We start from the raw sequence: 46789 nt of genomic DNA, 5'->3' as shown, positions 1-46789 counted from the left end.
AACCAGGGGACCGGCCTCATCAGAAGCTCTGAGGAACTTTGTTCTGTCCGGTTCCCCGCTGGCAAAGAGAAAGTTACTCCATGCCCTCAGAGGCCTTGAAACCGGGGGGTCCTAACTGCGTCCGGCCCCGAATTCCGGCCTCGACGGCAAGATCCACACTACTTCTGACCTGCGGATCCGCACATAGAGTGGCCCAGGCCACTATATGACCGCGCGGATTGCCCGCTCGAAACCGACGATGTGGACTTTCGCCAACTCGTGCGCGCGGTCACCTTCTCCGGCGGCAATCGCCCGCAACAGGTCGACGTGTTCGCCGACATGCTCGGAGACCGTGGTCAGTCGATCAAGAAACAGGCAGAAGATTCGGGTCGCCAGGTTGTCGTAGCGGATCAGCACGTCTTCCAGGTGCGGATTGCCCGCCGAGGCGTAGATCGCGCGGTGCACCGCGAGGTCCCAGCGCATCAGTTCGTGACTGCCGATCGCGTCGACGTCCATCGTCTCGGTACGTGCCGCCATCTCCTCGAGCTCGGCCCGCACGTCTCGGCTCGCCACCCTGGCCGCCCGGCGAGCCGCCAGGGGCTCCAGCTCGAGGCGAATCTCCGAGATGTGAGCCAGGTCGGTGATGTCCACACCCGTGGCGAACGTGCCCCTGCGCGGGAACGACACCACTAGGCGGTCGCCTTCGAGGCGTTTGAGCGCTTCCCTGACCGGCGTTCGTCCGGCGCCGAGCGAGCGCGCGAGCTCGTCGTCGTTGATCGGGTCGTTCGGCCGGATGTCCAACATGATCAGCTGGTCACGGATGGCGAGGTAGGCCCGATCAGCCAGCGAAATCGGCGCAGTCATCGGTCCGGGGGACGACGGAGTATCGGGGATCGACGCGGCAGTCACGAGCTCATCATAGGACTGACACCCCAGAGGGTTGACGGAAGCATCCAAGTGAAATACCTTCGTGACCATCTTAATATACCAGTTGTGCATCTGCCACCCCGGTGAGGGGAGGACACCATGACCATCAGCGTCTTCGACCTGTTCAAGGTCGGTATCGGGCCGTCGAGCTCACACACCGTCGGACCGATGCGCGCCGCCCATTCCTTCGTCACGCACCTCGCGGAGAAGGGCCTGTCGGCCGACGTCGCGCGGGTCCGGTGCGAGCTGTTCGGCTCGCTCGGCGCGACCGGGCACGGGCACGGCAGCGTCAAGGCCGTCGTGCTCGGGCTGCAGGGCGAGCAACCTGATCTCGTCGATCCGGTCGCGGCCCAGGCACTGGTCGACCGGGTCCGGGACGAGGGAAAGCTGCACCTCGGCGGCCTCGCCGCGTCCCCCATCGTGTTCGCGCTGGACGACGACGTCGTACTGCACCGCAACCGGACGCTGGACTTCCACAGCAACGGCATGGTGTTCACCGCGTTCGATCCCCTAGGTGGTCAGATCGACCGTCGCGAGTACTACTCCGTCGGCGGCGGATTCGTGCTTGACCAGGATTCGGCGGGCAACCCGGCGATCGTCGCGGACCCGACCCCGGTCCGCTACCGGTTCGGCACCGGTGACGAGCTGCTGGAGCTCACACGGGAGACCGGGCTCCGGATCAGCGAGCTGATGCTGGCCAACGAGCTGTCCTGGCGCACCGAGGAGCAGGTCCGTGCCGGGCTGCTGCACATCTGGTCGGTCATGCAGGACTGCGTGCAACGCGGCCTGCGCACCGGCGGAGTGCTGCCCGGCGGACTCAAGGTCCGTCGCCGCGCGGCGTCCCTGTACGAGCAGCTGCAGTCCGGCACGGATGACACCGATGCGCTGCGCGCCATGGAATGGGTGACCGTCTACGCGCTCGCGGTCAACGAGGAGAACGCCTCCGGTGGCCGCGTCGTCACCGCACCCACCAACGGTGCCGCCGGCATCATCCCGGCGGTTCTGCACTACTACCGGCAGTTCATCGGCACGTTCAGTGACGACGGGATCGTCGACTTCCTGCTGACCGCCGGCGCGATCGGGCTGCTGTTCAAGGAGAACGCGTCGATCTCCGGCGCCGAGGTCGGCTGTCAGGGCGAGGTCGGTTCGGCCTGTTCGATGGCCGCGGCCGGGCTCGCCGAGGTCATCGGCGGCACCCCGGAGCAGGTGGAGAACGCGGCCGAGATCGGCATCGAGCACAACCTGGGGCTGACCTGCGACCCGGTCGGCGGGCTGGTGCAGATCCCGTGCATCGAGCGCAACGCCGTCGGGTCCATCAAGGCCATCACCGCCGCACGGATGGCGGTGCGCGGCGACGGACGGCACCACGTGACCCTGGACAAGGCCATCAAGACGATGCGCGAGACCGGGGCGGACATGAAGGACAAGTACAAGGAGACCGCCCGAGGCGGGCTCGCGCTCAACATCGTCGAATGCTGAAAGGTTCATCGTGGCCCACCCACTGACCCTGACCCTGAACTGCCCGCAGCGCCCCGGCATCGTGCGTGCGATCAGCACATTCCTGTTCGAGCAGGGTTGCGACATCGTCGAGCACCAGCAGTTCGACGACGCGCAGAGCGGCAGCCTGTTCCTGCGCACCTCGTTCGTCTCGGCCGGCACCGACCTGGCGAGCGACGTCTCGCGGCTGACCGACGCGTTCGCCGAGGTCGCCGAGCGGTTCGACATGACCTACAACGTGACCGGCGACCGGGGCCAGCGCGTCCTGGTCATGGTGTCCAAGCTCGGGCACTGCCTCAACGACCTGATCTTCCGGTGGCGCGCGGGCAGCCTCGGCGCCGAGCTGGTGGCCGTCGTGTCCAACCACGAGGACCTGCGGCCGATGGCCGAGGCCGCCGGGCTGCCGTTCCACCACGTCCCGGTCACCCCGGCCGGTAAGCCGGAGGCCGAGGCGAAGCTCCTGGAACTGGTCGGACACTACGACGTCGACCTGGTCGTGCTCGCTCGCTACATGCAGGTGCTGTCGGACACGCTGTGCACCGCGTTGCACGGCCGGGCGATCAACATCCACCACTCGTTCCTGCCCGGTTTCAAGGGCGCCAAGCCCTACCATCAGGCGTTCGACCGGGGCGTGAAGCTCGTCGGCGCGACCGCGCACTACGTCACGCCGGACCTGGACGAGGGCCCGATCATCGAGCAGGAGGTCATCCGCATCGACCACACCTACGACCCCCGCAGCCTGGCGACGGTGGGCAGGGACGCGGAGGCGCTGGCCCTGTCAAGAGCGGTCCGCTGGCACTGCGAGAGCAGAGTCCTCCTGAACGGCCGAGGCACGGTCGTCTTCCGCTGACCACGCCGTCCGAATGTCACGAATGTGGCTTTAGGGACGTTGAACGTCCCTAAAGCCACATTCGTGCCTCGGCGGCGGTGGTGTTGGCGGTGTGAGCGGTAGGTAGGGGCTGGGGAACGGTGGTTGGCGTAGCCGCGGCTGCGGCGGCGTGCAGAGCTGGGATTATGCAGCGGTGAGCATTGGTACGGGCTGGGCACGGTTCGACGATCTGCGTGCCGGGACGGCGTTGCTGTTCCCGGCCGCGGACCGGATCGTGGTCGCCTCGCGAACCGATGAGGTGGCGGAGGCACTCGCCGAGGTCGAGCGGGCCACCGACGCGGGGCGGTGGGCGTTCGGCTACGTCGCCTACGAGGCCGCGGCCGGTCTCGACCCGGACCTGCTCACGCACGACGCCGAGGCGGACGGCATGCCGCTGGTGTGGTTCGGCATCGGCGACGCGCCGAGCCCGGCCGCGCCGCTGGTCCCGGGGCCGTCCGACTACCGGGTCGGCTGGCGGCCGGGGTGGACGCCGGAGGGATACCTGGGTGATGTCCGGCGGGTGCACGAGCGGATCGCCGCTGGCGACACCTACCAGTGCAACCTGAGCGTCCGGATGCGTGGCGAGGTCCGGGGCGATCCCTCGGACCTGTACCGCGACCTGGCGTTGAACCAGCGTGGCTCCTACAACTCCTACCTCGACCTCGGGCGGCACGTCGTCGCGAGTGCCAGCCCTGAGCTGTTCTTCCAGCGTCGCGGTGACGAGTTGCTGCTGCGTCCGATGAAGGGCACCTCGCGGCGCGGCCGGTACCTGCGGGAGGACCACGATCGGGCGATCCGGTTGCGGTCCGACGAGAAGGAACGCGCCGAGAACATCATGATCGTCGACCTGATGCGCAACGACGCGGCGCGGGTCGCCACGACCGGCAGCGTCCGGGTCCCCGCGCTGTGCACCGTCGAGCGCTACGAGACGGTGCTGACGATGACCTCGGACGTCACCGCGCGGCTGCGGCCCGGAGTCGGGCTCGTCGAGCTGTTCCGCGCGCTGTTCCCGTGCGGATCGGTGACCGGGGTGCCGAAGCCACGCACGATGGAGATCATCCGTGAGCTGGAGGACGGCCCGCGCGGCGTGTACTGCGGTGCGATCGGCTGGGTCGGGCCGCCCGGCGAGCCGGTGAGCGCCCGGTTCAGCGTCGGGATTCGGACCGTGGCGATCGACCGGACCGCCGGCACCGCCGTGTACGGCACGGGCGGTGGCATCACCTGGAGCTCCGATCCCGACGCCGAGCACGCCGAGCTGCACGCGAAGGCCGCCGTGCTGCGCGCGCCGGAGCCGGAGTTCGAGCTGGTCGAGACGATGCGTCACGACCCCGTCCACGGCTTGGTGAACGGGGACGCGCACCTGCGGCGGCTCGCCGACTCGGCCGAGTACCTCGGTTTCCGGTTCGACGAGGCCGAGGCGATCGAGCTGCTGGACTCGCACCTGGCCGGGTGCGGGGCGGCCGTCGTCCGGCTGACCTGCACCCGCGCCGGTTCACTGCTCGTGAGTGTTTCGGGCGCCTATAGGCGCCCAGACCACTCACGAGTAGTGGTGGACGACGAGCCGGTCGACTCGGCCAGTCGCTGGCGCTACCACCGGACGACGTTGCGCGAATCGGACGGCCGGCGTCGCGCACAGCGGCTGGGTGTCGAGGACGTCGTCCTGGTCAACGAACGTGGTGAGCTGACCGAGCTCACCGGTGCCACGCTCGCCGTCGAGCTCGACGGCCGCTGGTGCACCCCGCCGATCTCGTCCGGCTGCCTTCCGGGTGTCGAACGGGCCCGGCTGCTCGCGCAAAGAATGGTGCACGAACAGGTGCTTCGTCCGGTCGATCTTGCGCGTGCACAGCGAATTCGCGCGATCAGCTCGGCCCAGGGCTGGCGCGCTCTGCAGGTAACCACTAGGACCCAAGTCAGCAGCCGAATCAGCACAGTCGCCTGACCTATCCAATGGAGGAGATCACTGTGGCGCAGGAAGTTCGCGCGGTCGTCGCGCACGCCAAGGGCAAGCCGGTATCGGTGGAGACGATCACCGTGCCGGACCCGGGGCCGGGCGAGGCCGTGGTCAAGGTGCAGGCCTGCGGGGTCTGCCACACCGATCTGCACTACCGCGAGGGTGGGATCAACGACGAGTTCCCGTTCCTGCTCGGGCACGAAGCGGCCGGGATCGTCGAGTCCGTCGGCGACGGGGTCACCGACGTCGAGCCGGGCGACTTCGTCGTGCTCAACTGGCGTGCGGTGTGCGGTACGTGTCGGGCGTGTAAGCGCGGCACCCCGCAGTACTGCTTCTCCACGTTCAACGCCGAGCAGCCGATGACCCTGGCCTCGGGTCAGGCGCTGTCCCCGGCGCTGGGTATCGGGGCGTTCGCCGAGAAGACCCTGGTCGCGGCCGGTCAGTGCACCAAGGTCAACCCGGCCGTCAAGCCCGAGGTCGCCGGCCTGCTCGGCTGTGGCGTGATGGCCGGGATCGGCGCGGCGATCAACACCGGCGGCGTGGGCCGCGGTGACTCGATCGCGGTGATCGGCTGCGGCGGTGTCGGCAACGCCGCGATCGCCGGAGCCAAGCTCGCCGGCGCGACGACGATCATCGCCGTCGACGTCGACGACCGGAAACTCGCCCTGGCACGTGAGTTCGGCGCCAACCACACCGTCAACTCCAAGCAGACCGACGCGGTCGAGGCGATCCAGGAACTGACCGACGGCAACGGCGCGAACGTCGTCGTCGACGCGGTCGGCCGCCCGGAGACCTTCAAGCAGGCCTTCTACGCCCGCGACCTGGCCGGCACCGCCGTCCTGGTCGGCGTCCCGACCCCGGACATGACCCTCGAGCTGCCGCTCATCGACGTGTTCGGCCGGGGCGGCGCGACGAAGTCGTCCTGGTACGGCGACTGCCTGCCCAGCCGCGACTTCCCCATGCTGGTCGACCTGCACCTGCAGGGCCGGCTGCCGCTGGAGAAGTTCGTCACCGAGACCATCGGCCTCGACGACGTCGAAGAGGCGTTCCACCGTATGGAACGCGGCCAGGTCCTGCGTTCGGTGGTGCTGTTCTGATGGGTGTCGAGCATCTGGTCACCTCCGGCACGTTCTCGTTGGACGGCGGTACCTGGGACGTCGACAACAACGTCTGGATCGTCGGCAACGACTCCGAGGTACTGGTCATCGACGCGGCGCACTCCGCCGACAAGATCGCCTCCGCCATCGGGGACCGCCGGGTCGTGGCCGTGGTCTGCACCCACGCCCACGACGACCACGTCAACCAGGCACCCGCGCTGGCCGACCGGTTCAACGCACCGATCCTGCTCAACCCGGCCGAAGCGCCGCTGTGGGACATGACCTGGCCCGACCGCACACCCGACGGTGAGCTCACCGACGGGCAGGTCCTCAGCGCCGGCGGGGTCGAGCTGCGGGTCATCCACACACCGGGGCACTCCCCCGGATCGTCGTGCCTGTACGCGCCCGAGCTGGGTGTGCTGTTCTCCGGCGACACCCTGTTCAACGGCGGCCCCGGCGCGACCGGCCGGTCCTACTCCTCGTTCGACACCATCGTCGAATCGATCAAGGACAAGCTGTTCCCGCTGCCCGACGACACCGAAGTCCGCACCGGCCACGGCGACTCCACCCGCATCGGAGCCGAGTCCCCCCACCTGCAGGAATGGCTCACCCGAGGCAACTGACCTCGTGAGTGTTGAGTGTGGCTATAGCCACACTCAACACTCACGAGTCTGTTTGTCAGTGGCGCGGGGTCACGGGGGTCCCCCGGGCTCCGGGCCGATGTAGCCGGGCCTGGACGTGTCGTCCATACCGACCTCGTAGGAGATGTTCGGCGCGATCTTGTTGGCGATGACCTTGCCGAACGTCGAGCCGATGTCGAACGCGAACGCCTTGTCCAGGTCACCCCGGATGTCGTTGAGCACGATGCTCACCCGTTGCGCGTCCTCGAGCATGACCGCCTGCGACGCGCCCGCCTCGCAGAAGTTGCGGCTGAACACGATGTCGCTGGTGTGGCCGATGCCGTCACCCTCGCCGTCGTTCGGCCCCTCCACGATCAGGCACTGGTTGTCGGTCTTCTCGCAGCGGTTGTTGTCGATGATCACCCGCTGGCTCGGCGCGGTGTCACTGGAGAAGGTCTGCATGCAGTCCGCGTGCGCCTCTTCGGTGTTCGTGATCCTCGAGATGGTGTTCTTGTAGATCTTCATGTCGTCACCGAAGAACCGCACGCCGTCGTAGTCCTCCCCGACGGGGTGGGTGACGGTGTTGTTGCGCAGCGTGAGGTGGTTGCCCAGCACGTCCATGCCGGGCGCCGACTCGGCGAAGTTGAAGTTCTCCACCGTCACGTTGTTGGCGTCCAGCGTGATGCCTGCCTGCGTGCCGCGGCCGTCGCCGGTGATCGTGATCGGCACCTGGACCGCGCCGGTCCGCTCGACCACGATCCGATCCTTCGAGCTGCCGAACACACAGAACCGGTCCCCCGGCTTCGCGGCGTCCACCGCTGCCTGGATCGTGGCGGGCGTGACCTTCTTGGCGCAGTGACCGGGCACCGGGATCGGGCGGGTCGCGCCCTCGCCCCGGTGCACGAAGTCCAGCGCCATGCCGAGCTCACGGTCCAGGTTCAGGTCCACCGCGGGGCCATCGAGATCGATGTTGATGCCCGGGCCGACGGGTAGTAAAGGGTCCGCCGAGGCGGTCGGCACGAGAAACCTCGGGCCGCCGATCCCGACGAAGGCAAGAATCGCCGCCGCCGCGATCACGGCGGAGACCTTGACGGTCCTGTTCAAGGCGCGGTTCGTCCTTCCCTCAGAAGCCAATCAGAAGACTGGACAGCCAGGGTTCGGCCTCAAATACGCCTCATTCGCCCCAGCAACACCAGGCGGCGAACTATAAAGGACACTCTTACCCTCTGTGTTACGGGGGTCACGTTACGCAACAACGTCTTCAGCTCTTGCGCATCTCGCGGCACGGCGTAGCTTGTTTTGTAACGCTGTTACGGAACAGGGAGCCGACATGCCCAACAAGTTCTTGGAAGACGCGTTCGCCCCGGTGCGCGAGGAGCTGACCCTGACCGATCTGCAGGTCAGCGGCACCATCCCGGACTACCTCGACGGGCGGTTCCTTCGCAACGGGCCGAACCCGGTCGCCGAGGTCGACCCGGAGACCTACAACTGGTTCATGGGCAACGGCATGGTCCATGGCGTGCGGTTACGCGACGGCCGTGCCGAGTGGTACCGGAACCGATGGATTCGCAGCCCGGAGGCGGCCAAGGCACTCGGTGAGACCATCCCGACCGCTCGTCGACCGGCTCCGTTCCCTGAGCCCGGGGCGAACACCAGCGTCATCCAGCACGCGGGGCGCACTCTCGCGCTGATCGAGGGCGGTGCCGTCAACTACGAGCTCACCGACGAGTTGGACACCGTCGGCTACTGCGACTTCGACGGGACGCTGCCCGGCGGCTACACCGCACACCCGCATCGCGATCCGGCCACCGGGGAGCTGCATGCCGTGTCGTACTTCATCGGTCGCGGCAACACCGTGCAGTACTCGGTCATCGGCGCCGACGGCCGCGCGCGCCGCACGGTCGACATCGAGGTCGCGGGCAGTCCGATGATGCACGACCTCGCGCTCACCGAGAAGTACGTCGTGTTCTACGACCTCCCGGTGACCTTCGACGCCAGGGAAGCAGTCCAGGTCGCGGTACCTCGGCCACTGCGGACACCGGCCCGGCTGGTGTTGTCCGCGCTGATCGGCCGGGTCCGCATACCCGATCCGATGACCGCGCTGCTCGGACGCGGGTTCCCGGCGAACGGGCCCTACCCGTACTCGTGGAACCCGGACTACCGGGCGCGGGTCGGGGTGATGCCCCGCGACGGGGCCAGCGCTGACGTGCGCTGGTTCGACGTCGACCCGTGCTACGTGTTCCACACGATGAACGCCTACGACGAGGGCGACACGATCGTGCTGGACGTGGTGCGCCACCCGGAGATGATCCCGGCGGATCACGCGGGTCAGGACCGGCCGCAGCTGCCGACCCTGGACCGCTGGACGATCGACCTCACCGCGGGGAAGGTCCGGGAGTCCCGGACCGACGACCATCCGCAGGAGTTCCCCAGGATCGACGAGCGCCTGGCCGGGCGGCGCCACCGGTACGGCTACGGGATCATCGCCGGGTTCGGGTTCGGCACCGAGACCAGTGGCGCTCTGCTGAAACACGACCTGGTCGCGGGTGGGACCCTCTCGCGGCGGTTCGGGCGGCAGCACAGCCTCAGCGAGTTCGTGTTCGTGCCGGACAGCACGAGGACCGGCGAGGATCACGGTGTACTGATGGGTCTGGTGTCCGACCTGAGTACGAACACGGCCGATCTGACGATCGTCGATGCGCAGACCCTGGACACCGTGGCCACGATCCACATCCCGGCCCGCGTCCCTCAGGGCATCCACGGCCACTGGGCCCCGACCGCCGGCTAAGTGCAGCTCGCACAGAGGTTCTCTACGTCGCACAGAGGCTCTGGCTTCTGTGCGGCGTGCACTCGGTCTGTGCGAGCTGGGTCCGGTCTGCGAGGTGTCTCAGTGCGCGCGGTAGGCGACGGTGTCGATCAGCGCTCTGAGTGTTTCGTCGGCGGGGGCTTGCAGTCTCAGCTCGGTCAGGGCTTGGTGGGCGGCGTCGGCGCCCGCGGTGATGCGGTGTTCTATCGCGGCGGCCGCGCCGGTGTCGATCATGAGCGTGCGGATCCGTTCGATGCCCGGCTCGGCCAGATCCTCGGCGTCCAGGAGGCGCAGGATCTCGGTGCGGTGCGCGGGGGTGGCGCGGTCCAGGGTGAGGGCCAGCAGCATCGTGGGTTTGCCGGTGCGGATGTCGTCGGCGTCCGACTTGCCGGTGATGTCCGGCTCACCGAAGGCACCGAGCAGGTCGTCACGCAGCTGGAACGCCTCACCCAGCGGCAGCGCGTACCGGGAGTAGACGCGGAGCAGCTCGGCGTCGGCGCCGGCCAGGACCGCGCCGAGGTGCAGCGGCCGTTCGATGGTGTATTTCGCCGTCTTGTACCGGATGATGCGCGCGGCCCGCTCCACCGATAATCCCCGGGCGCCCTGCTCTGCCACGTCGAGACACTGCCCGGCGATCAGCTCGGTGAATGCCGTGGACATCAGCCGACGGGCCGCCTGCCGCCGCCCGGCGGGAAGGTCACATTCGTCGAGGAGGTCGTGGAACCAGCCCAGGCACAGATCACCGAGCAATAACGCGATCGCGGTGCCGTAGTCCTCGGCGTTGCCGTGCATACCGGCGCGCACGTGAAAGTCCGAATGCTGACGATGCACCGAAGGAGCACCTCTGCGTTGATCACTTCGGTCGATGATGTCGTCGTGGATCAGGGCGAAAGTGTGCAGGAGTTCCAGGGCCGCACCCGCGGGGATGATTCGGTCGTCGTCGGCCCCGCCCGCGCCGCGCCAGCCCCAGTAACAGAAAGCGGGTCGGAGTCGCTTGCCTCCGTCCAGGAACGTTGTGACGCTCTCGATCAGTGCCTGACCGGTCGGCACGACGTCGATGAATCGGGCGCCTCGGTCCGCCACGAAGGCCGACAGGACGCGGTCGGTCCGTTCCCGTACCCGTTCGACGTCCAGCGGGTGGGTCCGCAGGAGGGCCGTCATCGCCGCGCCTGCCCGCCCGGCGACCTCGGCAGCGCGAAGTGCACGTCCTCCACCGATGTGCGATCGATCTGGACGTCGCCGAACCCCAGTCCGGCGAGCCTGCGCACGAGGTCTTCGACCAGCGACTCCGGTGCGCTGGCCCCCGCGCTGACCCCGACGACCGTCGCTCCGGCGAGCACGGCCGGGTCGAACGAAGCCGGGTCGGGGACCAGGTGCGCATCGGCCCCGGCTGCTCTGGCCACCTCGACCATGCGCATCGAGTTGCTCGAGTTCTCCGCGCCGACGACCAGGACGACCTCGCAGCGCGCGGCGAGGGACTTCACGCCGACCTGCCGGTTCTGGCTGGCGTAACAGATGTCGTCCCCGACCGGACCGCGTGCCTCGGGATACCGTGCGCGCACCGCCTCGATGATCTCGGCCGTGTCGTCGAACGAGAGGGTGGTCTGGGTCAGATAGGCGATCGAAGCGCCCGGGACGTCCAGCCGTGCGACGTCCTCCACGGTTTCCACCAGTGTGGTGCGTTCCGGGGCCTCGCCGAGCGTGCCCTCGACCTCGTCGTGGCCGGCGTGGCCGATCAGCAGGATGTGGCGACCCTCGGCCGCGAACCGGCGTGCCTCCTGGTGGACCTTGGCGACCAGCGGGCAGGTGGCGTCGATCATCGTCAGTCCTCGGGCGCGGACGCCGTCTCGCACCATCGGCGAGGCGCCGTGTGCCGAGATGACACAGACCGCACCGTCCGGGATGTCGTCCGTCGAGTCCACGAAGCGTGCACCGCGCGCCTCCAGGCTGTCCACCACGTGCTGGTTGTGCACGATCTGCTTGCGGACGTAGACCGGCTCGGCGTGGGTCTCCAGGGCGCGCTCGACGATGCGGATGGCCCGCTCGACCCCGGAGCAGAAACCGCGGGGCTCGGCGAGCACCACAGTTCCGCTTTCTTCGAGTTCGACTGAACTTTCAACGATCTCCGCGTGCATCACGCACTCCAGCAAATGGTGATCAATATTCCTCCGGCGTGGCCGCGCAGAGCGAGCGCACGCTATTTCAGGGCCCGCGATAGGTGCAAGCCAGATCCAGTCGAGCTACGGGTATCACTGAGAATCATGCTCCTTATCTCAGCAACGCGGGGCGCGTCACGTCGTGTTTACCACCTGATACTCGTCACAGAAGCTAGTTCAGGCTACTCTTCCAGCCTTAACCTGGCTTTAGGTCGCCACCGTAGGCCTGCCTGGACCGAATCCGAAAACGAAAGGTTGGCTTGTGGAGCTCGTCATTCCGGATCAGTTGGAACAGATTTCCACGCCGGTCAGCCCTTTCGGTGATCACGCGGATTCCGAAGCGTTGCGGTGGGCGAAACAACTGGGGTTGCTCCGAACGGCCGATATCGAGCACCGGTTGGCCAGGACCCGGCCGGGCGCGCTGGCGGCACACTGCTACCCGCACGCCGGGCCCGAGGACCTGTGCCTGCTCGCCGAGTGGATGAGCTGGCTGTTCGTGCTGGACGACCAGGGCGACGAGGGGCTCCACGGGCGGCGGCCGGAACTGTTCTCCGACGCGCTGGCGAACCTCGACCTGGACACTCCCGGCAACTCCGACGACCCCCTGCGCGCCGGGCTCTCCGACCTCGCGCAGCGCGCTGAGCAGCGGATGTCACCGTCGTGGCGGCGCCGGTTCCGCCGGCACCTCGCCGACTACTTCACCGCGAACGTCTGGCAGGCCGGGCATCGCCGGCTGGACGAGGTCCCGGACCTGGAGGTGTTCGCGCGGATGCGGCGCGACGCGGGCGCGGTCATGCCCTCGTTCGACCTCATCGAGTACACAGAGTCGGCCGCGCTGCCCGCCGACGTCTACTACAGCCGCACCTACCAGCGGCTCCTGGTCACCTCGGCGGACGTCGTGTGCTGGACCAACGACCTGATGAGCCTGGAGAAGGAGCTCGCGCACGGCGACAACCAGAACCTGGTGCTCGTGCTGCACCACGAGCGGGGCATCCCGCTGCAGGACGCGGCGCACGAGGTGACCGTGCGCACGCAGCGGCAGCTGGAACGGTTCCTCGCGGCGGAGCGGGAGCTGCCGACGGTGTGCGACCGGCTGAAGGTCGGCGACGAGGTGCGGGCCACCGCCGACGCATGCGCCGCGATGTTGAAGGCCTGGATGGTCGGCCACGTCGCGTGGGGCCGGGGCACCGCGCGCTACCTGGAGGTACCGGTGAGCGCCGGGGTCTGCTCGTGACCGCGCGGGTGATCGTCGTCGGCGGCGGGATCGCCGGGCTGAGCGCCGCGTACCGGCTGCGCGAGGCCGGCGCCGAGGTGACCGTCCTGGAGCGCGCGAACCGGGTCGGCGGTCGGATGCACACGATCGAACGCGACGGCTACCGGATCGACGCGGCGGCCAGCGTGCTGCCCACGACCTACCGCAACACGCTGCGGCTGATCGCCGACGCGGGTCTCGGCGGGATGGTCCAGCCGACCAGCGACGTCATGGGGATCGCCGGAGCTCGGCACGTGCACCGGTTGCACAGTCGCAGGCGTACCGGGCTGCTGACCACCGGGCTGCTCGGCGCCCGGTCCAAGCTGTCGCTGGCCGGGGTGCTGCGCGATCTGTACCGGCACCGTCGGGTGCTGGAGACACCCGGCGCGGCGGGTATCCGGGAGCTGGACGTCGAGTCGATCGTCGACTACGGCCGCCGGCACCTGACCGCCGAGGCGCTCGACTACTTCGTGCAGCCGCTGACCGGGGACTTCTACCTGACGCCGCCGGACCAGCTGTCCGTGGTCAACCTGTTCCTGCTGCTGCGCACGATGATCGGCGCCGGGTTCGTCAACTCGGCCGAGGGCATCCGGTTCCTGCCGGAGGGTCTCGCCCGGCAGCTGGACGTGGAGCTGTCGGCCACCGTCACCGAGGTCCTCGAGACCGCCGGCGGGGTGCAGGTGACCTGGGAGCGGGCCGGGGAGCCGGAGCGGGTCGTCGACGCCGACGCGGTGGTCGTGGCGGTGCCGGCGGTACACGTCCCGTCGATGCTGCCCCGGCTGGACACGGCGAGCCGCGACTACCTGAAGAACGTGCCGTACGCGCGGAGCCTGGTCGTGACGCTCGCGCTGCGCAGTGCACCGGACGAGTCGGCGATGTGGCTGACCGTGCCGGACCGCACGCATCCGGACGTCAACGTGATGATCCTGGACCACAACAAAGCGCCCGGCCGGGTGCCGCCCGGTGCCGGGCTGGTGACCGTGTACTGGCACCGCGAGTGGGCGTCGCGGCACTGGGATCTGCACGACGACCAGGTGCTGGCCAAGGCCATCGCCGGTGCGGCGGAGGTGTTGCCGGAGATCGAGAACCAGGTTGTGGCCGGGTACGTGTGGCGGTGGGATCCGTGCACGGTGGCCCGCCCGGTCGGCGGTTACCGCGCTCTGGCCGACTTCACCGCCGGTCTCGACCCGGGCTCGCGCATCCAGCTCGCCGGGGACTACCTGCGGCTGACCACGGTCGAGGACAGCCTCACCTCCGGCGGCGAGGCCGCCGCGCGGGTGATCGAGCAGCTGGGCGTACGTCGATGACGGGGGACGCCCAGGTGCTCGTGAGTGTTGAGTGTGGCTATAGCCACACTCAACACTCACGAGGTTCGTGGTGACCGCGGCGGTGGCCCGGGCGGTGATCGGGACCGTTCCGGGGCGGCGGCCGCTGGTCGGGCACGCGCTGGCGATGACCAGGGACGCGTACGCGGTGATGGACTCGGCCCGGGTCTGCGGCGACATCGCGGTGCTGTGGCTGGGGCCGAAACCGGCGTACGTGATCAGCCACCCGGGGCTGATCCGGCAGCTACTGACCGACGAGGACTCCCGGCTGGACAAGGGCCCGCTGTACGAGAACCTGGCGCAGCTCATCGGGGTCAGCATCGGCACGATGATCGGGCGCGAGCACCGCGCGCGGCGCCGTCTGGTCAGCCCGGCCTACCAGCCGAACCCGTCGGTCATGGCGGACTGCGCGGCCGAGCTGGTCGAGTCCTGGGAGCCGGGTCGGCGCTACGACATGGTCGGGCAGATGCGCCGCTACTCGTTCATGGTGATGGCGCGGACCCTGTTCACCGACGCGGTCTCCCGGGCGGACGAGGCCGAGTTCGTCGAGCTGCTGCCGGTCGCGCTGGCCGGCATCGCCAGGTACATGGCCGATCCGACCGGGCTGCTCAAACGCCTCCCGACGCGGGCGAACCGGCAGGTCAACGACGCGCTGGGCCGGTTGAAACGGATCACCGAGAACGCCGTCGACGCCTACCGTGCTGGGCACGGCGGCGCGGGCGGCATCGTCGCGGCGCTGGTGGATGCACGGGACCCGAAGACCGGGCGGCCGCTGCGCACCGAGGAGATCCGCAACGAGGCGATGGTCCTGATGTCCGCCGGATCCGAGACCGTCGCGGGGGTGCTGAGCAACGCGTGCGCGCTGCTGGCGCACGATCCGGAGCTGGCGGCACGGTTGCGCGCCGAGGCGGACCAGGGGGCCGAGCTGGACCTGACCCGGCGCGTGGTCAGTGAGATTCTGCGGCTCTGGCCGCCGGGGGCGTTGATGTCGCGGCGCGCGGTCGTCGATCTCGACCTCGGCGGGCACCGCATCCCGGCCGGCGCGGCGCTGTTCTTCTGCCCGTACCTGCTGCACCGCCGACCCGAGCTGTACCCGGAGCCGGACCGGTTCGACCCCGACCGCTGGCTTCCCGGGGCTTCGCGCCCGCTCGGCGCGTTCATGCCGTTCGGCGCCGGTCCGCACATCTGCGTCGGGGAGACGATCGCCTGGCAGGAGGCCCTGATCGCGGTCTCCACGATGGCCAGGACGTGCACCTTCTCCCCCGCGTCCGACCACACCCCGCGCCCGGTTCTGGCGCCCACCCTCGGCCTGGACTCGGTCCCGGTCACCGTCCACCGGAGAACATCGTGACCTCACCTTCTCGAACCCCCGTGAGTGATTTGGGCTGTCCTGGCAGCCCAACTCACTCACGGGAGTCGGATGCGCTGGTGGCCAGGGCCGCCGCGTTGGTGCCCGAGCTGGACAAGCGCGCGGACACCGCCCGTGAGCTGGGGCGGCTGACCGACGAGTCCGTCGCGTTGATCCGCGAGGCCGGGCTGGTGACGTCGCTGGCGCCCGGCGGTGCGCGGGCGCCGTTGGGGACGTTCGTGCGGGTCCTGGAGGAGCTGGCGCGCGGCTGCGGGTCGACGTCCTGGGTCTGCGGGATCTACGCGGCGTCGCTGTACATGCTGAGCTCGTTCGACGACGAGGCGCAGGACGAGGTGTACTCGACGTCGGCGACGCCGACGGTGCTGGCGGCCTTCCAACCGGACGGGATGGCCGCGCCGGTCGACGGCGGGTACCGGCTGAGCGGGACCTGGCGGTTCTGCTCCGGCCAGCACCACGCCGACTGGGCGTTGCTGTCCTCGATCTCCCCCACCGTCGGTCCCGCGCAGTTCCTTGTTCCCCGCGCCGACTGGATGAGCGCCGAGGACTGGCAGGTCAACGGCCTGTCCGGGACCGGGTCGGCGTCACTGTCGGTGCGCGAGGCGTTTGTCCCCTCGCACCGGGTGCTGCCGGTCGGGGCGCCGTCGCGCTCAGCCTTGCTGGCGGACGACCCGTACTTCGCGATGCCGTTCATCCCGCTGTTCGTGACCGGTGCGATCGGCACGCCCCTGGGTTTGGGGCGCGCTGCGCTGGAGCAGTTCACCTCACGGGTCACCCGGCGCGGCATCACCTACACCGCCTACGAGCGACAGGCCGAGGCAGCGGTGACCCACCTGGCGATGGACGCCGCGACGATGAAGCTGGACCAGGCGCGGTTCCACGCAGAGCGGGCCGTCGCAACCGTCGCCGAGGTGAGCGCGGACCCCGGTGACGTGGCGGCGCGGGTGCGGTGCCGGGCGGACGCCGCATGGGCGACCCGGTTGTGCCGCGAGGTGGTGCGGACCGTCGCCGACGGCAGCGGCGCGTCCGCGCTGCGCCGGACCGACCCGTTGTCGCGGGTGAGCGCCGACATCGAGGCGCTGTCGGTGCACTCGTTCCTGCTGCACAGCACCAACGCGGAGCTGCACGGACGGGTGCTGTGCGGCATGGACCCTGGAGTGCCGTTCCTGTGATCACGCTGCCCACCGACCTGCGCGACATCGCGCTACGCCCCGGCGACGACGGATTCGCCGACGCCCGGGAGATCTTCAACAGCCGGACCAGCGAGAACACGCCCTCGGTCATCCTGGGGGCGCGCGACGCCTCGGACGTCCTGGCCGTCGCCCGGCACGCGGGCGAGACCAGCACTCCGCTGGCGGTGCGCGCCGGCGGGCACGGTGTCGACGGGACCGCGATGCCGGACGGCGCGCTGGTCGCGGACCTGAGCGGGCTCACCTCGATCGACGTCGACCCGTCGACCGGGGTGGTCCGGCTGGGCGCGGGCGTGCTGCTGCGCGACATGGACGCGGCGTTGATCGCGCACGGCCTGGTGGTGCCGTCCGGGACGGTCAGCACGACCGGGATCGCCGGGCTGACCCTGGGTGGCGGGATCGGGTACCTGATGCGGCGCTACGGCGCGACGGTCGACAACCTGCTGTCCTGCTCGGTGGTGACGCTCGACGGGCGGTTGGTCACGGCGAGCGAGCGGGAGAACCCGGACCTGTTCTGGGCGTTGCGCGGTGGCGGTGGGAACTTCGGGGTGGTGACCGAGTTCGAGTTCCGGGCGCGGCCTCTCGCGCGCGAGGTCGCGGCGGGGTTCCTGCTGTTTCCGCTGGATCAGGCCCCTGAGGTGTTGGCCGGGCTGCGCGAGTACCTGCCTCGGGCGCCGCGTGAGCTGGCGGTGGTCGCGGCGCTCACCCAGTGCCCGCCATTGCCGCCGGTGCCGCCGGAGTTCCACGGGCGGCCGGTGCTGATGCCGATCGTCGTGCACAGCGGGGATCCGTCGTCGGTCCCGTCGGTCCTCGACGCGCTGGCCGGGCTGGGTCGTCCGGTCGCCTCGGCGGTCGCGCCGATGCCGTGGACCGAGGCCAACCGCATGCTCGACGTGATCGCCCCGCCGGGGCGCCGCTACTACAGCAAGGGCGGTTACCTGACCGAGCTGGACGACGCGACGATCGACGTCGTGGTCCGCAACACCGCCTCGGCGCCCGCCCCGTCGACGCCGCCGCTGCCCAGCACCGTGCAGAACCTGTGGGCGATGGGCGGCGCGGTGTCCGACGACGTCGCCGAGGACGCGATGGCGTTCTCCCGCGAGGGTGCGAGCTGGCTGTGGGAGTCGGTCACCGAGTGGGACGACGCTCGGGACGACGCCACCTACCGCGGCTGGTTGGACGGGTTGCGCGGGGAGCTGACGCCGCACCTGCGCAGCAACAGCTACGTCAACCTGTCCACCGACCACGGCCCGACCTGGCGCCGAGGCGTGTGGGGAAGTCCGGAAAAGTACCAGCGCCTGGTCACCGCGAAAACCACCTGGGACCCGCACAACCTGCTGCGCTACAACAAGAACATCAAACCCAGGTAGCCGTCACGCGGGTGGGGAGGTCAGGCGCGCAGCGGGGTCAGGGCCGTGGTGAAAGTGAGGAGCTCGTCGGTGAAGCGGGTGAGCCTGGATCGGATGTCCGGGTCGGTCAGGACCAGGGTGCCGTAGTGGTCGGGATGGTAGTCGGCGTCGACCGTGCACAGGGGCGTCGTGGTGGTCACTCCGCGTAGGCCTCGCACGACCGTCCTGAGCTGGTCGACCGCTTGGGTGCTGCGGTTGCGGCCGTGACCGAGCAGCCCGACCGGCTTGTAGCGCAACTGCTCCATGGACAGGTGGTCGAGCAGGTTCTTCAGGACGCCGGAGAACGAGTTGTGGTACAGCGGCGAGGCCAGGACCAGCGCGTTCGCCTCGTCGGCCAGCCCGACGAGGCGGCGGACCTCCGGGTCCGGATGGTCCTGGGGGTTGCGGTGGTACGCGGGGTCCGCCGTCGGTAGCGCCGGGTCGTGCCACAGGTCGACGTGGGCGCCGCGCTCGATCAACGCCTCGGTCACCGTCCGGGTCAGTGCGGCGGTGTAGGACTGGCGGACGCTTCCGGCGATCACCAGGACCCTAGGCATCGAGGTGCGCCTTCAGGAACGCCACCGCCTGCGGCCAGGACGCGTCACGGGCCGCCTGGTCGACGGCCTCGGGGTGACCGTCGAGGTCCATGAACCCGTGGCTCGCGTGCGGGTAGACCTGCACGGTCGTCGGGGCGTCGCGGTTCTCCAGCGCGTCGCGCAGCTCGACGAAGGTGTCGCGGACGGTCAGGTGGTCGTTGCCCGCGTAGATCAGGTGCACCGGGGCGGGGATCGCGGCGGCGGCCTCGACCGCGTCGACCTCCAGGTGCGGTGGCATCGGGCGCACGATCGTCGGGAAGTACGGGACGACCGCGGCGAGGCGATGGTCGCGGGCCGCGTGCAGGAGGTTGAAGCGGCCGCCCATGCAGAACCCGATCGTGCCGATCCGCGTCGCCTTGACGTCCTCGCGCAGGTGATCGACGCAGGTGGTGAGTTCGGCGATCACCGCGGAGTCCTTCAGCGCGGCGGCGCGGCCCCGGATCTGGTGGTGGTCGGTGATCGGCGGCAGGCCGGGGTAGGGGTCCCAGACGAGCGTGGTCAGGCCGGACGCGGCGAGGTCGTCGGCGAGGTCGCGGACCCGCTGGTTCAGGCCGAACGCGAACGGCACGAGCAGCACCGCCCCGCCGGTCCCGGAGGTCGCTCGGGCCAGGTAGCCGGACAGGCCTCGGAAGTCGATGTCGGTCACGGGGTCTCCATCAGGTGGGGGAACTGGTTCGGCGCTGGAAGCGCCAGCCGACGGCGGTGCGGACCACCCGGTCACGCATGACGCCGAGCGCGTGGATCGCGATCGCGCCGTCGTCGGCGACGCGCAGGCGCAGGTTGGTGCAGCTGACCGTCGCCTCGTTCGGGCCGACGGCCTCGATCAGCACGTTCGCGTAGAGGTGCCGGATGCCGGACACGCCCTCGGCCATCGTGCGCAGCTCGTCGCGACCGGTGGAGGTGACGCCGTTCGCCCTGGTGAACGAGCCGTCCTCGGTGAAGCAGTCGGCGCTCACCTCGGACGCGCCTCGGTCGAAGGCCTCGGCGTAGCGGGCGTACAGGGCGTGGATGCTCAGCTGGTCCTCGGCGGTGAGCATCTACCGCGCTCCCCGGATCGTGTCGACGAGCGGGAACGGGTCGTCGGGCTCGGTGTCGCCGCGCCAGGCGACATGCCCGTCCGGGCGGACCAGGACCAGGCGCCGCTCGTACAGCCGCGCCAGTTCCGGCTGGTAGAGCCGGGTCGCGCGCATCGGGACGCCCTGCGCGGCGGCCGCCCCGAGCAGCCGGGGGGCGGGTTCGCCGTCGAAGCACAGCAACCGGAACCCGGTGCCGAACAGGTCCAGCGTCGATCGCCCCTCGCTGATCCACCCGTGCGGCGCCCGGCACCCGACGGCGCTGCTCTGGCGCCACTCCTCCTCGGCCCTCACTCCCGACTCGCCGGGCTCAGACGCCCGACTCGCGCGGGCGGTGAGGGCCGACGCCCCGCGAGTCGGGGGTGTGGGCACACCGAGTCGGGCGGGTGAGCACACGGGCGGGTGTGCTGAGGCGCCCGACTCGGTGTGCTGAGAGCCCCGACTCGCGGGGGTGGGGGGAAGGATCGGGGAGTTCGCGTAGGTGTAGCCGAGCTCCATCTCCGGGGACTCCAGGCCGAACTCCTTGCCCCTGCTGGCCTGGATCCGTGCCGACAGGTCCGCTCTCGCAGCCGCTGCTTCGGGGGTGTCGGCGTCCAGGTCGGGCGGGATGGCCAGGCGGGTGTCGTCGCGGTGCAGGGACTGGGCGTAGGCGATGTTGCGCAGCCCGATGGGACGGCGTTCGGCCGCGTAGGACCGCGCCATCGCGGGCCCGGCCCAGCCCTCGACGAGCGCGGCGAGCTTCCAGCCGAGGTCGACGGCGTCGCCGAGACCGGTGTTCATGCCGAACCCGCCCGCCGGCCACGGCAGGTGCGCGGCGTCGCCGACCAGGAACACCCGGTCGGTGCCGTAGGAGTCGGCGACCACACAGTGCCCGGCCCAGCCGCGGCTGCTGAGCACCTCGAACGGGACGCCGTCGCCCAGCGCGCGGCGACACACCTGTTCGGCGTCGAGGCGGGACAGCTCGTAGTTCTTGTCGTGCCAGACGTTGATGCGCCATTCGTCGGCGCCGTCGACCGAGGTCACGACGCCACGCGCGCGCGGGCCGACCAGCCCGTAGTAGACGGCCTGTCCGACGCGTCGATGCTCGGCGAGTGGTGCACGCACGGTGATCGCCACGTTGCGGGTCTCGGCGAACTGGCCGCTCAGCCCGATGCCGAGCTGTTTGCGGACCTCGCTCTTGCCGCCATCGCATCCGGCCAGGTAGTCGGCCTCCACGACCTCGGTACGGCCCTCGGCGTCGGTCAGCCAGGCACGCACGCCGGTGTCGGTCTGTTCGAACTTCTCGAACCGGGTGCGATAGCGCAGGGTGATCGACGGGCACTCGAAGGCGGTGCCGCGCAGGATCGGGTCGAAGTAGACCTTCGGGCACCACAGCCGCGACTCCGGGCTGTGCGGCGACCGCGCGTCCGATGAACCGTTCGCGGGCCGTTCGAACGCGGCCAGCTCGTGCCCGGCGAAGCTGGTGATGTAGCGGTAGGCGCGCGGCTGGTCCGCCGGGAAGCCGGAATGCCGCACGGCGCCGGCGATGCCCCAGCGGCGCAGATGCTCGACGGTCCGGGTGTTGACCAGGTTCGCCGTGGTGAACTCGACCTCGGGGCCGCTCTGTTCGACGAGCAGCGCCTCGATGCCGCGTCTGCCCAGCTCGATGGCCAGTGACAGCCCGACCGGTCCGCCGCCCACGATCAGTACCGGGACGCGCATCAGAGGACCCGTTCCTCGGCGAGCCGGTCGAGCTCGGCGGCGTCGAGCCCGAGCAGCCCGGTGTAGATCTCGCGGTTGTGCTGGCCTCGCGCCGGGGCGGGCGCGGTGATGGCGGCGGGGGTCTCGCTGAACCGCAGCCAGGGTCGCAGGAACGTCGATGGCCCGCCGCGCGGGTCGTCGACCTCGACGAACGCGCCGCGCTCGACCAGGTGCTCGTCGGTGAGGACCTCCGAGGTGGAGTAGACCGGCGCGGCCGAGATGCCGATGGACAGGAAGACCTTCCACAGCTCGTCGCGCGTGCTCTCCCGTACCCAGGTGGAGACCACGGCCTCCAGTGCGGTGAAGTTCTTCCGCCTGGTCCGCGCGGTCTCGAAGCGTGGGTCCTCCAGTGCCTCCGGGTGGCCCATGGCCAGCGCGAACCGTTCCCACAGGTCGTCGGTGATGTCCGGCAGGTGGAAGGCGATGTGGCCGTCGGCGCACGGCTTGGGCGCGCTGCCGACCGGGCGGCCCTCGAACAGCGTGTGGAAGTTGGCGACCATGAAACCCATGAGCGCCTCCTGCATGGAGATCTCGAGCTTCTGGCCCTGCCCGGTGCGCATCCGGTGCAGCAGCGCGGCGAGGATGCCCAGTGCCATCGACACCCCGGCGGCCTCGTCGCCGATGCCCTGGGGTTTCGTGCCGGGATGGCCCGAGTTGGTCCACGAGCTGTAGGTCCAGCCGCTGCTGGCCATGATCGTCGCGGCGTTCGCCCGCATGTGCGCGTACGGTCCGTCCTCGCCGTAGCCGCGCGAGCAGGCGTACACGAGGTCCGGTTTGATCTTCTTCAGCTCGTCGTAGCCGAGGCCGAGACGGTCGAGGACGCCGATGGAGAAGTTCTCCACGACGACGTCGGACTTCGCGACCAGCTCACGGAACAGCTCCTTTCCTCGTTCGTGCTTGAGGTTGAGCGTGATGCCCTTCTTGTTGACGTTGACGGCGCGGAACTCGTAGCCGTCGTGGTCGGCGTCCGGGCTCATCCACGCGTGCCGGAAGCGGTCACCGGCGCCGTGCTCGATCTTGAGCACCTCGGCGCCGAGGTGGGCGAGCAGCATCGTGGCGAACGGACCGTTGAGCACGTGGGTCAGGTCCAGCACGCGTACGCCGTGCAGTGGTCCGGGCATCAGTTCCCTCCGGTTTCTCGGCAGTGCGGCAGGTTGTCGCGGAAGACGATCTCGACCACGTGCCCGATGCGGGGTTCGCCGTCGACGGCGCAGGTCAGGACGAAGCCCCGGTCGAGTTCGACGCGGGCGATGCGGTACGGCGTCCGGTCGGCGAACGCCGGGTGCTGGGCGCGGTGGACGACGACGCAGGAGCGCAGCACTCCGGTGCCGGGCAGCGGCAGCCATTCATGGGCGCGGGTGTGGCAGTGCGGGCAGAACTCGGCGGGCGCGCGCCACCGTCGGCAGCCGAGGCACCGCTGTCCGACGAGCTCACCCCGGGTGCACGCGTCCCAGAACGGCCCGCTGTCCGCATCCGCCTCAGCTACAGGTCCGCCTGAGCTGAACCCGCAGGTCGGAGGCCGTGAGTGGCGAGTGGTCCCAGAGGACCACTCGCCACTCACGGGGTGCTCCGGAGTAGGAGTGCGCTTTCGCCGCCCTGGCCGCACACCAAGCCGAGGCTCGCGGCTCTGACCTGGCGGCATTCGGTGCGGTCGTAGGTGTGTTCGCCCTGGCACAGGTCGTCGCGGACGCCGTGCGGACGGAGTTGCTGCACCGCCTCGACGACGTGTCCGAGGCCCTGGGTGTAGGCCTCGGACAGCAGGCCGCCGTGGGTGTTGACCGGCGTCCCGCCGTCGAGGCCGGCGTGGCCGTCGGCGACCCACGCAGCCGCGTCGCCAGGGCCCGCGAGGCCGAACTGTTCGATGTGCCGCAGGCAGCAGCCGGTGAACGCGTCGTAGAGCTGCGCGAAGTCGATCTCGGACGGGCTGGTTCCGCGCCAGATCGAGTCGGGCGTCGGCCCGCCCGTACCGGCGTACAGGGTGACCGGTGCGTGGCGCAGGTCGCGGGCGCGCTCGGTCGAGGTGACGACCAGGGCGGTGGCGCCGTCGGACACCAGGCAGCAGTCCAGCTTGCGGAACGGCTCGACGATCCACGGCGAGGCCTGGTGCTCCTCGATCGTCAGCGGGTCGCGTTTCTGGGCCTTCGTGTTGAGCCGGGCGTGTTCACGCTGGGTGACCGCGAGGGGCGCGAAGTCGCGGTTGGTCAGGCCGTGGCCGGCCAGGTACGCCGACACCGGCTGGCCGAGGTTCGCCGCCGCGTGCACCGCGCCGAACGGCACCGTCCACTGCCGCGACCCGACCGCGACGTTCCGGTCGGGCATCAGTCGAGGCCGCTCGCTCGCCCCGTTCATCGCGCGGTAGACCAGCACGTTCGTGCACAGTCCAGCGTTTACGGCGAACGCGGCGGACAGCACGGCCGAGCAGCTGGACGCCCCGCCGAGTGAGTCGAACAGCTGGTAGTTGCAGCGCGGCAGCCCGAGTGCCGCGACGAGCTCCTCCGGCCAGATCGTGTCCGGTGCCCATCCGTAACAGTAGGTGACCACACCGTCGATGTCGGACACCGCGAGACCGGCGTCGGAGATCGCGTTGAGCGACGCCTCGGTCGCCAGCCCGGTCACCGACCGGCCGGACCGGGTGGTGAACGGCGTCCAGCCGATGCCGGCGATCGCGGTGCCGTCGGCGAACTCAGTCGGCATGGAACGCCCTCGGTTCCGGCGCGACGCCGTCGAAGCCCAGCTCGGTCCACCGCTGCGCGACCCGGCGGTAGACGTCCTCGCGCAGCGCGGTGCGTTCGGAGAACGTGTCCAGGAACCGGTGCTCCCGGCAGGCGTTGATCAGCGCTTTCGAGCCGTAGCGGCGTAGCTCGGGCGGGTTGAGCGTCGGGTCGAGCGGGGTGGACCAGGTGTTGCGCAGGATGTCGATGTCGTGTGTCGGGCTGCAGCGGGTGGACATCGCCCACAGCACGTCGTTCATGTCGGTCGGGTCGACGTCGCTCTCCACCGCGATGATCCACTTCGTGTAGTAGGCGCCGCCCGGGCACTGCGCGGCGAGCGCGAGGGCCTGCGCGGCGTGGCCGGCGTACATCTGGGTCAGCGACAGCACGACGACGCCGAACCCGCCGGCGGCGGCCGGGTGGGAGTAGACACCGGTGATGCCGGGGATGCCCATGCGTTCCAGGTCGGCCCAGATCCGGGCGGACCGCATGACGCCGAAGAACAGCGACTGCTCACACGACGGGTAGTCGGCCATGAGCGCGTGCGTGACGATCGGGTCGTCGCGGTGGTGGATCGCCGTGACCCGAAGCAGTGGGGCGGCGCCGCCGGGTTTGCCGTAGTAGCCGGTGAACTCGCCGAACGGGCCCTCGGGGCGGCGCGCGCCGGGTTCGGCGACGCATTCCAGCACGACGTCGGCGCGCGCCGGGATGAGCAGGTCGCTGTGCCGGGCCTTGACGACCTCGACGGGTTCGCCGCGCAGGCCACCGACGTAGTCGTACTCGGACACGTTCTTCGGGAAGCCCTGCGAGCTGACCAGGAACTGCAGCGGGTCCACACCGAGCACGACGCAGATCGGGACGTCCAGGCCCGCCGCCCAGTCCGCCTCGATGTGCAGCAGCGCGTCCTTGCCGGGCGACAGGTACAGCCCGATCTCGTCGCGGCCGTGCACCATCATGCGGTAGGTGCCGAGGTTGAGGTTGCCGCCGTCGGGGTTGCGGGTGATCACCGAGTCGGCGGTGCCCAGGTAGCGGCCGCCGTCGCGGGGCCAGAACTTCGCCGACGGCAGTTGCCACAGGTCGATGTCGGCACCGGTCAGGGTGTTCTGGAAGACCGGTCCGTCCTCGACGACCTTGGGTTCGACGGCGTGCTCGAGTTTGTCCTTGGTGGCCGCGATCAGCTCGATCATGGACAGCTCGGGGTCCTCCCCCAACGCGACGGCGATCCGGCGACGGCTGGAGCCGAACGGGTTCCACAGCGCGCGCCACCCTGGATGGCCGGTGACCTGGGAGAACATGAGCGCCGGACCACCCTCGCGGGTACCGGCGAGGTAGCTGATGGCGCTCATCTCCTCCTCCCACCCGACCTCGGCGGTCACGTGCTGGATCTCCCCCAGCTCGTCGCACACGGCCAGCCACTCCCGCAGGTCCCGCACAGGCCGTGAGTGTTGTGGGCTGTCCTGGCAGCCCACAACACTCACGGGTGCACCGGGTTCGCGGCGGCCTCTTCGAGCGAGCGGACCCGGCGCCATTGCTCCTTCGGACGGGTCCGGCCGTCCCAGCCGATCTGGTCCATGCCCGTGTAGATCTCCACGTCGTAGCCGTCGGGGTCGAGGAACTCCAGGCCGGGGTTGCAGCCGGGGCCCTTGCGGCCCTCGAAGACGATCGGGATGTCGCGGGCGCGCAGGAAGTCCCGGATCTCGATCAGCTCCTCGATCGAGGCGACCTCGAACGCGCAGTGGTCGAAACCGCGCTGGCGCCGGGACTTGTCGGGCAGCGGGATGATCTCCTCGGCGGGCGCGAGGCCGAGCACGTGATGGTCGGCGGCGCAGCGCAGGAACACGTACCCGTGCTCGTTACGGTCGGACTCGGTGAACCCGAGGATCTCGGTGTAGAAGCGGGTGCTCGCCTCGACGTCGCTGACCCGCAGGATCAGGTGGCCGAGCTTACGGATCTTGACCGGTGTCATTCAGGTGTCCTCCCTGTCCAGCGCGGGACCAGGTCGAGCTGGATGCCGAACTGGTCGAGCATCTTGAGCACCGCGTGGTCGATCAGGTGCTCGATCGAGGTGGGTCGGTGGTAGAAGGCGGGGACCGGCGGCAGGATCACCGCGCCGACCTCCGCGACCTGGGTCATGAGCCGCAGGTGACCGAGGTGCAGCGGCGTCTCACGGACCGCGAGCACCAGGCGCCGCCGTTCCTTCAGGCACACGTCGGCTGCCCTGGTCAGCAGGTTGTCGTTGTGGCTGCCGGCGATCGAGGACAGCGTCTTGATCGAGCACGGCGCGACGACCATGCCCATCGTCGGGAACGAGCCGCTCGAGATCGGCGCCGCGAGGTCGTCGTCGGCATGGACGTGGCCGGCGAGCGCGAGGACCTCGTCGGGGTCGCGGTCGGTCTCCAGCGCGATCGTGCGGCGCGCGCCCCGGGACAGCACCAGATGCGTCTCGACGTCCGGGCAGTGCGCGCGGAGCACCTCCAGCAGCCGCACCCCGTAGTGCGGAGCACTGGCCCCCGAAATCCCCACGACCAGCCGCTGACTCATCCGTGGCACCCGCCCTGAACACCTCGTGAGTGGTACGGGCGCCTATAGGCGCCCGTACCACTCACGAGGCCGGTCGGAGGCTGTGAGTGGCGCGGCCGGTCATAGGCGGCCGCGCCACTCACGGGGTCGGGGACGGTCATGAGCCGAACCGGGTTTCCAGGTCGGCGAGCGCCGCGGCGCCCTGGCCCGATTCGAAGGCCCGGACGTCGGCGATGCCGGGCAGCGTGTCCAGGTAGCCGCGCATCGTCCCGGTGTCGATCAGCTCGGTGAGCAGACGTTGCTGCGCGTGCAACGCGACGGTCTGCAGCCAGCCGGGCAGCAGCGCGCAGTCGGCGCCGTAACCCGCGAACTCCGGCAGCGGCATGCCCTTCGGCAGCACCCCGATCAGGGGTTTGTCCAGTACCGCGCGGGTCTTCTCGATGTCGGACGGCGTGCGCGCGGCGAGCCAGGCGGCGTCCGCGCCCGCGTCGAGGCACTCACCGAGCCGGTCGAGGACCTCCCCGAGATCGCCCTTGACCTCGGACCGGGCGATGATCAGGAAGCTCTCGTCGCTCCGGGCGTCGACCGCGGCGCGGATCTTGTCGACCATCTCCCGGCGGGTGATCGTGGTCGCCGAGTAACCGTCGAGGTAGACCGGGCGTTTCGGGGTGAGTTGGTCCTCCAGGTGCATGGCGGCGGCCCCGGCCCGTTCGTAGGCGCGCACCGAACGCACGACGTTGACCACCCCGCCGAACCCGGTGTCCGCGTCCGCGATGACCGGCAGGTCGACCGCGTCGGCCATGCGTGCGACGGCGTCGACCATCTCGGTCATGGTCAGGATCCCGGCGTCGGCGTAGCCGGCGAGGTGGTGCAGAACGCTGCCCGAACAGTGCACCGCGCCCAGCCCGAGCGACTCGACCAGCCGCGCGGTCAGTGCGTCCCCGCAGCTCGGCGCGAGCACGATGTCCGGCCCGGCCAGCAGCTCACGGAGCCGGAGCCGGCGGGCGGTCACGTTCATCAAGGGTGCCTCCACGAGAATTACTGTAGCCCTTCACTTTGCATCATTGCATAGTGTCTTGGTTCACGGTAGCGTCGGTTTCATGCTTCACGACGAGGTGGCCGCCGGCGCTCGACTGCTGCACCGCGCGGGCGTCCTCACCTACAGCGGACACCTGAGTGCGCGCCTGCCCGGCCGCGATGCGCTGCTGATCCACCCGCGCGACACCCACCGCGGTCAGGTCCACGCGAGCGGGCTGCTGACCTGCGACTTCGACGGAAACCCGCTCGACGGGTCGGAGCGCGAGCAGCTCCCGCTGGAGGTGTTCATCCACACCGCGATCTACCGCGCGCGACCGGACGTGCACTGCGTGGTGCACACCCACTCGGCGCTCGCGGCCGCGTTCACCACCAGCCGGGGGCCGCTCACCCTGCTCAAGGGCCACGCGCACCGCTGGCGCGCCGGCGTTCCGACACACCCCGACCCGACCCACATCAAGACGCCCGAGCAGGGCACCGCGCTGGCGAACACCCTCGGCGACCGGCACGCCGCGCTGCTGCGGGCGCACGGCGGCGTGATCGTCGCGGAGAGCGTGCCGGCCGCGGTCGTGGACTGCATCCATTTCGAGGAGAACGCCCAGGCCAACCTCGACTCCGCGACCCTAGGCGACCGACTGCCCCTGACCCCAGAGGAGCTGACGGCACTGGCCTCCACGACCAACCGCTCCCGCCACACCCGCCGCCTCTGGAACCACTACCTCGCCGACGCCGGACCGGGCACGAATGTGGCTTTAGGGACGTTGAGCGTCCCTAAAGCCACATTCGTGCCATCGGAGGGGGCGGGTGCGGCGGGCGGCGGGAGCAGGACGGGCGGCGGGCGTACGGCGGGTGGGGCGGCGTGAGTGCGGATGCGCCGCGGATGCTCGATGCGCGGCGGACGGTCGAGGCGCGGCGGATGGTCGTCGAGGCGTGTCGGGTGTTGTATCGGCTGGGGCTCGTCGACTACATGGGGCATCCGAGCGTTCGGCTGCCCGGTGACCTGATGTTGATCAAGCCTCGGCATTCGCTCGACATCAGCCGGCCGGACCGGATCACCCCGGACCAGCTGGCCGTCATCGACCTCGACGGCACCCTCGTCGAGGGCGAACACGAGCCGCCCGGCGAGCGGTTCATCCACACCGCGATCTACCGCGCCCGCCCGGACGTGCACGCGATCGTGCACACCCACCAGCCGATGGCCACGGTCATGGGCATCGCCGGTGAGCCGATCCTGCCGGTGCTGCACGTGCAGTCCGAGCTGGTCAGGACGCCGGTGCCGGTGTGGCCGTGCGCGAAGCTGGTCACCGACGAGCGCCTCGGCGACCAGCTCGCCGAGGCGCTCGGGCAGCACCGGGTCTGTCATCTGCGCGGTCACGGGATCGTCAGCGTCGCGCGGGAACTGCCCGAGGCGGTGGTCAACGCGATCCACCTGGAACAGCTCGCCGAGGCGAACTGGAAGGTCCGCGCGATCCGGGGCCGTCCGAGGGTCATCCCGGACGACGAGATCGACCAGCGCGCCGCCGCCGGCTCCTCGTGGGAGGTCCGCTGGCGCTACTACTCGCAGATCACCGAAGGAGCGAACCCGTGACGAAGTTCGACGTGGGCGGGGTGACCCTGGATCGCCCGTTCAAGATCCGCAGGCTGAACCATGTCGGGCTGAACACCCACGACATGCCGGCGGCGCTGCGGTTCTACAGCGAGCTGCTGGGCTTCCGGGTCACCGACACCCTGGACATGACCGGGATCGTGAAGCGCCGCTTCCCGGACCTGGAGCAGCCGTGCTCGGGCACCGGCTACTTCCTGCAGCACAACACCGACCACCACACGCTCGTACTGTTCAGCGCCTGGCACTACCAGACGTTGATGGGCAACCTGCCCGAGGCGGTGAGCCTCAACCAGCTGACCTGGCAGGCCGGGAGCATGGCCGAGGTCAACAACGCCATCCACTGGTTCCGGGGCAACGGCCACACGCTGCACAAGGTGGGCCGGGACATGCCCGGTTCGAACTGGCACCTGTACGCGTTCGACCCGGACCGGCACCGCAACGAGATCGTCTACGGCATCGAGCAGGTCGGCTGGAACGGGCGCAGCAAGCCGAAACAGATGTACTACCGGGCGTTCCACGACACCCCGTCGGTCCCGCAGACCAACGAGTACACCGAAGTCCAGGACGCTCTGGCCAGGGGAATCGACATCCACTCCGGCTACCGGCACCTCGACTCGCTGCCGGCGAGCCACGACGTGGAGGGCATCCTGCTGGCCCGCCCGTTCAAGGTGACCAAGCACGGTCCGGTCGGGCTGTTCGTCGACGACCTGGAGGTCTCGCTGGACTTCTACGTCCGGGAGATGGGCTTCGTGGTCACCGAGGAGGTCGTCCACCAGGGGCATCGCTGCGTGTACCTGCGCGCGAACACCGAGCACCATTCGCTGGCGCTCTATCCCTCGGCGCTACGCGGGACGCCGGGGCTGTCGACCGGCAGCACCACGGCGATGTTCGGCTGTCAGGTCGCCAGTTACCGCCAGTTGCGGTCGGCCGTGGCATTCTTCCGGGCGAACGGGTGCGAGGTGACCGAGCCGGACCCGGCTCTGCACCCCGGCATCGACTACGCCGCGCACGTGACCGACCCGGACGGGCACGTCGTGCAGCTGTACTACTACATGGAACAGATCGGTTGGGACGGCCGCCCGCGCCCCGCCGAGCTACGTCCGAAGATCACCCCGGGCGAATGGCCGGACACCGTCGAAGAACGAACAGACACCTACCAGGGCGAGGTCTTCCTCGGGCCTTGGGGTTAGGAACAACCATGTCAGACATCACGACGGACCTGATCAAGGTGGGCGACCTGAACGCCTACCTCGCTCGCCCGAGCGGCGGCAGCACGGTCGCCATGCTGCTCCTGCCGATGATCACCGGGCTGGGCAAGCAGCTGCGTGCCTACGCCGACGACATCGCCGCGACCGGGGTGACCGCGCTGGCCTGGGATCCGTGGCACGGCCCGACCGGCGACGACCACACCCACGAGCAGCTGCGCACCCTGATGGACGAGGGACTCAACGACGAGCAGGCCCTCGCGGAGCAGCGGGCGCTGCTGGACCACCTGTTCGGTGAGCTGGGTCAGGAGAAGGTCGGCGTGATCGGCTGGTGTCTGGGCGGGCGGTACGCGTTCGTGCTCGCCGGACAGGACCAGCGGCTGGCCAACTGCGTCGCCTACCACCCGACGGTGCCCGCGCAGCCCACCGAGAAGCAGCCGGAGGACGCGGTCGCGCTGGCCGAGAAGATCACCTGCCCGGTGACGATGATCTACCCCGGCGCGGACCACCTGGTGCCGGTCGAGACGTTCAAGGCACTGCAGAAGGCGCTGAACAAGCGGGACGCGGCCCCGAGCATCGTCCACGTCTACCCGGGCGCCGGGCACGGCTTCATGGAGGCCCACCGCCAGGACAACGAGATCAACCGGGCCGCGACGAAACTCTCCTGGCCGCAAACCCTCACCTTCATCAACACCACACTGTCCTGACCCCGGACGGCACGAATGTGGCTATGGGGACGTTGAACGTCCCCATAGCCACATTCGTGCCACAGGGCAGGGCGCGCGGGAGAGCCTTCCGCAGCATTGTGGTGCATTTTGGTATCGTTTTGGTATGGCCATGACATTGCGGTTGCCCGCGGAGCTGGAAAGCGATCTCCGCGCGGCGGCCGATGAGGATCGCCGCAGTGTCCATCAGACGGTGATCCTGGCGGTGGAGACCTATCTGGCATCGCGCGAGACCGCCGAGGTGAAAGCCGACCCGGATGCACTGCGCGCATTGGCCGAGGCTCGTGAAGCCGCACGCTCCGGTGATGTCGTCCACGGGGTCGAGGCTGTCCGAGAACTGGTCAGGCGTCGCCAGGCTTCATGAGCGAGCCTGTCTATGGATTGGATACCGCACCACCGGCTCGACGAGCCCTAGGTCAGCGACTCCCGTTGCCTGCTGCCGAAGCGGCGGCAGAGTTCATCACCGGCCCACTTCTAATCAATCCTCGGCGAGTAGGCAAACCCCTGGGCGAAGAGCTCAGCGGCATCTACAGCGCCCGCCCAGGTCGCGACTGGCGAATCCTGTACGAGATCGATGAAATCCAGCGGACCGTCCTCGTACTCGACATTCGACACAGATCCACCGCCTACCGACCTCGCTGAAGCGGCCCCAGACTTCGCACCATGCGAGTGTCCGATCTCGTCAGGCGGCGAGGGTCGCGTAGCGGCCGTTGTCGGCGACCAGCGTGTCGTGGGTTCCCGACTCGGCCACCCGGCCCTGGTCGATCACGACGATCTGGTCGGCGTTTCGGACCGTGGAGATGCGGTGCGCGATGGTGATCGTCGTGCGGCCGACGGCCAGTGCGTCGAACGCCTCCTGCACGGCGCGTTCGGTCGCGGTGTCCAGTGCGCTGGTCGCCTCGTCGAGCACCAGGACCCGGGGGTTGCGCAGCAGCGTGCGGGCGATCGCCAGGCGCTGCTTCTCCCCGCCGGAGAACCGGTGGCCCCGGGAGCCGACCATCGTGTCGTAGCCCTCGGGCAGACCCGCGATCAGGTCGTGCACCTGCGCGGCGCGCGCGGCGGCCTCGATCTCGGCGTCGGTCGCGTCGGGTTTGGCGTAGCGCAGGTTCTCCCGGACCGTGGCGTGCAGCAGGTAGGTCTCCTGGCTGACCACGCCGACGATCGAGGCGAGGTCGGCGAGGCGCATGTCCCGCAGGTCGACGCCGTCGATCGTGATGCGGCCACCCGCCGGGTCGTACAGGCGGCTGACCAGCGCCGCCAGGGTGCTCTTGCCGGATCCGGTCTCGCCGACGAGCGCGAGAGTCGAACCGGCGGGTACATCGAGGCTGATACCGGCGACGGCGGCGGTCGAGCTGCCGCCGTAGGCGAACGTGACGTCCTCGAAGCGGACGTGACCGGCGACAGCCGCCGGGTCGACGGCGACCGGCTCGGCCGGGTCCTCCACCTCGACGGGCAGGTCCAGGTACTCGAAGATGCGGCCGAACAGGGCCAGCGAGCTGACTACGGACACTCCGGTGTCGAGCAGGCCGATCAACGGGCGGAACAGGCCGTTCTGCAGGGTGGTGAACGCGACCAGGGTGCCGACCGTCATGGCTCCGGCGGTCATCGGCAGGCCGGCGGCCAGGTAGATGATCGCGGGGATCGCCGCGAAGACGATGCTCATCGTGGCCATCCACCAGCGTCCGGCCAGCTGTGAGCGCAGCTCCAGGTCGATCAGGCGGGTCGACGAGCCGGTGAAGCGCTCGGCGAGCGCGGGTCCGGTGCCCATGGTCTTGGCCAGCTGCACACCGCTGATCGACAGGCTCTCCTCGACGATGACGTTGAGGTCGGCCAGCTCGCGCTGCTGCTGCACGGTGATGGTGCGGCGCCTACGGGCGACGCGGCGGCTCAGGTAGATCGAGGGCGGCATGACCAGCAGCGAGATGAGCGTCAGCTGCCAGGACAGCGCGGCCATGGCGACGAGCGTGGCGACGGCGGTGGTCAGGTTCGACGCGATCGACGTCGCGGTCGAGGTGACGACGGACTGCATGCCGCCGATGTCGTTGGTGATGCGCGACTGCACTTCGCCGGTGCGGGTGTTGGTGAAGAACGCGATGGACTGGCGCTGCAGGTGCGAGAAGACCTCGGTGCGCAGCCGGTGCATGACGCGTTGGCCGATCGACGTGGCGATCCAGGTCTGCACGACGCCGAGCGCGGCGGTCAGCACCGCGACGCCGACCATGCCGAGGACCAGCCAGATCAGCAGGTTCAGGTTGCGGTTCGGCAGCGCGATGTCGAGTACCTCGCGCAGCAGGAACGGTGAGGCCATGGCCACGATCGACGACGCGACGATGGTCGCGATGACGACCGTGAGCGGCCAGCGGTAGGGGATGAACAGCCGGCCGACCCGGCGCAGCGACACATCGCGGGCCTGGGCCTTCTCGGCGGCGGTGACCGAGGATCGACCGCCTCGGGTTCGGTTCTGGGTGGGGGTTTCCAAAGGTGCCTCCAGGGCTTCAAAGCGGTAGCCTCATAGTGAGGTTACCTCACTATGAGGCTACAACAGAGAGCGCTGGTAACTTATTTCCGTGGTGGACGAGAGCCGGGAGGAGTCACTCCCCGAGGCGTTCTGGGCGGTGGCGCGCGAGCTGCGCGGGCTGTCCAGGGAACACCTGGCGCCGTGGGACCTCAACCCGTCCCAGGGCCGCGCGATGCGCACCCTGATCCACAACCGTGACGGCATCCGGCTGCGTGACCTGGCCGAACGTCTGCACATCGCACCCCGCTCGGCGACCGAGGTGGTGGACGACCTGGAGTCGCGGGGCTTCGCCGAGCGCCTGCCCGACCCCGGTGACCGGCGCGCCACGCTGGTCCGGCTGACCGAGCAGGGCCTCGGGATCATGAAGGCGATCCACGAGACGCGGCACAGCGCGACGGAGCAGTTCTTCAGCCGGATCAGCGAGGCCGACCGCGCCGAGCTCACCCGCATCCTGCGCCAACTACACCCGTGAGTGGCGAGTGGTCCTATAGGACCACTCGCCACTCACGGGTATTTGACCGGCGGGAGGTCGAAGAAGGGGAACAGGGCCGGGTCGATGAACGTGTGCAGCGCGGTGATGCGGGAGGCGTCGGTCTCGACGATCTGCACGGCGAACGGACGGTAGGTCTCGCCGTCGCGGCGGTAGACGCCGAAGCCGGCCGTGCCGTTCGCGTCGACCGCGACCAGCCGGGAGTCCTGGCACGACGAACGCCGGAACCAGTCGCCGATCGCGTCCGGGCCGCGCAGCCACAACGCATAGGGCGGCATCGACAGCGTCGCCTCCTCGTGCAGCAGCGCGACGAGGCCGTCGATGTCGAACCCTTCGAACGCCTCGACGTAGCGGCGCAGCAGCTCACGGTCGGGCTGCTCGACGGTGCGGGAGGGCTCCCAGGCGGCAAGCGCGGTCCGGGCGCGGCGCAGCACCGCGTTGACCGCGTCCTCGGTCGTCCCCAACAGCTGCGCGACCTCCCGGATCTTCCATTGCAGCACGTCCCGCAGCACCAGCACCGCCCGCTGCCGGGGCGTCAGCAGCTGCAGCGCGGCGATGAACGCCAGCCGGATCGAGTCCCGCTCGACGACCTGCTCCGACGGGTCCCGCTCGACCCGGGCCCCCGGGATCGGCTCGACCCAGGCCTGCCTGCTCAGCGGCGCCCCGAGGATCGGCGAGTCGTTGGACTGCGCCCCGACGTCCATCGGCAGTGCCCGGCGCGCGGCGCGGCGCAGGTGGGTGAGGCACACGTTGGTGGCGATGCTGAACACCCAGGTCCGCAACTCGCTCCTGCCCTCGAACCCGTCGGCCGCGCGCCAGGCCCGCATGAACGTCTCCTGCACGGCGTCCTCGGCGTCGAACGTCGAGCCGAGCATGCGGTAGCAGTAGCCGGTCAGCTCCGGGCGCAGCTGTTCCAGGTCGGCGATCACGACGCCGGCCGCCAGCCGGAGGCCCACAGGTGCGACGGCGCGGCCCGGCCGGCGAACACCTCGGCGTTGCGCCGCGCGAAGTCGGCGAAGCTGGTCGGGGTGACGCCGAAGCGCTCGTGGGTGCTCAGGTCGACGCGACCCTCCTCCCCGTCCCCGATGCGACGCTCCTCGAACAGCTCGTCCAGGCCGTCGAGGAGGAAGCCTGGAATCCCCTGGGCCTCCAGCGTCCGCCGCTTGACCTGCGGATCAACGTCCTCGTAGCGGACCGGCGCACCGAGCACCTCGGTCAGGATCGCCGCGACCTCGGTCATGCCGAGCGAGTCCGGACCGGTGATCTCGTAGCGCCGCCCGCCGTGTCCCGCACCGTGCAGAACCTCCACGGCGATCTTGGCGATATCCTCTATATCTACCGGAGCGAGCCGCGCCTTGGCCAACGGCAGGCCGAGCACACCGTCCCGGTTGATCGTCGGGACCTCACGGAAGTAGACGTGCATGAACTGGCCGGGCCGCAGCATCGTCCACTCCACGCCGGACCGCTCCAGGTGCCGTTCGATCTCGGCGTGCATCCGCGCGAACCGGAACCTCGAGTGACTCCAGCAGCAACGCCCGGAGAACTTCACGATGTGCCGCACCCCGGCCCGGACCGCGGCGTCGATGAACGTGCACTGCGTCTGTACCAGCGACTGGTTCGCGGTCGAGATCATCAGCACCTTCTCGACCCCGTCCAGCGCCTCACCCAGGGTGTCCGGTCGGGACATGTCGCCGGTGACCACCTCCACGTTCCCCGTCGACGGCGCGGCCACCGGGTTGCGGACCAACGCCCGCACCGGCAGCTCCCGCCGGGAGAACTCACGAATGATTGCCGCTCCGCTCGCGCCGGCCGCGCCGGTCACCAGAATCGTCATGTCCTGTAAGACCCTCGGCACCGCGAAAACCTGTCGCGACCGGCTACCGATGGGTGGCGAGCGCCAGGAGACCGGCGAAGTTCCGGCTGATGCCCTGGGTCGGGACCCGGCCCGCGCCGCAGGCGATGAGGTTGCACCCGGCCGGGGCGTACGGCCCGACACCCAGGCCACTCAGCGAGACCGCGGGGTCGACGTTCTGCTCAGGCCGGATGGAGAAGTTGTAAGTCTGCCGATACGGGCCGGGGTCGGGGTGGTGGCCATCCCGGAACGCGGCGTTCAGCAGGCGCAGGAAGTTGTAGCCGAACTCGTTGTGCAGGTTGGCCCCGGCGAGCGTCTGCGGATCGAGCGACACGTCACCGAGCACGCCGGTGGTGGTGACCAGCACGTTCGTCTCAGGATCCATACCGTTGACCTGGTACGCCGCTCCACCCATGAAATAGAGGTCGCGGAACATCCCGGGGAACGGTGCGGGGGTCGTCGCACGGGACGGGAGCGAACCTCCGATGCACGGGCCACGGTTGACCCAGAACAGCAGCCCGTAACAGGGATTGGTCGTGCTCGAACGACCTGCCCGGGAGACGTAGTCGGCGTCGATGATGCGACGCCCGTTCCAGCTGCCGTTGTCGGACATCAGCAGCCCGAGGCGGGCGAAGTGCACGGGCGACAGGTAGAGCCACGCGTGCCCGTAGGTGTTCCCGGAGCGATCTCGCTGCCAGTAGTAGTCGTGAGCGGCGATGCCCAGCGGTGCGAACAGCTCACGCTGCGCGAAGGCCTGGAAGTCCTCGCCGACCGCACGCTGCACGACGTAGACCAGCAGGTCGGGTGTGCGCTGGCTGTACTCGAAGTAGGTGCCGGGGCGATGGGTCAACGGCGTCGCCAGCGCCTGGTCGGGTGCACTGAGATCGCCGCCGACGGGGCCGAGCGGGGCAAGCTCGGACACACTCGCCTGCCGGATCCCCGACGCCTCGTTGAGCAGGTCGCGCACGGTGATGGCCCGGTGCGCCGCGTCACCCTTGCCTGCCGGCAGGTACCTGCCGATGGGTGCGTCCAGATCGAGGCGGTGCCGGGTCACCGCGATACCGGCCACCATCGAGACGACGCTCTTGGTGGCGCTGAAGATGTTCATCGGAGCGTTGTTGGTGAGCGGGTTGATCGGGTCACCGGCCACGAGGCAGTTGTTGCGGTAGATCTGGGCGTTGAACCGGTTCCGGCTGGAGATGAAGAGCACCGCGCGGTTCAGGGCGGCCCGGTCGAAGTTCGCCTCCTCGGGTGTGGCGGTCTCCGGCTTGGCCGAGCCGGTGGGCACCGCGCAGTGCTTGGGCTCCTTGCCGGGCGCGGCCGAGGCGACGGTGCCGCTGAGCAGCGTGGCGGCAACAACGCATGCCGCGACGACGGCGCACTGTCTCCCTCGAACCCACATGCTCCAGCCCTCCGGTTCGCTAGCTCTGATAACAACCTTGCTTCGAAGAACGACGCGTCATGCCCGCCGGAGGTGGACGGGACGGCAAGTGCCTCCGAGTGGGTGACCGTCGGCGGGCGGCTTGATCAGTTCGACCAGCCGGGCGGGTCCCGCGCCCCAGCTCGCACGCAGTTCCCGTGCGGCGACAGCGCACTTGTGGTGCACGCAGGGCCATTCCACTCCACGCTGCCCGCCGCAGCCGACACAGTCACCGTGCGAGTCGGGCACGTGCGATGCGAGCACCGCCTCCGGCATTCCCGACTGGACCGCCATGAACTCGACCAGCACGGACAGGTCCCCATTGTGTCCTTCTTCCATGACGGAAGCATTCCAGACGAGAGTCTCGCGATTCAAGTATTAAGAATAAGAGTATAACTAGACTGGTATCGTCCAATCTCTCTCAGAGTGATACTATGTCTTGCTCTGAGACCGGGTAGGTTGAGCGACGTGGGGGTAGCAGTGTCGAATGCGGCGGGGCCGACAGTGGTCAGGCGCCAGCTCGGGCGGCGGTTACGGCAGCTGCGCGATGTGGCAGGGCTGTCGGTCGACGAAGTGGTCTCGGACCGCTACCTGGGTATCTCCCGGGCCAAGCTGTTCAAGCTCGAAGCCGGGAAGCACGCGGTGAAACCGCAGGACATCGCGGTCCTCGGCGCCCGCTACGGCGCCGAACGGGACGAGATCGAGACGCTGCAGGCACTCGCGCTGGCTACCCAGGAGTCCAGCTGGTGGCACGTCTACGGCGAAGACGCGGTCCCCGAATGGTTCAGCCTCTACGTAGAGCTGGAGCAGACCGCAACCTCGATCCGCAAGTACGAGTCGGAATTCGTACCCGGCCTCCTCCAGACCCGGGACTACAGTTTGGCCGTGTACCGAGCCGCGCAGCCCGGGTTAAGGACACCGAACTGGAGCGCCAGATCGAGGTGCGGATGGCCCGCCAGACAATCTTCGACCAGCCCTATCCGCGTCAGCTGCACGCGGTGATCAACGAGGCCGCCCTGCTACGCACCGTCGGTAGCGCCGAGGTGATGCGGGCGCAGCTGCTGAAGCTCCGGCAGGCCGCCGAGCGGCCGGAGATCACGATCGACGTCCTGCCGCTCAACGCGGGCGCGCACGCCGCGATGAACGGCTCGTTCACCCTCCTCGACTTCCCCGACCCGAGCGAAGACCCCTCGGTGGTCTATGTAGAAACCGCCATATCGGCCGCGTACCTGCAGAAAGCCGCGGACATCGACCGATACGCCACGATCTTCACTCAGATTCTGCCCAGCGCGACCCGTCTCCAGGAGTACTCGTCATGACCGATACCGAGCCACGCTTCGTCAAGAGCACCTACTCCGGCGGCAACGGTGGCGACTGCGTCGAATGGGCCCGCACCGCGCAGGGTGTGCTGGTCCGCGACAGCAAGAACCCGGACGGCCCGAGGCTGAAGTTCACCCACGCCCAGTGGCAGTCCTTCACCACCAGCACAAAAGACTCGTGAGTGGTACGGGCGCCTATAGGCGCCCGTACCACTCACGAGCTGTCAGGCGTTGAGCTGGCTGAGCGCGGCCACGAAGTCCGGGTTGTCGGACTGCATGCGCCCGGCGAACCCGGCGCTCTCCAGGGGGTAGAAATTCATGAGGATGAGCGTCTCGTCGGTGTTGGCCAGGCCCTTGTAGGCCGTGCCGATCGCGGCGTGGATCTTGGCGGACAGGTCCCTGCGGGCGTCGACGCTGTCCAGCTCCGGTGCTTCCAGGAAGCACACCGGCCGTACCGGTTCGGCCTGGATACGGCCGTCCTGGGCGACGTTCGCCGGGTTGTGTTCGCGCAGCCAGATGCGCACGTCGGGGATGTGGTAGGCGGCGTCGATCGCCTGGGTGATCTCCTCCATCATCGTCTGCTTGGTGTCCGGGTCGAGGCCGATCGGGGCGTCGATGAAGAACTGGGGCATGGCTGGAATCTCCTCCTCCGGGATGTGTTTCCCACCCGTGTGACGCGGAACCGGCCCCGGACTCACCGGACCGATGAGTTCTCGGTCCCGCGCGCGTCTCACGTATGTGGACGACGACACCGCCTTCGCGGAACTGGTGGAACGGCACCGCGCGGAGCTGCACCTGCACTGCTACCGGATGCTCGGATCCATTCAGGACGCGGAGGATCTGGTGCAGGAGACGTTCCTGCGCGCGTGGTCGAAGCGGGCGACCTTCGAGGGGCGTTCGACGTTGCGTGCGTGGCTCTACGGGATCGCCACGCACGCCTGCCTGGACGCCCTGCGGCGCCGGCCCCGGCGGGTGGTTCCGCCGCAGGTCAGCGGGCCGGCCGATCCGAGGGTGAAGCCCTCCCCCGCGACCGACCTCGCCTGGCTGGAGCCCTACCCCGATCGGCTGCTGGAGAACGTCGTGGCGGCGGGGGTGGATCCGGAGGCGCGGTTGATCCGGCGGGAGGCGACCGAGCTGGCGTTCCTGGCCGCGATCCAGTACCTGCCGCCGCGTCAGCGTGCGGTGCTGATCCTGCGTGACGTCGTCGAATGGTCGGCGAAGGACACCGCGAGGTCGCTGGACACGACGGTGGTGTCGGTCAACAGCGCGTTGCAGCGCGCCAGGGAGACTCTCCGGGGGCGTTGGGTGGCGCACGAGGCCGATCGACACGCGATCACGCTGATCAGCGAGGCCGAGAGGTCGCTGCTGAAGCAGATGGTCGACGCGTGGGAGCGCACCGACGCCGCCGCGGTCGCCGCGCTGCTCGGCGCGGACGCCCGTCTCGTCATGCCACCGACGCCGTCCTGGTACGACGGGCGGGAGGCGATCGAGACGTTCCTGTCCCGGTACGCGTTCAGCGCGGGGATGCGGGGACGGATGCGTGCGGTGGCCACGTCGGCGAACCGGCAGCCCGCTGCCGGTGTCTACATCCGCGACGATCAGGGGCGCTACCAGCCGTTCGCGCTGCTCGTCCTGACCGTCTCGGCCGAGGTGGTGACCGAGATGAACCTGTTCCATCTCCCCCGGCTGTTCCCGGTGTGTGGCCTGCCGGAGGTGCTGGGCTGAGCGGCGGCGGGCCCGGGGCCCGCCGCCTCTCGTTGTCAGGCCGAGGCCTGCGGGCACCCGTGGTAGGCCGCCACCAGCCACCGGTCGTCGCGCCTGGTGAACACCCAGGTCGCCCACTCCGCCGGACCCGGTGAGCCCGCGAACTCGGTGCGGCTGTCGGTGACCACGACCGCCGCGTCGGTGCCGAGCGCGCGGGCGCTCAGCACCTGGTGGCTACGGCTCGTGCCCTTCAGCGGCCCGGCGAACGCGGCGGTCATGCCCGCGCGGATCGCGTCCCTGCTCGGCAGGTGGGCGCCTGGCAGGACCACGGTCGCGTCGTCGGCGAAATGCGCCGCGAACCCGTCCCCGTCGCCCGCAGCCCATGTCCTCGACAACTCGTCGAACACGGCACGTACCGCGTCGGCCACAACCTCGGTGGTGACACTCATTCGTTTCCCTCTCGTCGAACCGATCGGTCACCAGGACAGACCCGCTCACCCCTGGGAAGGAATCGCCGTCGCGCGGCAGGCGGTACAGTGACCGTCCGGCAGTGCGAGGGGGAGCAGCACATGGCAACGACATTCGCGGACCTCGAAGCCAGAGTTCGCGGCCTGGAGTCACGAGCGCAGCGGGCCGAAGAAGACATCACCGCCCTGATCACGACAGTGGTCGAAACCCGAAACGACGTGCGTTGGCTCCGGCGTGCCATGACCGCGCAGCTCGAGAAACAAGGACTCGTCGTCGATCCGGAGTAGCCCGACACTCGCTGATATATAGACGCGCTCGTCTCTCCTATGGTCGGTCGAACCGATGCGGTCGGCGGGCGGGGGCCGGTGCTGGACGTCGGGTGCGGTCCCGGCACCGTGACCGCGTATCTGGCCGAGCGCGGTGTGGACGTCTCCGGCGTGGATCTGTCGCCACGCATGATCGAGCACGCGCGCCGGTTGTATCCCGCGTGTCGCTTCGAGGTGGCGTCGTCGACCGAGCTGGAGCTGGCCGATTCCTCGTTCGCCGGGCTTCTGGGCTGGCGGTCGCTGTTCAACCTGCCGCGCGATGTTCTGCCGCAGGTCCTGTCCCTGTTCGCTCGGGCGCTCAAGCCCGGCGGACAGCTGATCATCGCGACGCACGTGGGTGACGGCGACGTGGCCCGCACCGAGGCTTACGGCGGTGTAGCGGTGAGCTGGACGACCTACCGGTGGCAGCCGGACCAGCTAGCCGAGCTGATCAAGAACGCAGGCCTGCGCCCCACAGCCGAGCTACGGCTGCCCGCGGACGGCCAGAGCGGCCCGGTCGTCGTGCTCACGGCCCAACGCGACCACTGACCCGGGCGACTTCGCGCACCCTCGTGCTGCGTCGCACATGTCCGGACGTGTGCGACGCAGCACGAGGGTGTGCGAAGTGGGCCGGGGTCAGGACGGGAGGGAGCGGGGGAGGCCGAACCAGGGCAGGGCGCTGGTCTCGAAGCGGGTGATCTCCCGGATTCGGGGGCCGGACAGGCCGATGACCAGCAGGCCCGCGCCGTGGCGGACGCCGGTGGCCGCTCGTAGGTAGGCGCCGAACGCGGGCTGGCCGTTGGCGCGGGTCGGCACCAGCTCGTAGGTGCGGCCCTTGCCGATGGTGCTGGCGAAGAAGTGCGCCACGGCGTCCAGTCCCTCGTACTCCAGGGGGATCGGCGGCATGGACAGCCGCACGTCCTCGGTGAGCAGTGTGACCAGCTCGTCGACGTCGCCCGCCTGGTAGGCGCGGACGAACCGGGCCACGAGCGCCTGTTCCTCGGCGGAGTCGGGGGCGGGCGGGTCCTCGGCCGGCGGTAGACGCTGGTTCAGCGTCGACCTGGCTCGCTTCAGGGCGCTGGTGACCGACTCGACGGTCGAGTCGAGCATGTCGGCCACCTCGGTCGCGCGGTAGCCGAGCACCTCGCGCAGGATCAGCACGGCACGCTGGCGCGCGGGCAGGACCTGCAGTGCGGTCACGAACGCCAGCGAGATCGCCTCGGTCTGTTCGTAGTGCGCCTCCGGGCCAGGGCGGGTGCCGAGCGCGCCGTCGAGGAGCGTGTCGGGGTAGGGCTGCAGCCACACGACCTCGCCGAGACCGGTCGGTTCCGGCAGTTCGATCTGGGACATGTCCCACTCCTTGGCCGGGCGCCGGGTGGCCGAGCGAAGCATGTTGAGGCAGCGGTTCGTCGCGATGCGGTACAGCCAGGTGCGGACCGAGGCACGTCCCTCGAACGCCGCGAGCCCCTGCCACGCGGACAGCAACGTGTCCTGCAGTGCCTCCTCGGCGTCCTGGAACGAGCCGAGCATCCGGTAGCAGTGCACCTGCAGCTCACGGTGGTACGGCCGGGTCAGCGCCTCGAACGCGTCGCTGTCGCCGGACCGAGCCCTAGTGATCAGGCCGTCGTTCATCTCGCTCCTCTCGCCCCTGGTCGTACCGACACCGCGGCGGCCGCGAACTGGGCGCCCAGTTTGCTCCGGTCGCGGTGTCTTCACCGGCGAAGGCACCCCACAAGGAGGACACATGACGATCGCGGACAAGACGGTCCTGGTGACCGGGGCCAATCGTGGGATCGGCAAGGCGCTGGTCGACGAGGCGCTGCGGCGCGGCGCCCGGCGGGTGTACGCCGGGACGCGCCGGCCGCTGGCCCACGGCGACGACCGGGTCACGCCGTTGATCATGGACGTGACCGATCCGGCGCAGATCGTCGCGGCCGCCGAACAGGTCGGCTCGCTCGACATGCTGATCAACAACGCCGGTCTGGCGCAGTACGACGACCTGAGCGGCCGCGAGGCGCTCGACCAGCAGCTCGCGGTGAACCTGCTGGGCACGTTCGACGTGACCAGGGCTTTCCTGCCGAGGCTGACCGAGTCGCGGGGCGCGGTCGTCAACGTCCTGTCGGTCATGGCGCTCGCCCCGCTGGCGCTCATCCCGTCGTACTCGATCTCCAAGGCGGCGGCGTTCTCGCTGTCGCTGTCGCTGCGCGCGCTGTTGTCCGAGCAGGGTGTGAGGGTGCACGCGGTGCTGACCGGGCCGGTGGACACCGACATGTCCCGGGGTCTGGACATTCCGAAGGCCTCACCGGAGTCGGTCGCGCGGGCGATCTTCGACGGGGCGGCCCGGGGTGACGAGGAGATCTTCCCGGACCCGATGGCCCAGTCCCTCGCGGACGGCTGGCGCGCCGGTATGGCCAAGGGGCTGGAACGTCAGTTCGCGGCGCTCATGACCGCCGAGGCGGTGGCGTCATGAGCACGGTCGTGTCGGCGGCGGAATGGGACGCCGCGCGGGAGCGGATGCTGGTCGAGGAGAAGAAGTTCACCCGTGCCAGGGATGCGCTGGCCGCACAGCGGCGGCGGATGCCGTGGGTGGCGGTGGAGAAGGACTACGAGTTCATCGGGCCTCAGGGTGCGGTGAGCCTGCTGGACCTGTTCGAGGGCCGGCGGCAGCTGATCGTGTACCGCGCGTTCTTCGAACCCGGCGTGCACGGCTGGCCGGAGCACGCCTGCCCGGGCTGCTCGATGATCGCCGACCAGGTCGGGCACGTGGCGCACCTGAACGCCCGCAACACCACGCTCGTGTTCGCCACCCGGGCGCCGCGTCCGGACATCGAGCGGCTGAAGACACGGATGGGCTGGTCGATGCCCTGGGTCACGATGACCGACGGCGGCGGCTCGTGGTTCGACATCGACTTCGGCGTGGACCAGTGGCACGGCACGAACGCGTTCATCCGCGACGGTGACCAGGTGTATCGCACGTACTTCATCAACAACCGGGGCGACGAGGCGCTCGGCAGCACCTGGACCTACCTGGACATGACCGCGCTCGGCCGCCAGGAGAACTGGGAGGACTCCCCCGAAGACCACCCCCGCACCCCGCCGTACGTGTGGTGGAACTGGCACGACGCCTACGACGGCACAACGGGCACCCAATGGTGGGAGGACCCCACGGAAGCCAACCCAGCAGACCCCCGCCCCCGCCCCACCCCGTCGTAACCCCGCCCGCCCTGGCACGAATGTGGCTTTAGGGACGTTCAACGTCCCTAAAGCCACATTCGTGCCGGTGGGTGCTGGACAGGAATATGATGGTCGGTCTACTTTTAGTGGACTATGTAGATCGGTCTAGGTAGGGAGTGCGGCATGGACTCGGTGGTGTTCGGGGCTACCGGATTCATCGGCAGGTGGACGGTGCTGCAGCTGCTGGAGCGGGGGCGCACGGTGGCGGCCGTCGTGCGCGACCCTGCCCGCGGTGCTGAGCTGCGCGCCTGGCTGCACGACCACGGCGCGGACGTCGAGCGGTTCGGGACCGTGACCGGTGACGTCACCCTCGGCGCGGGTCTGGGGCTGAGCGCGGCGGACGAGGAGCGGCTCGCCTCCGTGCGCGACGTGGTCAACGCCGCGGGCTTCTACCGGTTCGGGCTGCGCCGCGAGGAGGCCCGAGCGGTCAACGTGGACGGCGCGCTCGCCGTGCTGCGCTGGGCAGCCACCCGCCCTGACCTGCGCATACTGATCCACGTCTCGGGCTACCGCGTCGGGGCGCACCAGCCGAGGTATCCGCTGCCGGACCCCGAGGCGACAGCGCTCTACCGGGACAAGGGGGCGTACGAGGGTTCCAAGATCGAGGCCGACGCGGCGGTGCGGGTCGTCGCTGCGCAGCTGGGTGTCCCGCTGGCCGTGGTGAACCCCAGCGGCGTGATCGGGCATTCGACGACCGGCGAGGCCGGCCAGTACATCGGCCCGGCGGAGATCGTCCGCGACCTGTGGGCGGGCCGGCTTCCCGCGCTGCCGGGGACCGCCCGCACGTTCGTGCCGGTGGTGACGGTGGACCACCTCGCCCGGTTCATCGCCGCGATCGAGGAGCCCGGCGGTCCGCACTGGGTGCTCGACGAGAACACGCCGGAGCTGCCCGACCTGATCCGGCTGCTCGCCGGGCATCTCGGGGTGCCCGCGCCCCGGTTGCGGGTGCCGGTGGGGGTGGTCCGGCATCTGCCGACCGCGCTGACCGGCGCGAACCGGGAGGTTCTCGGGTTCCTGTCCGAGGACCGGTACGACACGGCGTCCGCCGAGAAGCTCGCCGAGGTCGCCGAGCTCGCGCACCCTCCGGTCGAGATCGCGCTGCGCCGGTGGGCCGACCGGCTCGTGGCGGACCGGTTCGGCGCGCCCTCGACCTCGCTGCCCGGGGGCTTCCACGAGGTCGCGGGCTCCCGGACCTACCTCGCCGGTGACCGGACCTCGCCCGAGCTCGTGATGCTGCACGGACTGCCGCTCGACGGCGAGTCGTGGCAAGGCCTGCTGGGACGCATCGGAGCCTCGGTGCTGGTCCCCGACCTGCCGGGACTGGGTCGTTCGGCACCCACGAGCGCTACCGCACTGGACTGGCTGACCGACCTGCTGGCACCGCTGCGATCCCGGCCCACCCTGGTCGCCCACTCGGCGGCCGCCGGGCCGGCGCTGCGCTACGCGGCGACCCATCCCGACCGCGTCGACGCGCTGGTCCTGATCTCCCCCTACTTCCTGCAGGGAACACCCTCACGGTCGCTGCGCACCGGGCCGCTGCTCAGGAGGATGTCCGCTGATCGTCTCGAGGTCGCGCTGCTCGGGGCCCAGATCGCTTCCGACGATGCCCGCCGGGCCATCGACAGCGCCGCCGCCCAGCTGCACCGTCCCGGTGTCGCCCGCCGCACGGCCCGCTGGCTGCGCGCCGCGAACCGGCCCGCCGAACGCGCAGACCTGCGCAAACTGCTCACCGAGGTTCAGGTCCCGGTCCATCTGGTGGTCGGCCAGCGCGACCCCCTGGTCACCGATCCCGGCACGGCCACCGTCACGACCGTCCCCGATGCGGGTCACCACCCGCACCTCACCC

General features: G+C 69.6%; 48 protein-coding genes and 1 pseudogene. 26 read left to right on the top strand and 23 right to left on the bottom strand.

Going from position 1 to position 46789, the window contains the following annotated elements; translation table 11 throughout:
• Positions 1–201: 201 nt before the first annotated feature.
• A complete protein-coding gene (locus G406_RS0120720; RefSeq protein ID WP_051342437.1) occupies positions 202–843 on the bottom strand; it encodes a GntR family transcriptional regulator in 642 nt (213 codons plus the stop codon).
• A gap of 162 nt (positions 844–1005) precedes the next feature.
• Between G406_RS0120720 and G406_RS0120715 the strand changes: the two genes are divergently transcribed.
• The 5 genes from G406_RS0120715 to G406_RS0120695 all read left to right on the top strand — a co-directional run bounded on the left by G406_RS0120715 (position 1006) and on the right by G406_RS0120695 (position 6942).
• A complete protein-coding gene (locus G406_RS0120715; RefSeq protein WP_028935293.1) occupies positions 1006–2385 on the top strand; it encodes an L-serine ammonia-lyase in 1380 nt (459 codons plus the stop codon).
• Between the two features lie 10 nt (positions 2386–2395).
• Positions 2396–3253 carry a formyltetrahydrofolate deformylase gene (gene purU / locus G406_RS0120710; protein WP_028935292.1) on the top strand — a complete coding sequence of 286 codons (858 nt, stop codon included), beginning with the start codon at positions 2396–2398 and terminating at the stop codon, positions 3251–3253.
• A gap of 172 nt (positions 3254–3425) precedes the next feature.
• The gene (locus G406_RS55235; protein WP_064742982.1) at positions 3426–5210 is read left to right on the top strand and encodes a chorismate-binding protein; all 1785 of its coding nucleotides are present in this window, start codon (positions 3426–3428) and stop codon (positions 5208–5210) included.
• Between the two features lie 23 nt (positions 5211–5233).
• Positions 5234–6319, top strand: a complete 1086-nt coding sequence (locus tag G406_RS0120700; protein ID WP_028935291.1) for an S-(hydroxymethyl)mycothiol dehydrogenase — start codon at positions 5234–5236, stop codon at positions 6317–6319.
• Complete coding sequence (locus G406_RS0120695) at positions 6319–6942, top strand: MBL fold metallo-hydrolase (protein ID WP_037077621.1); 624 nt, start codon at positions 6319–6321, stop codon at positions 6940–6942. The genes G406_RS0120700 and G406_RS0120695 overlap by 1 nt, the downstream gene beginning before the upstream one ends.
• 69 nt (positions 6943–7011) lie before the next feature.
• On the opposite strand, the gene G406_RS48440 is transcribed toward G406_RS0120695, so the two are convergent.
• On the bottom strand, positions 7012–8043 hold the full coding sequence (locus tag G406_RS48440; RefSeq protein WP_051342436.1) for a right-handed parallel beta-helix repeat-containing protein: 1032 nt from the start codon (positions 8041–8043) through the stop codon (positions 7012–7014).
• Between the two features lie 226 nt (positions 8044–8269).
• Here G406_RS48440 and G406_RS0120685 point away from each other — a divergent pair, with 226 nt between their 5' ends.
• Positions 8270–9727 (top strand): carotenoid oxygenase family protein, encoded by a 1458-nt coding sequence (locus tag G406_RS0120685; protein WP_028935289.1) that lies wholly within the window; start codon positions 8270–8272, stop codon positions 9725–9727.
• Between the two features lie 99 nt (positions 9728–9826).
• On the opposite strand, the gene G406_RS48435 is transcribed toward G406_RS0120685, so the two are convergent.
• Positions 9827–10906: a polyprenyl synthetase family protein gene (locus tag G406_RS48435; RefSeq protein ID WP_051342435.1), complete on the bottom strand. Its 1080-nt coding sequence runs from the start codon at positions 10904–10906 to the stop codon at positions 9827–9829.
• Entirely contained in the window at positions 10903–11826 is a 924-nt protein-coding gene (gene ispH / locus G406_RS0120675; RefSeq protein WP_028935288.1) for a 4-hydroxy-3-methylbut-2-enyl diphosphate reductase, read from the bottom strand. The genes G406_RS48435 and ispH overlap by 4 nt, the downstream gene beginning before the upstream one ends.
• Positions 11827–12163: 337 nt before the next feature.
• On the opposite strand from ispH, the gene G406_RS48430 reads away from it, so the two are divergent.
• The 5 genes from G406_RS48430 (at position 12164) to G406_RS0120650 (ending at position 18404) form a co-directional block, all read left to right on the top strand.
• On the top strand, positions 12164–13135 hold the full coding sequence (locus G406_RS48430; RefSeq protein WP_051342433.1) for a terpene synthase family protein: 972 nt from the start codon (positions 12164–12166) through the stop codon (positions 13133–13135).
• The gene (locus tag G406_RS0120665) at positions 13132–14460 is read left to right on the top strand and encodes a protoporphyrinogen/coproporphyrinogen oxidase (RefSeq protein WP_169736746.1); all 1329 of its coding nucleotides are present in this window, start codon (positions 13132–13134) and stop codon (positions 14458–14460) included. The genes G406_RS48430 and G406_RS0120665 overlap by 4 nt, the downstream gene beginning before the upstream one ends.
• Before the next feature lie 70 nt (positions 14461–14530).
• The gene (locus G406_RS0120660) at positions 14531–15829 is read left to right on the top strand and encodes a cytochrome P450 (protein ID WP_156935022.1); all 1299 of its coding nucleotides are present in this window, start codon (positions 14531–14533) and stop codon (positions 15827–15829) included.
• A 77-nt stretch (positions 15830–15906) separates the two neighbouring features.
• Positions 15907–17016 carry an acyl-CoA dehydrogenase family protein gene (locus tag G406_RS0120655; protein ID WP_084216253.1) on the top strand — a complete coding sequence of 370 codons (1110 nt, stop codon included), beginning with the start codon at positions 15907–15909 and terminating at the stop codon, positions 17014–17016.
• On the top strand, positions 17013–18404 hold the full coding sequence (locus G406_RS0120650; RefSeq protein WP_156935021.1) for an FAD-binding oxidoreductase: 1392 nt from the start codon (positions 17013–17015) through the stop codon (positions 18402–18404). The genes G406_RS0120655 and G406_RS0120650 overlap by 4 nt, the downstream gene beginning before the upstream one ends.
• 20 nt (positions 18405–18424) lie before the next feature.
• Here the strand turns inward: G406_RS0120650 and G406_RS0120645 are convergent, their stop codons facing one another.
• The 11 genes from G406_RS0120645 to G406_RS48405 form a co-directional block, all read right to left on the bottom strand.
• Positions 18425–18979, bottom strand: a complete 555-nt coding sequence (locus tag G406_RS0120645; RefSeq protein WP_028935283.1) for an NADPH-dependent FMN reductase — start codon at positions 18977–18979, stop codon at positions 18425–18427.
• Complete coding sequence (locus G406_RS0120640) at positions 18972–19664, bottom strand: dienelactone hydrolase family protein (RefSeq protein WP_028935282.1); 693 nt, start codon at positions 19662–19664, stop codon at positions 18972–18974. Before G406_RS0120640 ends, G406_RS0120645 begins: the two co-directional genes overlap by 8 nt.
• Before the next feature lie 10 nt (positions 19665–19674).
• Positions 19675–20055, bottom strand: coding sequence for a nuclear transport factor 2 family protein (locus tag G406_RS0120635; RefSeq protein WP_028935281.1), 381 nt, complete (start codon positions 20053–20055; stop codon positions 19675–19677).
• Positions 20056–21792, bottom strand: coding sequence for an FAD-dependent monooxygenase (locus G406_RS0120630; RefSeq protein WP_028935280.1), 1737 nt, complete (start codon positions 21790–21792; stop codon positions 20056–20058).
• Positions 21792–22952 (bottom strand): CaiB/BaiF CoA transferase family protein, encoded by a 1161-nt coding sequence (locus G406_RS0120625; protein ID WP_028935279.1) that lies wholly within the window; start codon positions 22950–22952, stop codon positions 21792–21794. Before G406_RS0120625 ends, G406_RS0120630 begins: the two co-directional genes overlap by 1 nt.
• Entirely contained in the window at positions 22952–23392 is a 441-nt protein-coding gene (locus tag G406_RS55230; RefSeq protein WP_169736745.1) for a Zn-ribbon domain-containing OB-fold protein, read from the bottom strand. Before G406_RS55230 ends, G406_RS0120625 begins: the two co-directional genes overlap by 1 nt.
• Positions 23389–24525 carry a thiolase C-terminal domain-containing protein gene (locus tag G406_RS48420; RefSeq protein WP_051342429.1) on the bottom strand — a complete coding sequence of 379 codons (1137 nt, stop codon included), beginning with the start codon at positions 24523–24525 and terminating at the stop codon, positions 23389–23391. Before G406_RS48420 ends, G406_RS55230 begins: the two co-directional genes overlap by 4 nt.
• A complete protein-coding gene (locus G406_RS48415) occupies positions 24515–25975 on the bottom strand; it encodes a UbiD family decarboxylase (RefSeq protein ID WP_051342428.1) in 1461 nt (486 codons plus the stop codon). Before G406_RS48415 ends, G406_RS48420 begins: the two co-directional genes overlap by 11 nt.
• A gap of 41 nt (positions 25976–26016) precedes the next feature.
• Positions 26017–26508, bottom strand: a complete 492-nt coding sequence (locus G406_RS48410) for a VOC family protein (protein WP_051342427.1) — start codon at positions 26506–26508, stop codon at positions 26017–26019.
• A complete protein-coding gene (locus G406_RS0120600; protein ID WP_037077614.1) occupies positions 26505–27083 on the bottom strand; it encodes a UbiX family flavin prenyltransferase in 579 nt (192 codons plus the stop codon). The genes G406_RS48410 and G406_RS0120600 overlap by 4 nt, the downstream gene beginning before the upstream one ends.
• Before the next feature lie 136 nt (positions 27084–27219).
• The gene (locus G406_RS48405; protein WP_051342426.1) at positions 27220–28095 is read right to left on the bottom strand and encodes an isocitrate lyase/PEP mutase family protein; all 876 of its coding nucleotides are present in this window, start codon (positions 28093–28095) and stop codon (positions 27220–27222) included.
• A 67-nt stretch (positions 28096–28162) separates the two neighbouring features.
• Here G406_RS48405 and G406_RS0120590 point away from each other — a divergent pair, with 67 nt between their 5' ends.
• From G406_RS0120590 to G406_RS59785, 6 genes are all read left to right on the top strand, one after another.
• Positions 28163–28960, top strand: coding sequence for a class II aldolase/adducin family protein (locus G406_RS0120590; RefSeq protein ID WP_028935277.1), 798 nt, complete (start codon positions 28163–28165; stop codon positions 28958–28960).
• On the top strand, positions 28957–29685 hold the full coding sequence (locus G406_RS0120585; RefSeq protein WP_156935020.1) for a class II aldolase/adducin family protein: 729 nt from the start codon (positions 28957–28959) through the stop codon (positions 29683–29685). The genes G406_RS0120590 and G406_RS0120585 overlap by 4 nt, the downstream gene beginning before the upstream one ends.
• Complete coding sequence (locus G406_RS0120580) at positions 29682–30893, top strand: VOC family protein (protein WP_028935275.1); 1212 nt, start codon at positions 29682–29684, stop codon at positions 30891–30893. The genes G406_RS0120585 and G406_RS0120580 overlap by 4 nt, the downstream gene beginning before the upstream one ends.
• A gap of 8 nt (positions 30894–30901) precedes the next feature.
• The gene (locus G406_RS0120575) at positions 30902–31615 is read left to right on the top strand and encodes a dienelactone hydrolase family protein (RefSeq protein WP_037077612.1); all 714 of its coding nucleotides are present in this window, start codon (positions 30902–30904) and stop codon (positions 31613–31615) included.
• A gap of 124 nt (positions 31616–31739) precedes the next feature.
• On the top strand, positions 31740–31997 hold the full coding sequence (locus tag G406_RS0120570; RefSeq protein ID WP_028935273.1) for a hypothetical protein: 258 nt from the start codon (positions 31740–31742) through the stop codon (positions 31995–31997).
• The gene (locus tag G406_RS59785; RefSeq protein ID WP_084216246.1) at positions 31994–32275 is read left to right on the top strand and encodes a type II toxin-antitoxin system RelE family toxin; all 282 of its coding nucleotides are present in this window, start codon (positions 31994–31996) and stop codon (positions 32273–32275) included. The genes G406_RS0120570 and G406_RS59785 overlap by 4 nt, the downstream gene beginning before the upstream one ends.
• A gap of 40 nt (positions 32276–32315) precedes the next feature.
• Here G406_RS59785 and G406_RS0120560 read toward each other — a convergent pair whose 3' ends face one another.
• On the bottom strand, positions 32316–34112 hold the full coding sequence (locus G406_RS0120560; protein WP_028935272.1) for an ABC transporter ATP-binding protein: 1797 nt from the start codon (positions 34110–34112) through the stop codon (positions 32316–32318).
• Positions 34113–34200: 88 nt separating this feature from the next.
• On the opposite strand from G406_RS0120560, the gene G406_RS0120555 reads away from it, so the two are divergent.
• The gene (locus G406_RS0120555) at positions 34201–34623 is read left to right on the top strand and encodes a MarR family winged helix-turn-helix transcriptional regulator (RefSeq protein ID WP_245607176.1); all 423 of its coding nucleotides are present in this window, start codon (positions 34201–34203) and stop codon (positions 34621–34623) included.
• Between the two features lie 32 nt (positions 34624–34655).
• Here the strand turns inward: G406_RS0120555 and G406_RS48400 are convergent, their stop codons facing one another.
• The 4 genes from G406_RS48400 to G406_RS0120535 are packed head-to-tail and all read right to left on the bottom strand — an operon-like array spanning position 34656 to position 38252.
• The gene (locus G406_RS48400) at positions 34656–35597 is read right to left on the bottom strand and encodes a sigma-70 family RNA polymerase sigma factor (RefSeq protein WP_051342425.1); all 942 of its coding nucleotides are present in this window, start codon (positions 35595–35597) and stop codon (positions 34656–34658) included.
• Entirely contained in the window at positions 35567–36475 is a 909-nt protein-coding gene (locus tag G406_RS48395; protein WP_051342424.1) for an SDR family oxidoreductase, read from the bottom strand. The genes G406_RS48400 and G406_RS48395 overlap by 31 nt, the downstream gene beginning before the upstream one ends.
• 43 nt (positions 36476–36518) lie before the next feature.
• On the bottom strand, positions 36519–37895 hold the full coding sequence (locus G406_RS48390) for a serine hydrolase domain-containing protein (protein ID WP_064742981.1): 1377 nt from the start codon (positions 37893–37895) through the stop codon (positions 36519–36521).
• Positions 37896–37952: 57 nt separating this feature from the next.
• Positions 37953–38252 (bottom strand): hypothetical protein, encoded by a 300-nt coding sequence (locus G406_RS0120535; RefSeq protein WP_028935270.1) that lies wholly within the window; start codon positions 38250–38252, stop codon positions 37953–37955.
• An 87-nt stretch (positions 38253–38339) separates the two neighbouring features.
• Between G406_RS0120535 and G406_RS59780 the strand changes: the two are divergent.
• Together G406_RS59780 and G406_RS0120525 are read left to right on the top strand one after the other, a co-directional pair.
• Positions 38340–39232 (top strand): annotated as a pseudogene (locus tag G406_RS59780) (DUF5753 domain-containing protein).
• The gene (locus G406_RS0120525) at positions 39229–39414 is read left to right on the top strand and encodes a DUF397 domain-containing protein (RefSeq protein ID WP_028935269.1); all 186 of its coding nucleotides are present in this window, start codon (positions 39229–39231) and stop codon (positions 39412–39414) included. Before G406_RS59780 ends, G406_RS0120525 begins: the two are co-directional and overlap by 4 nt.
• A gap of 42 nt (positions 39415–39456) precedes the next feature.
• Here the strand turns inward: G406_RS0120525 and G406_RS0120520 are convergent, their stop codons facing one another.
• Positions 39457–39864: a hypothetical protein gene (locus G406_RS0120520; protein WP_028935268.1), complete on the bottom strand. Its 408-nt coding sequence runs from the start codon at positions 39862–39864 to the stop codon at positions 39457–39459.
• 73 nt (positions 39865–39937) lie between these two features.
• Here G406_RS0120520 and G406_RS0120515 point away from each other — a divergent pair, with 73 nt between their 5' ends.
• Positions 39938–40957 (top strand): RNA polymerase subunit sigma-70, encoded by a 1020-nt coding sequence (locus tag G406_RS0120515; protein WP_028935267.1) that lies wholly within the window; start codon positions 39938–39940, stop codon positions 40955–40957.
• 35 nt (positions 40958–40992) lie between these two features.
• Here the strand turns inward: G406_RS0120515 and G406_RS0120510 are convergent, their stop codons facing one another.
• A complete protein-coding gene (locus G406_RS0120510) occupies positions 40993–41385 on the bottom strand; it encodes an SgcJ/EcaC family oxidoreductase (protein WP_028935266.1) in 393 nt (130 codons plus the stop codon).
• Positions 41386–41505: 120 nt separating this feature from the next.
• On the opposite strand from G406_RS0120510, the gene G406_RS0120505 reads away from it, so the two are divergent.
• Both G406_RS0120505 and G406_RS48380 read left to right on the top strand, forming a co-directional pair.
• Positions 41506–41691 carry a hypothetical protein gene (locus tag G406_RS0120505; RefSeq protein WP_156935019.1) on the top strand — a complete coding sequence of 62 codons (186 nt, stop codon included), beginning with the start codon at positions 41506–41508 and terminating at the stop codon, positions 41689–41691.
• Positions 41692–41730: 39 nt separating this feature from the next.
• The gene (locus G406_RS48380; RefSeq protein ID WP_084216245.1) at positions 41731–42258 is read left to right on the top strand and encodes a class I SAM-dependent methyltransferase; all 528 of its coding nucleotides are present in this window, start codon (positions 41731–41733) and stop codon (positions 42256–42258) included.
• A gap of 87 nt (positions 42259–42345) precedes the next feature.
• Here the strand turns inward: G406_RS48380 and G406_RS0120495 are convergent, their stop codons facing one another.
• The gene (locus G406_RS0120495; protein WP_028935264.1) at positions 42346–43341 is read right to left on the bottom strand and encodes a sigma-70 family RNA polymerase sigma factor; all 996 of its coding nucleotides are present in this window, start codon (positions 43339–43341) and stop codon (positions 42346–42348) included.
• Positions 43342–43453: 112 nt separating this feature from the next.
• On the opposite strand from G406_RS0120495, the gene G406_RS0120490 reads away from it, so the two are divergent.
• The 3 genes from G406_RS0120490 to G406_RS0120480 form a co-directional block, all read left to right on the top strand.
• Complete coding sequence (locus G406_RS0120490; RefSeq protein WP_028935263.1) at positions 43454–44179, top strand: SDR family NAD(P)-dependent oxidoreductase; 726 nt, start codon at positions 43454–43456, stop codon at positions 44177–44179.
• The gene (locus tag G406_RS0120485; RefSeq protein ID WP_028935262.1) at positions 44176–44922 is read left to right on the top strand and encodes a DUF899 domain-containing protein; all 747 of its coding nucleotides are present in this window, start codon (positions 44176–44178) and stop codon (positions 44920–44922) included. The genes G406_RS0120490 and G406_RS0120485 overlap by 4 nt, the downstream gene beginning before the upstream one ends.
• 144 nt (positions 44923–45066) lie before the next feature.
• Positions 45067–46789: alpha/beta fold hydrolase (locus G406_RS0120480; protein WP_037077602.1), on the top strand; the 1723-nt coding region annotated here is incomplete at its 3' end.

The organism is Actinospineispora spinosispora DSM 44797 (assembly GCF_000429025.1).
Lineage (GTDB): Bacteria > Actinomycetota > Actinomycetes > Mycobacteriales > Pseudonocardiaceae > Pseudonocardia > Pseudonocardia spinosispora.
This window is presented reverse-complemented; position numbering and strand designations above follow the sequence as displayed.

What these genes read in the sequence shown, in the direction of transcription:
- G406_RS0120575 (WP_037077612.1), top strand. Translation starts at nt 30,902, where the DNA reads ATGTCAGACATCACGACGGACCTGATCAAGGTGGGCGACCTGAACGCC.
- G406_RS0120525 (WP_028935269.1), top strand. Translation starts at nt 39,229, where the DNA reads ATGACCGATACCGAGCCACGCTTCGTCAAGAGCACCTACTCCGGCGGC.
- G406_RS0120495 (WP_028935264.1), bottom strand. Translation starts at nt 43,341, where the DNA reads ATGAACGACGGCCTGATCACTAGGGCTCGGTCCGGCGACAGCGACGCG.
- G406_RS0120570 (WP_028935273.1), top strand. Translation starts at nt 31,740, where the DNA reads ATGGCCATGACATTGCGGTTGCCCGCGGAGCTGGAAAGCGATCTCCGC.
- G406_RS0120520 (WP_028935268.1), bottom strand. Translation starts at nt 39,864, where the DNA reads ATGCCCCAGTTCTTCATCGACGCCCCGATCGGCCTCGACCCGGACACC.
- G406_RS0120485 (WP_028935262.1), top strand. Translation starts at nt 44,176, where the DNA reads ATGAGCACGGTCGTGTCGGCGGCGGAATGGGACGCCGCGCGGGAGCGG.
- G406_RS0120490 (WP_028935263.1), top strand. Translation starts at nt 43,454, where the DNA reads ATGACGATCGCGGACAAGACGGTCCTGGTGACCGGGGCCAATCGTGGG.
- G406_RS0120590 (WP_028935277.1), top strand. Translation starts at nt 28,163, where the DNA reads ATGCTTCACGACGAGGTGGCCGCCGGCGCTCGACTGCTGCACCGCGCG.
- G406_RS0120600 (WP_037077614.1), bottom strand. Translation starts at nt 27,083, where the DNA reads ATGAGTCAGCGGCTGGTCGTGGGGATTTCGGGGGCCAGTGCTCCGCAC.
- G406_RS0120685 (WP_028935289.1), top strand. Translation starts at nt 8,270, where the DNA reads ATGCCCAACAAGTTCTTGGAAGACGCGTTCGCCCCGGTGCGCGAGGAG.
- G406_RS0120630 (WP_028935280.1), bottom strand. Translation starts at nt 21,792, where the DNA reads ATGCGCGTCCCGGTACTGATCGTGGGCGGCGGACCGGTCGGGCTGTCA.
- G406_RS0120515 (WP_028935267.1), top strand. Translation starts at nt 39,938, where the DNA reads ATGAGTTCTCGGTCCCGCGCGCGTCTCACGTATGTGGACGACGACACC.
- G406_RS48410 (WP_051342427.1), bottom strand. Translation starts at nt 26,508, where the DNA reads ATGACACCGGTCAAGATCCGTAAGCTCGGCCACCTGATCCTGCGGGTC.
- G406_RS0120535 (WP_028935270.1), bottom strand. Translation starts at nt 38,252, where the DNA reads ATGGAAGAAGGACACAATGGGGACCTGTCCGTGCTGGTCGAGTTCATG.
- G406_RS48395 (WP_051342424.1), bottom strand. Translation starts at nt 36,475, where the DNA reads ATGACGATTCTGGTGACCGGCGCGGCCGGCGCGAGCGGAGCGGCAATC.
- G406_RS59785 (WP_084216246.1), top strand. Translation starts at nt 31,994, where the DNA reads ATGAGCGAGCCTGTCTATGGATTGGATACCGCACCACCGGCTCGACGA.
- G406_RS0120505 (WP_156935019.1), top strand. Translation starts at nt 41,506, where the DNA reads ATGGCAACGACATTCGCGGACCTCGAAGCCAGAGTTCGCGGCCTGGAG.
- G406_RS0120715 (WP_028935293.1), top strand. Translation starts at nt 1,006, where the DNA reads ATGACCATCAGCGTCTTCGACCTGTTCAAGGTCGGTATCGGGCCGTCG.
- G406_RS0120645 (WP_028935283.1), bottom strand. Translation starts at nt 18,979, where the DNA reads ATGCCTAGGGTCCTGGTGATCGCCGGAAGCGTCCGCCAGTCCTACACC.
- G406_RS0120635 (WP_028935281.1), bottom strand. Translation starts at nt 20,055, where the DNA reads ATGCTCACCGCCGAGGACCAGCTGAGCATCCACGCCCTGTACGCCCGC.
- G406_RS0120625 (WP_028935279.1), bottom strand. Translation starts at nt 22,952, where the DNA reads ATGCCCGGACCACTGCACGGCGTACGCGTGCTGGACCTGACCCACGTG.
- G406_RS48380 (WP_084216245.1), top strand. Translation starts at nt 41,731, where the DNA reads ATGGTCGGTCGAACCGATGCGGTCGGCGGGCGGGGGCCGGTGCTGGAC.
- G406_RS48390 (WP_064742981.1), bottom strand. Translation starts at nt 37,895, where the DNA reads ATGTGGGTTCGAGGGAGACAGTGCGCCGTCGTCGCGGCATGCGTTGTT.
- G406_RS0120720 (WP_051342437.1), bottom strand. Translation starts at nt 843, where the DNA reads ATGACTGCGCCGATTTCGCTGGCTGATCGGGCCTACCTCGCCATCCGT.
- G406_RS0120510 (WP_028935266.1), bottom strand. Translation starts at nt 41,385, where the DNA reads ATGAGTGTCACCACCGAGGTTGTGGCCGACGCGGTACGTGCCGTGTTC.
- G406_RS0120695 (WP_037077621.1), top strand. Translation starts at nt 6,319, where the DNA reads ATGGGTGTCGAGCATCTGGTCACCTCCGGCACGTTCTCGTTGGACGGC.
- G406_RS48420 (WP_051342429.1), bottom strand. Translation starts at nt 24,525, where the DNA reads ATGCCGACTGAGTTCGCCGACGGCACCGCGATCGCCGGCATCGGCTGG.
- G406_RS48435 (WP_051342435.1), bottom strand. Translation starts at nt 10,906, where the DNA reads ATGACGGCCCTCCTGCGGACCCACCCGCTGGACGTCGAACGGGTACGG.